This window comes from Janthinobacterium sp. GW822-FHT07A03, assembly GCF_058798815.1.
On record NZ_JBXAKW010000002.1, the window covers coordinates 111,676 to 168,421 of the forward strand.

Genomic DNA, 56,746 nt, shown 5'->3' on the forward strand with positions numbered 1-56,746 from the left:
ATTGTCGATGCCGTCGAGCTGCACGCTGGGCGCCGGCGTGTCGAGTATGTCGTGATTGTCGACAAAGGCGGCCAGGATCAGCGCGCGCGCCTCGTCCGCATCCGTGGACAGGGGCAGCGGCAGTTTCAGCTGCACCAGGCCCAGGGGATTGGCCAGGGTCACGTTGCGCACCGTCTTGGTGATGAATTCCGAGTTCGGCACGATCACCGTGGAACGGTCGCCCAGCTGAATTTCCGTGGCGCGCACATTGATGCGGCGAATGTCGCCTTCCACGCCGCCCAATGAGACCCAGTCGCCCACTTTCACAGGGCGCTCGGCCAACAGAATCAGGCCGGAAACGAAGTTCTGCACCACCGCCTGCAAGCCGAAGCCGATACCCACCGACAAGGCCGACGCCACCCACGCGATGCGTTCCAGGCCGATGCCGGCCGCCGACAGGGCCAGCGCCACGGCCAGCACGCCGCCGATATAGCCGAACAGGGTAATGAACGACACTTGCATGCCGGAATCGAGATTGGTGGTCGGCAAGTAACTGTTCTGCAGCCAGCGCTTGAACAGGCCCAGCGCAACAAAGCCGACGACCAGCACCAGCAGCGCCTGGATCAGCGCGCCAGGGCGGATCGCCACCTCGCCGATGGCCAGGCCATCCTGCAGCTTGCCGACGCGCTGGAACAGCTCGCCCGGCCCTTCGCCGAACGGCGCCAGCAGCAGCATCAGGGCCAGCAGCACGACGATGGCGCGGCCGATGCCCGACAGCAGCACGGCCGCCTGGTCGCGCGCCTTGGGCGTGGCCAGCACGGGATTGACGGCGTCCGGCGGCGGCGGCGTCGAGGCCAGCAGCATGCAGATATCGTCAACCAGCACCGTCAGCAGATAGGTGCTGCCCACCACCACGATGACCCAGGCGATTTGCTTGGCGACAAAGCTGCCGAAGGCCACATAGCCGACCAGCAAACTGATGACGCTCGACGCCAGCGCCAGCCACAGCAGCACCGTGACGCAGCGCAGCCACAAGGGCGTGAGCAGGGTGGCGGGATCGGCCTCGCGCAACAGGCGCCAGCAGCGCTCGGCGCGCATCAAGCCATACGCGATGGTCGTGCTCATCACCAGGGCGACGATGCAATTGACGGCCACGGCCGTCGACAGGCCCGCATTGATGACGATGGTGACCCGTTCCGTGGCCCACACGAGCACCACGATGAAGGAAAACATCGCGGGAAAATGGCGCAGGCGGTGCGCCAGCGCATCGGGCAGGGGCAGCAGACGCCACGACACGCGCCACGGCGACAGCAGCGCATGGCCGAGTCCCGCCGTAAAACCGGCAAAACAGATGATGCCGATCAAGCTGCTGAGGAAAGTCGAGGTTTTTTCGGACAGGCCGCCCTCCCAGCGCAAACCCATGGCCAGCAATTCAGCCACCAGCCCCGGCGTGGCCAGCGCCAGCACCAGCACGGCCAGCGCATGCAGCGAGCGGCGCAAACGGCCATGCGGCACGCGCGTGGCCGTGACCACCAGCAGATAGCGCGAAGCCCAGACACTGGCGCCGATCACGGCCACGATGCCTGCCAGCAAGCCGCCCCAGGCCGACCACGGCGTGGCGCGCGCCGCGTTGCCCAATTCCTGCTCCAGCGCCCGCAGACGCTGCAGATTCTGCGGCAATTCGGCGTGCAGCTGGTTCCAGAACGAGCCGGCCAAAATCGAGGCCGTGCGCTCGCCCAGGCGCGCCTGCAGCTGCGCGCGGCGCGCCGTCGACACCTGTTCCGACGCCTGCGTCGCTTCCACGGCCAGCAAGCGCGCCAGTTTTACCTGCGCATCGAGCGCGCTGCTGGTGCGGTCCAGCTGGCTGCGCTGCGCCGCCACGTCGGGGGCATCTTTCGTGCCCGCCGCCGGCTTGCCCAGCTCGGCCAGGCGCGCCTGCACGCTGGCGAGCGTGGGCGTGAGCGCCTCGGCGACCTTGTCCGCCTCGGCGCTGGCCGCCAGCGCATCGGCGCGCATCTGCGACAGGGTCGCATCATCGAGGTCAGCCTCGCCATCGAGCGCCTTCTGGATGGTCGTAATCTGCTTGCGCAAGCCATCGAGGCGCTGGTCGGCCGTGGCGGCGTCATCGACGGGCTGCGACCAGGCGGCAGGTGTGGATAAGGAACAAGCCAGGAGCAGGCTCAATAGCAGCGGCAGCAGCCAGCCGCGCCAGCGCGGGCGCGCGGAAAAAGAGTGGGGGGTACGGAATGAAATCATGCGGTCCTATCGGCCAGGTCAATACGGGTGAAAACGAGACGGCATCGCGCCGGCAGGCGCAGCGGCTACAGCGGCCGGCGCCGGGGCGATGGGTATTCCGGGAATTGCTGAACTGTACGGCAAACAGCGACAGCCTAGCGCACTCCTGCGATAGATGGCGGAAATTTTCGTGCGGCAAGAAACTGGGGAATATAGATGAGCATGTCCGCGCAAGCACGCAGCGAATTGCCAAACGAAAAAGCAAGCAATTCGCTGAGCGAATTCCTTGCTTTTCACCAAAACTTCGGTACTTCACCAGCCGGCTAGGCGATTTCCCTTCGGATGATTTCCGCGCCGGCACTAAGCGCATTGAGTTTGCCTCTTGCCACGCGACGCGCCAGGGGCGCCATGCCGCAGTTGGTGCTCGGGTAGAGCTTGTCGGCATCGACAAAGCGCAGCGCCTTGCGCAGGGTATTGGCCACTTCCTCCGGCGTTTCAATGGTATTGGATGCCACGTCGATGGCCCCGACCATCACTTTTTTGCCGCGTATGAGTTCAATCAGGTCGATGGGCACGCGCGAGTTGTGGCATTCCAGCGAGATGATGTCGATATTCGATTGCTGCAGCTTGGGGAAGGACTCTTCATATTGACGCCATTCGGACCCCAGCGTATTTTTCCAGTCCGTATTGGCCTTGATGCCGTAACCATAGCAAATGTGCACGGCCGTTTCGCATTTGAGCCCTTCTATCGCCCGCTCCAGGGTGGCGATGCCCCAATCATTCACTTCATCGAAGAAAACATTGAAGGCGGGTTCGTCAAACTGGATGATGTCGACGCCGGCCGCCTCCAGTTCCCGCGCTTCCTGATTGAGGATCTTGGCAAATTCCCAGGCCAGTTTTTCGCGGCTTTTATAGTGGCTGTCATACAGCGTATCGATCATCGTCATCGGACCTGGCAGCGCCCATTTGATCGGCTGCGTGGTCTGCTGGCGTAAAAACCTGGCATCGTCGACAAACACCGGCTTCGGGCGGCTCACCGCGCCGACGACGGTCGGCACGCTCGCATCGTAGCGGTCACGAATCCGGACGGTCTCGCGTTTGTCAAAATCGACGCCGCTCAGGTGCTCGATAAACGTGGTGACAAAATGCTGGCGGGTTTGCTCGCCATCACTGACGATATCGATGCCTGCCTGCTGCTGCTCCTGCAGCGACAAACGCAAAGCATCCTGTTTGCCCTCAATCAATTCCTCGTCCTGTAATTTCCAGGGCGACCAGAGTTTTTCAGGTTGCGCAAGCCAGGAAGGTTTGGGCAAGCTGCCGGCAGTTGACGTAGGTAATAATTTTTTCATGATGGTGATTTCGGGTATTGTGATTAATCAGAGAGCGTGGCGGCAGCCCATTGTTCAAGAACATGCTTGTAGGGCTTGATGAAGTGCTCTTCCGTATATTTGCCCTGCTTGACAGCCAGCTGGCTGCGCTCTTCCCGGTCATAGACAATTTGCGTCAATGAATAATCCTGATTCTTCAGGCTGGGCTGATAGCATTTCCCGGCCGCGGCATTGGCGTTGTAGATTTCGGGCCGGTAAATCTTTTGAAAGGTTTCCATCGTGCTGATGGTGCCGATCAGCTCAAGATTGCTGTAGTCGGCCAGCAGGTCGCCGATAAAATAAAACGCCAGCGGCGCGGCACTGTTTGGCGGCATGAAATAGCGCACTTGCATGCCCATTTTCTCGAAATAGGCATCCGTCGAGGAGAACTCGTTTTGCCGATACTCGACGCCCAGGATGGGGTGCTGATTTTCCGTCCGCTGATAGGTCTTGCTGCTCGAAGCGCTAAGGCAGATGACCGGCGGCTTGCTGAAACGCTCTTGATAAGCATCGGATCTGACAAAGTGCTTGAACAGCTTGCCATGAAAATCGCCGAAGTCATCTGGTGCGCTGAATGCGGATTGATTGTTGTTGTGCTCTGGCAGCACCACGCTGAAGTCGTAATCGCGCACGTAAGAGGAGAAGTTATTCCCCGCAATGCCCTCGATGCGTTGTCCGGTTTTTTTATCAACAATATTCGGCTTCAATATCTCGATCAACGGGATATTGCCGCCTTTGACATCGATATTCAACTCGACGGAAATGATTTCGAGCTCGACAGAGTAGCGGTCTGCCTTCGGGTTGTCCCAATGCGCCAGGCTGTTGAAGCGGCTGTCGATCATTTTCAGGGTGTTGCGCAAGTTCTCCTGGCGGCTCGTTCCCCTGGCCAGATTGGCAAAGTTGGTCGTCAGGCGCGTATTGTCCGATGGGTGATAGTTTTCATCGAAAACAATGCTCTTGATGCTGAATACAAAGTCGTTGCTCATGGTGTTCTGCTGTCCTGATTTCTGCGAAAGAATGAATGTGTTGCTTGCTGCCCGCGGTGATGCGTCTCAGGCTGCGGCCAGCTCGTCAGCCGTGGCCGAGCTCGCATGGCGCGTCAATGCGATCAAGGGCAAGGCCCGTTGCACCGCCAGTGCGGCGCGCTGGATCAGCGCCTCGTCCTGCAGACGGTAGTCGAGAAAATCCTTGTCGGTCGCGTAGACGCCCAGCGGCAAGGTGCGGGCCTGGAAAAAGCTGAACAGCGGCCGCAGCTGGTGATCGATCATCAGGGCATGGCGCTCGCTGCCGCCGGTGGCCGCCAGCAGGACGGGCTTGTCGACCAAGGCATCCTGCTGAATGAAGTCGAAGAAGTGCTTGAACAGTCCCGTGTAGGAGCCGCGATAGACCGGGGTTGCCACCACCACGATGTCAGCTTGCTCGACCGCCGCAAGTTCCCGCTCCACCGTCTCGGGCAGCTGCGAGCGCCAGGTCGCGCCGGCCAGATGCGGCGCCAGCTGGCCCAGTTCGACCAGGCGTTGTTCGCACAGCACTTCGTCGGCGATCAGGTCCATCAGGTGCTCGGCCAGGGCTGCCGCCTTGGAAGGGCGTTGCAGCCCGCCGGAAACGGCGACTATACGCAGGGGACGTGTCATGGTTGCTTTCATAGGATGGATGCGCGAAGGCCGGTAAATGTCGGCAGCAGGGAAGTGGATGATAGCGGGAGGAATCGATGAAGTATAATGGTCATATTTCATACATCCATGAATATGGCTCATTTAAATGCTTGAACGCATCCACCTCAGCATCGTCCAGCAGGTCGAAAAACAGGGCTCGTTGACGGCCGCCGCAGGCGTGCTGCACCTGACCCAGTCGGCCCTGAGCCACAGCATGAAAAAGCTGGAACAGCAGCTGGGCACCGACGTCTGGCTGCGCGAAGGGAGAAATTTGCGCCTGACGCAGGCCGGCCAGTATCTGCTGGCGGTGGCGAACCGGGTGCTGCCGCAGCTGGACCTGGCCGAAGAGCGCCTGGGGCAATTCGCGCAGGGCGAGCGCGGTGCGTTGCGCATCGGCATGGAATGCCACCCCTGCTACCAGTGGCTGCTCAAGATCGTGTCGCCGTATCTGGCCGCCTGGCCGGACGTGGATGTGGACGTCAAGCAGAAGTTCCAGTTCGGCGGCATCGGCGCGCTGTTCGGCTACGAGATCGACCTGCTGGTCACGCCCGATCCGCTGTACAAGCCGGGGCTGGCCTTCGAACCCGTGTTCGACTACGAGCAGGTGCTCGTCGTGGCCAGGGGCCACGCCCTGGCGTCGGCGGCGTATGTGCAGCCCCGGCAACTGACGCAGGAAGTGCTCATCAGCTACCCCGTCGACATCGAGCGCCTGGACATCTATAACCAGTTCCTCTTGCCGGCCGGTGTCACGCCCAAGCGCCACAAAGCCATCGAAACGACCGACATCATGCTGCAGATGGTGGCCAGCGGCCGCGGCGTGGCCGCGCTGCCGCGCTGGCTGGTCGAGGAATATGCGGCCAAGATGGACGTGGTGCCCGTGCGCCTGGGCGCACGCGGCATCGCCAAGCAGATCTTCCTGGGCGCACGCGAGACGGACACCGCCATCGACTACGTGCGGGCCTTCATCGCACTGGCGCGCCAGCCGGTCATTGCGATTGCGCAAGGAAGCTAAGCACGCACGCCTGTTCGCTGGGGCCGGTTACCGCGCGCCTTCCATGGCTTCCAAGGTGTCGAAAATATGCGCCAGCGCGCTTTCCATGGCGCCGGCCGTAGCGTCGCCGCTCTGGTTGGTGATGATGAAGACGCCAAGCTGATACTTGGGAACGACGTAGGCGTAGCTTTGCGCACGCGGCACGCCGCCATGGTGGACATAATGCGTGCCCAGCTGGCGATTGTTGCCGATGTTCCAGAAATAGCCGATGCTGAAGTCGTCCTGAAAGCGGACCAGCGGCTGGTGCGATTCGACGACGGCGGGATGGGCGCTCAATTGCAGGCGCAGGTATTTCGCCATGTCCGGCATGGTCGACTTCAGGTTGCCCGCCGCCCCCCAGGGCAGTTGCGGCATCGGCGTGGTGACGGCGGGATTGTCGCTGTGGTAGCCCGGTGCCAGCCGGCCGGTATCCGTAGCGGTGATGTTCAGCCGGGTATCCTGCATGCCCGCTTCGCGCGCGAGCCATTGCGTGAGCAGGACGTCATAGGGCATGCCGTAGATTGTTTCGAGCGTGTGCGCAACGAGTTCGGTCCCGGCGCTGGAATAGGCGTAATCCTTGCCGAGCGGCCCCTTGATGCTGACGGTGTGCAAGTCCTGCCAGAATTGCCGTTGTCCGTAGCCGGCGTAGGCGGCATTGAGCTTGGCCGGCGTGGCATGTGCCGTGAAATCCTTCAAGACGGTGTTCACCTGCAAGGGCAGCATGCCCGGCATATTGCTCGTGTGCGTGATCAAGTGGCGCAGGCGAATGGGCTGCCCCTGCGACTGCAGGTTCGGGTAGGCGGTCGGCAAGTACTTTTGTATGGGATCGTCGAGCGCCGCCTTCCCATCGAGCACGGCGTTCGCCAGCAGCAGGCCGGCAAAAGTCTTGCTGACCGAGCCGATTTCATACAGCGTCGTATCGTCCGGCGGATTGGCTTTGCCGGTCTCCAGCGCGCCTTGATGCAGAATGAATTGCTTGCCGCGATACACGACGGCAATCGAAGTCGCGTGCAGCAATGTTGACTGCAGCAGGGTGGTCGCGGTCTGGCGCATGGCAGCAGGAATGTCGTGCGCAGGTGCCGTGGCTGCGGGCTTGCAAGCTGCCAGCACGAGGGTCATTCCAGTCAGGATTGCGGCGAGTTTGGTCATCATGCGCACCATCGAAGGGGGACGGGCATTCTCGCACAATGGATTCGGCGGCAGAAAAAAGTCACGCGCATGGTTTTCCAGGCTAAAAGAAAACGCCACCCGAAGGTGGCGTTTTCTTTCTATTCCTGGTGGTCCGGGGCGGCGCCCGCCCGGCTTACTCCACCGTCACCGACTTGGCCAGATTGCGCGGCTTGTCCACATCCGTGCCGCGCGCCAGTGCCGTGTGGTACGCCAGCAATTGCAGCGCGACCACGTGCAGGATCGGCGACAGATCGCCGTAGTGCTCAGGCAGGCGAATCACGTGCAAGCCTTCGCCGGAGCTGATGCGCGAGTCGACGTCGGCAAAGACGTACAACTGGCCGCCGCGGGCGCGCACTTCCTGCATGTTCGATTTGAGCTTTTCGATCAGGGCATCGTTCGGCGCGATGGTGACGACGGGCATTTCATTCGTCACCAGGGCCAGCGGGCCGTGTTTCAGTTCGCCGGCCGGATACGCTTCGGCGTGGATGTACGAGATTTCCTTCAGTTTCAAGGCGCCTTCCAGGGCGATCGGGTAATGCATGCCGCGGCCCAGGAAGAGGGCGTTTTCCTTGCGCGCGAATTCTTCGGACCAGGCGATGATCTGCGGCTCGAGCGCCAGCACGGAAGCGATGGCGACGGGCAGGTGGCGCATGGCTTTCAGGTGCGCCGCTTCCTGCTCTTCGGAGAGGTGGCCATTGACTTGCGCCAGGCACAGCGTCAGCAGGAACAGGCCCGCCAGCTGCGTGGTGAACGCCTTGGTCGACGCCACGCCCACTTCCACGCCGGCGCGCGTGATGTAGGCCAGCGCGCATTCGCGCACCATGGCGCTGGTGGCCACGTTGCAGATGGTCAGGGTGTGCTGCATGCCCAGGCTGCGCGCATGTTTCAGGGCAGCCAGGGTGTCGGCCGTCTCGCCGCTTTGCGAAATGGTGACGACCAGCGTGTTCGGGTTCGGCACGCTGTCGCGGTAGCGGTATTCGCTGGCCACTTCCACGCTGACGGGCACCTTGGCAATCGACTCGATCCAGTACTTGGCCGTCATGCCCGCATACGAGCTGGTGCCGCAGGCGAGGATCAGCACGCGGTCGATCTGCTTGAAGATTTTATACGCGTCGTCGCCGAACAGTTCCGGCATGATGCCCGTCACGCCTTCGAGCGTGTCGCCGATGGCGCGCGGCTGTTCGAAGATTTCCTTCTGCATGTAGTGGCGGTACGGGCCCAGCTCGGCTGCGCCCGTGTGGGCGTGCACGGTTTTCACTTCGCGCTCGACGGGCTTGCCGTCCACGTCGACGATCCAGCAGCGCGACAGTTGCAGGTCGACCACGTCGCCTTCTTCCAGGTAGATGATCTGGTCCGTCGTGCCGGCCAGCGCCATGGCGTCGGACGCGACGAAGTTTTCACCGTTGCCCAGGCCGACGATCAGGGGCGAGCCCTGGCGCGCGGCCACCACGCGGTGCGGCTCGTCGCGGCAGAAGACGGCGATCGCGTACGCGCCGTCGAGGCGTTTCACGGCCTGCTGCACGGTCTCGAACAGGTCGCCGTTATACATGTGCTCGACCAGGTGGGCGATCACTTCCGTGTCCGTCTGGCTCTGGAAGACGTAACCGAGGGCCGTCAGTTCGGCGCGCAGTTCGTCATGGTTTTCGATGATGCCGTTATGCACCAGCGCCACGCGGGCGTTCTCTTCCGTTGGGGAAAAGTGCGGGTGGGCATTGAAGGAAACAGGGGCGCCATGCGTGGCCCAGCGCGTGTGGGCGATGCCCGTAAAACCGCCCAAACCTTCTTCCGCAATCTGCTTTTCCAGCTCGGCCACGCGCGAGGTGGAACGCGAACGCTGCAGCCGGCCATCGGCATGCAGGGCGATGCCGCAGGAATCGTAGCCGCGATATTCCAGGCGCTTCAAGCCTTCGACCAGGATGGGAGTGATATTACGTTGCGCTACTGCGCCGACGATGCCGCACATGGAAACCTCTGTCTAAAATTTAATCAATGCACGCATGCTAATGCAGAGTGAATGAAATATGCTTTCTAAATCCGTGTATTTTTGACTGAATATTTCACGACTATTTCACGATGAAATATTATTTCATTTAAACTCGATATATTTTCCAATTCATCAAAATCATGAACGATAACAATATTACCCTCGACGAGATCGATCGTCGCATCCTGAACGCCTTGCAAATTGATGCGTCGCAAACCAACAGCGAGCTGGCGCAAGCAGTGCACGTCTCGGCGCCCACCTGTTTGCGGCGGGTCAAGCATTTACGGGAAAGCGGCATCATCGAACGGCAAGTGGCCATCGTCGCGCCGCAGCTGGTAGGCGCGCGCCTGACGGCCATCGTGGAAATCACGCTCGACGTGCAGGCGTTTGAGCGCATGGCGGAATTCGAGCAGCTCGTGGCGGACGAGCCCGCCGTGCTGCAATGCTACCGCGTCTCGCCCGGGCCCGACTTCGTGCTGATGGTGCAGGTGGCCGACATGCCCGCCTACCACGCGCTGGCGCACCGCCTGTTTGCCGCGCACGCGAATGTGCGCAACGTGAAAAGCTACTTTTCCACGTTTCGCAGCAAGTTCGAGACGCGCATCGCCGTGTAGACCTGGCTGGCAGAGAAGTTATCCCCGCTTATCCCAGCCTTTCTACCCGCTTATGCACAAGTTTATCCACAGCATGAACATCACTGAATTCCGCGGCTGCCACATCCAGCCTCGCATGAGGCCCCTGAATAAATATGCATGGGCCTCCCACATAAAACTTATCCCGGCTTATCCATCGCTTGCCCACGCCTTAATCACAGGCTTTTGCACAGCCTTACCCACAACCAGGCTTTACAAAAATACCTAGAATATCCTTGTAATACAATGACTTATAAGTTATTCATGGCTTATCCAAGGATTGCGCACAAGCTTATCCACAATCCAGGCAGGCAAAAAACTGAGGCGACTTTCGTAGCCTGCGAGACTAGCTTGCCTCCTCGAACACCAAACTTGGCCAGATAACTTATCCCATCTTTTCCACAGGTTTTTCACTATTTATACGCAGCTTATACCGGCCTTATCCATCACTTGTCCGCATGCTTGTTCACATGTTTATCCACACATCAAAATACAGCAGAAATACTTGATGGAAATAAAGCTGCAACTTATCCCGGGTTGCCAGCCAACTTTCCACAGGATTATCCACAGGCACAAAAAAACGCCGCCAGCCCGGACAGGCTGGCGGCGTCATGCCGGGTGAGGCCGGTATCGCTTACTTGGGGATTTTCACGGGACGCGTCCAGCCGTCGATGGTCACCTGGCGCGCGCGCGACACCGTCAGCTTGCCGGCCGGCGCATCTTTCGACAAGGTCGTACCGGCGCCCAGGGTGGCGCCCTTGCCGACGGTGACGGGGGCGATCAGCTGGCTGTCGCTGCCAATGAACGCGTCGTCTTCAATCACCGTGCGGAACTTGTTCACCCCATCGTAGTTGCAGGTGATCGTGCCGGCGCCGATGTTGACCTTCGAACCGATGGTGGCGTCGCCGATGTAGGCCAGGTGGTTGGCCTTGCTGTGCGCGGCGACCTGGCTGTTTTTCACTTCGACGAAGTTGCCGATGTGCACGTCTTCCGCCAGGACCGTGCCCGGGCGCAGGCGCGCGTAAGGGCCGATGATGGAAGCGGCGCCGACGATGGCATCCTCGAGATGGCAGAACGGCTTGATGTGCGCGCCAGCGGCCACGGTGGCATTGATGATGACGTTGTTGGCGCCCACGCGCACGCCGTCACCGAGTTCCACCTTGCCTTCGAACACGCAGCCGACGTCGATGGTGACATCGCGGCCGCAAATGAGTTCGCCGCGCACGTCGATGCGGGCCGGATCGAGCAGGGTCACGCCGCGCTCGAGCAAGGCTTGCGCGATATTGTTCTGGTGGATGCGTTCCAACTGGGCCAGCTGCACCTTGCTGTTGACGCCCGCCACTTCCCACACGGCAGCCGGGTGGGCCGAGGTGACTGCCACGCCGTCGGCGACGGCCTGGGCAACGATATCGGTCAGATAGTATTCCCCTTGGGCATTGTCATTCGACAAGGCCGACAGCCACTGCTTCAGCTGCACGGTGGGCGCGACCATGATGCCGCTGTTGATCTCGCGGATGGCGCGCTCGTCTGGCGTGGCATCCTTTTCCTCGACAATGCGCACGATGGCGCCGTGCTCGCGCACGATGCGGCCCAGGCCGAAGGGATCGTCCTGCTCCACGGTCAGGATGGCCAGCTTGTCCTTGCCGGCCGCCTGCACCAGTTGCTGCAGGGAAGCGGCGCTGGTCAGCGGCACGTCGCCGTACAGGATCAGGGTCGGCACGCTGTCGTCCAGCAAGGCGACAGCTTGCTGCACGGCATGACCGGTGCCCAGCTGCTGCGTTTGCTCAGCGGCGTCGATCGCCAGATCCTGCTGGGTCTTGTAGCCGTCCAGCAACTTCAGCACCGCTGCGCCCCCATGCCCGTAAATCACGCATAATCGGGACGGCGCCAGGACGCGCGCCGTGTCGATGACGTGCGACAACAGCGGCTTGCCCGCCAACGGGTGCAATACCTTGGGCAGTGCCGACTGCATGCGTTTGCCCATACCGGCAGCGAGAATGACAACGTTCATAGACCGTAATTTTATAAGTTAAGAATATGAAAAAGTTTAACACGCAGGCCCCGTCTTCCACGCCCTTCCAGCGGTTTACTTATGCCGTGCTGGCCATCATGCTCGTCGTCATGGCCGGCTGCAGCGGCTTGCGCCTGGCCTACAACAACGGCGATACCGTGCTGTACTGGTGGCTGAACGCGTATGTCGACCTGGACCGCGACCAGAAGGGCTGGGTGCGCGAAGACATCGACAAGCTGTTCGACTGGCACCGCAAGACGCAATTGAAGGATTACGTGGAAATCCTGCGCACGGGCCAGAAACAGCTGCAAGGCAATATCACGCAGGCGGACCTGATGGCCGACTATGGCGAGATCAAGCAGCGCACCCAGGCGCTGCTGCTGAAGGCGGCGCCCGAGCTGGCCGACCTGGCCCGCTCGCTCAAGCCCGAGCAGATTGCGCAGATGGAAAAGAAGTTCAAGTCGAACAATGACGATTACCGCAAGAAATACCTGAGCGGCGACCAGGACAAGCGCCAAAAACTGCGCTACAAGAAAGCCATGGAGCAATTCGAACTGTGGTTCGGCAGCTTCAGCAGCGAGCAGGAAGCCATCATCCGCAAGGCGTCCGACGCGCGTCCGCTGAACAATGACATCTGGCTCGACGAACGCATGCGGCGCCAGCAGAATGTGTTGACCCTGGTCAAGAAAGTCCACCAGGAAAAACTCGGCAAGGACGCCACCGCGGCCTTGATCACGACCCTGATCAAGGACAGTTTCGAGCGCCTGGAACATTCCGAGCGCAAGGCCTTTTTTGACGCCTACGAAAGCAGCACGGCGCAGATGGTCATGACGGTGATCAAGATCGCCACGCCGACGCAAAAAGCCCATGCCGTCAAGCGCATGCAGGGCTGGATCGACGATTTCAATTCCCTGGCCACGCAAGCCAAATAGACAGCCAGCGCCAGCAGGGGAGAGGGGGCCATATGCTATAGTGGCCGCCATCGAATTGAAGAAATGGAACGCCTAACAAACCGTAGCGAGCGGCAGTGAGTTGTGGCTAAGAAGCGCAGCTGTGCGAATGCACAGTGAGCATCGCAGGCCGCAAATCGCGACGCGCAGTAGGTTTTGTTAGGTGTTTTAAATGCCCATGCAAAAGAAAATTAAGAAACCCGCCAAAGTCCCCGTCCACCACGCGCCGCCACCGAACCAGGTACGCATCATCGGCGGCCAGTGGAAGCGCTCCGTGCTGCCTGTTTTACAGGCACTGGGCTTGCGCCCGACACCGGACCGCGTGCGCGAAACCGTGTTTAACTGGATCAACCACTTGCGCGACGGCGACTGGGCCAACGCCCAGGTGCTGGACCTGTTCGCCGGCAGCGGCGCACTGGGCTTCGAGGCGGCCAGCCGCGGCGCGGCATCCGTCACCATGGTCGATACGCATACGCCCGTGATCCGCCAGCTGGAAGAAAACAAGGTGAAATTGCGCGCCGACAATGTCCAGCTGCTGCGCGGCGACGCCCTGCTGACGGCGCAAGGCCTGGCAGCGCGCGGCCAGCGTTACGACCTGATCTTCCTCGACCCGCCTTACCAGCAGGATTTCCTGGCCAAAGTGCTGCCCCTGTGCGCCAACCTGCTCAAGGAAGGCGGCATGATTTACGCGGAATCGGGCTTGCCGCTGGTCTTCGATGAAACCAGCGCACTGGAAAAGCCCGAGTGGATGGCGCCGTGGGAAGTCATCCGCGCCGACAAGGCGGGCACCGTTTATTATCATTTGCTAACTTACAACAAAGTGCCGGCAACTGCCTGAATCTGCCTATAAATGAGGCAAAAAAGCTCCCTGGCCCGAGGCGCAGCACCAAGGTGGTCACCAATTTCAGGCATAATGCGCGTCTATATTGGTGCATCATCAGGGAGCCGCAATGGTTGTAGCCGTTTATCCAGGAACATTCGATCCGCTCACGCGCGGTCATGAAGATTTGGTGCGCCGCGCATCGGGCCTGTTTGACAAGCTGATCGTCGGTGTGGCCGACAGCAAGAACAAGCAACCGTTTTTCTCGCTCGACGAACGCCTGGAAATCGCCAACGAAGTGCTCGGCCACTATCCGAATGTGCAAGTGGAAAGCTTTTCCGGCCTGCTCAAGGATTTCGTGCGCAAGCATGAAGCGCGCGTCATCGTGCGCGGCTTGCGCGCCGTCTCCGACTTCGAATACGAATTCCAGATGGCGGGCATGAACCGCTACCTGCTGCCCGATGTCGAAACCATGTTCCTGACGCCGTCCGACCAGTACCAGTTCATTTCGGGCACCATCGTGCGCGAAATCGCGGCGCTGGGCGGCGACGTCTCCAAGTTTGTCTTCCCCTCGGTGAACCGCTGGCTGCAAAACAAGATTGCCGCCAACGCTGCCTCATCGCAATAAGTAAGAGTGAAATCATGGCATTACTGATCACCGACGAATGCATCAATTGCGACATTTGCGAGCCCGAGTGCCCGAATGACGCGATCTACATGGGCGCGGAAATCTACGAAATCGATCCCAACAAATGCACCGAATGCGTGGGCCACTTTGACGAGCCGCAATGTCAGCAAGTGTGCCCCGTCAGCTGCATCCCCTTCAATCCCGCCTGGCGCGAAAGCCCGGAGCAATTGATGGCCAAGTACGAACGCCTGCAGGCGGAACTGCCTGCCGCCAAACCCTAAGCCTTTCTTCCTCGCCACGTCTGCGTGGCGCCAGCTTCTGCCAACTGTTCTACACTGTGTGCTTGTGCGGACTTATCCACAGCACATGTTTCTCTACGGAGGCAGAAGATGCAAATAAGCACATCCCGTTTGGGCCGCTCCCTGGCCGCCGCCTGCCTGTGCGCGGGCCTGTGCGCCGCCTTGGCGCAACCTGCGCTGGCCGTCGAGGTGGGCGGCGTCAGGCTGGACGACACGGTGCAGCTGGCCAGCCGCGAGTTGAAACTCAACGGCGCCGGCGTGCGCTACAAGGTCATCTTCAAGGTCTACACGATTGCGCTGTACCTGCCGGAAAAGAAAACCCAGCTGGCCGACATCCTGGCACTGCCCGGACCGCGCCGTCTGGAAATCGTCATGCTGCGCGACATCACGTCCGACGAGCTGGGTCTGGCCTTCATGCAGGGCTTGAAGCGCAGTTCCGATCAGGCCGACCGCACGCGTCTGCTGAGTCAGACGATGCAGTTCGGCGCCATGTTCGAAACGGTGCCCGGGCTGAAAAAAGGCGATATCCTCACCGTGGACTGGCTGCCGGAAGAGGGAACCTTGTGCAAGCTGAACGGCAAACAGGTGGGCGACACGGTACCGGACCTGGCTTTTTACAATGCGCTGCTGAAAATCTGGATCGGCGCCCATCCGGCCGACACGGTATTGCGCGCGCATTTGCTGGGCGACGTGGCATAACCGGCTGGCGGCTGGCGTAAAAAAAGCCGGCGCAGGCCGGCTTGTTATTTTGCAACAGTTGATCGCTCAGGCGCGCGTCGACAGGGCGCGCAATTCGGCGGCGTTGCTTGGCGACACGCCATCCATCTTGCCCAGAGTGCGTTGCAAGGCTTGCGCTTCGCGCATCTGCTGGCGCGCCAGGCGCTCTTCGCGGCTCAGCTTGGGACGCACCACCAGCACCATGGCGCGGGCAATGCCCACCAGCAATGGCTTGAACAGCAGGGCGAAGGCGCCCACGGCGACGATCACCAGCACGAGTTGCAGGGCGTTCAGCAGGGAAATCTCCAGCACGGGTGCGGATACTGCGTACAGGGCGGAGGCGAAGGTAGACATACTGTTCCAGTGCATTATAGAATTTGCCAGTACTATAGTGCAGTGCAACATATAAATCTAATTCCATTTCTTGATACCAATTATATGAATCGTGAATGGAAAACTGTAATATTTTTTTACGAGTGAAAATATTCGTGCCCGGCGCGGTTTACACTCTTAAGTAATCAATTCAACTTTTATCTTGGGCTTTCCATGAGTTTTCTGACGCTGGATCTGAACTTGCTGCGTGTTTTCGACGCCGTCATGACGGAACAAAACCTGACGCGCGCAGCGGGCCACCTGGCGATGACGCAGCCGGCGGTATCGAACGCCATCAAACGCCTGCGCGAGAGCCTCGGTGACGAATTGCTGATCCGCACGGCATATGGCGTGAAACCCACGCCCCGTGCCGAAGCGCTGTGGCCGTCCGTGCGCTCGGCCCTGGCCAGCCTGGAAGCGGCCGTCACGCCGGAAACCTTCGACGTGTCGAAGACGCACGCCACCTTCCGCATGGCCATGGCCGATGCGACGGCCGCGTTCTGGCTGCCTTCATTGATGCGTTCGATCGAACGGGAAGCGCCGGGCGTCAACGTGCGCATGATGCCGCTGACCACGCGCGAACCGCGCCCGATGCTGCTGCGCGGCGATATCGACCTGGCCGTGGGCTTCTTTCCCGGCGTGGCGGCCCAATTGTCGAGCGAAACGGGCTCGCCCATCCGCCACGAGCGCCTGTATTCCGGCAAATATGTATGCGTGATGCGGCGCGGCCATCCGCTGGCCGACAAGGAATTGACCCTGGATAACTATTGTGCGGCCAACCATTTATTGGTGAGCTTTTCCGGCCGCGCGCATGGCCTGATCGACGAAGCGCTGTCGCAGATCCACCGCGAACGGCGCATCCTGTTGACGGTCAACCAGTTCTTCACGGCAGGCAGAGTCGTCGCCAATTCCGACCTGATCACGGTCTTGCCGCGCCATCTGATCGCCTCGACGGGCATGACGGAATCCTTGCTGTACAAGGATTTGCCATTGACCTTGCCGGCCGTCCACCTGGACATGCTGTGGCACGAGCGCGACGCCCGCAGCCCCGCCCACAAGTGGCTGCGCAACCACCTGGAAAGCATGAACACGCCCACGTTACGCACGGCGACAGCGGCCGGCGGCGGCGTGGCACCCAAGCCGCATATTGAGTAATTGCTGATATGGGTCAAAGAAAAGCCTGATGCGCATGCATCAGGCTTTTTTTATGCATGATTACTGGATCGGTAACCGATCCGGAAACCGCCCCAGTGCTTGCCCTCGACGTGGATGGGCACGGATAAATCGTGCATGACTTCGCCCGTGTCGCGTTTATAGGTCTGCAACAGGAAGGCCTTGGTATTGCTGCCGCAGCGCTTGCCCGTGCGGTCGCTGAAGATGCGCTTGGTGCGGTTATTTACCATATCGGTGGCGTAATCGCCCGTCAGCGGCTGGGAAAACTTCTTGTTGTGCGTTGGAAAGTATCCATTGTTGTCGACGGCGCCCGCATACGCGAGATGGGGTAATGCCGCCAGCACGCCTTCCTGCAGGTCCGGCAGTACCTTGTCCGTAAAGGCATCGAACTTCGTGTTGTGCTTAGGTGGATTGGTGTTCGGGATGGGGCGGTAGTGGCGGTCGAACAGGGCTTCGCGCGTGATGCGCCCCGAGGCGATCGCTTGCTCGAACAGTTTGCCGACCTCGCGCGCGGCGCGCTGGGCCGCCTCGCGGATCTCGTCGTGCGGCGTGGCCACGCTCGATTCGCCCAAGGCGCCGGCGATCACTTCGGCCCGCTCGGCCAGGGCCATGGCCGACTGCGTGGCGCGCGGCAATTCCGCATTCGTCGACAGCATGCTGTCGCGGATTTGCAGGATGGCGTCGGCGATCAGCTGCGTCGTATCGACGTGTTCGCGCGAGGCGCGGGCGATTTGCCCGATCTCGTCTTCCGACTCGCCCGACGATTCCTCGATATGGCTGAGCGAGGCATGCACGCTTTCCACATTGCGCGCCGCTTCCGTGACACCGGCCGCCAGCGAACTCATGCCGCGTGCGGCTTTTTCAGACTGTTCATTGATTTCGCGCACCATCACGCTGATTTCATCGGAGGCTTCCTTGGTGCGCTGCGCCAATTGCCGCACTTCGCCGGCCACCACGGCAAAACCGCGCCCGTGTTCGCCGGCGCGCGCCGCCTCGATGGCGGCATTCAGCGCCAGCAAGTTGGTGCGCGCGGAAATATCGGAAATGGCTTCCGTAAAGCCCGTGATGCGTCTGGATTTTTCCTGCAAGCTCAGCATGGTGGTCGAGGCGCCTTGCGCTTCCTCACGTGCATGATTGATGCGGCGCAAGCCCTGGTCCACTTCGGCGCGCGCCGCCACGCTTTCCACGCGTACGCCGGCGGCCACCTTGGCGGCCCGTTCCGCATTGGCGGCGATCTTTTCCGTCATCGCGGCATTTTGCACGGAGCTGTCGGCAATGTCGCTGGCCGTGCGCACGTCGAGTTCCACCTTCTGTTTGACGGAGTCGACAAAATACGAGGTTTCCGCCGCGCCGATCATGATGGCATCGATGGCGTTGCCCACCGTGTCGGCGAACTCGTGCAAGCCCGGCTCGCCGCGCGGACGGCTGGCGAACGCCAGCAGCGCGGCGCCGATGGCGGCGGCCACGCAGGCGATCAGATACGGATGGTCGCCGCCCGAGAGCAGCAGCAGATAGGCCAGGCAACAGGCCACGGCCATGGCCAGGATCGTGAATACAAAGAAACGCACCAGCTGATGCTGCAACTGCTTCATTTGTCCCCCGCTGCGCAAACCCGTCACGCCCCGTTGAGGGGACGTGCTGTAACCGTATGCGGGTGGGCACGATTGCCCACTGTGCACCCTGAAGTTACCGTCTGCGCGGCGTTTCAGGCGGCTACCGGATAGCAGAATTGTAGTTCTACCCTACAACATTTGTTCCGATAGCTCAATCAGAAAAGTGGGACGGCTACACCCGGGTCACTTAATTGGCAATTTGGTGGTGTTTTTGACCTCTTCCATGACGGCATAAGTGTGGGTTTCCCGCACACCTTTCTGCAACAGCGTCTTGCCCAGGAATTCGCGGTAGGCGGCCATGTCCTTGACGCGCGCCTTGACCAGGTAATCGAAGCCGCCGGCCACCATATGACATTCCAGTACCTCTGGAATGATTTGTACGCTATGCTTGAAGGCGTCGAACACTTCCGGTGTCGTGCGATCGAGCACCACTTCGATGAACACCAGCAGCGACACGTCGAGCAGCTGCGGGTTCAACTGGGCCGTATAGCCCATGATGTAACCGGATTCGTGCAGCTTGCGCACGCGCTCCAGGCAGGCGGCCGGCGACAAGTTCACGCGCGCGGCCAGCTCCACATTGCTGATGCGTCCATCGCTCTGCAATTCCATCAAGATTTTCTTACTGATCTTGTCCAGCATTCCTATCACCCCCAAATTAATATTATTTGGTTAAATTGTCGCATCAAAAACTATCTATTGCTAGTCCCCTGTATTACCAGAATTAATCCATAAGAATCCCCTTTACAATCGAATCATCTTAACGTCCGACTTTCTGTATTTTTTTGCACCAAAAAAGAGCAAGAATTACGTCAGTTTTCGTCCCCTTTTTCCTTGTAAAGAGCACTTATGCACCCTGCAGGCCCCTCGGCTTTTACCCCGATTCCTTTTGCTGCGTTCCAGGCAGAAATTCTGCCCGAAGCGACACCCCAGCGCGCCGCCATCACTGCCGCCTATAGGCGCGATGAGGTTTCCGCCGTGCAGTGGCTGTTGCAACAAGTGCGCCCCAGCAGCACCGAAACGACGGCCGAAGGACAAGCGCTGGCGCACCGCCTGGTCTCGAACGTGCGCCAAAAACGCACACGCGCGTCCGGTGTCGATGCACTGATGCACGAGTTCTCGCTATCGTCGGAAGAGGGTGTTGCATTGATGTGTCTGGCTGAAGCGCTGTTGCGTATACCCGACAGTCAAACGGCCGACCGTTTGATCGCCGACAAAATCAGCAAGGGCGACTGGCGCAAACATCTGGGTGAATCGCCGTCGCTGTTCGTCAATGCCGCCACCTGGGGCTTGCTGATTACGGGCAAACTGGTCAGTACCAGCAGCGAATCGGGCCTCGGTTCGGCCATGACCAAGCTCATCGCCAAAGGCGGCGAACCGCTGATCCGCAAGGGCGTCGACCTGGCCATGCGCATGCTGGGCAACCAGTTCGTCACGGGCCAAACCATCGAGGAAGCGCTGAAGAACAGCCGCGAGAATGAAACGCGCGGCTACCGCTACTCGTACGACATGCTGGGCGAGGCGGCCCTGACGCAAGCCGACGCGGCCAACTACTACGCCTCGTACGAAACGGCGATCCACGCCATCGGCAAGGCCTCGAACGGGCGCGGCATCCGCAACGGCCCCGGCATTTCCGTGAAACTGTCGGCCCTGCACGCGCGCTACAGCCGCGCCCAGCGCGCCCGCGTCATGGAAGAATTGCTGCCGAAGGTCAAAGCGCTGCTGTTGCTGGCAAAACAGTACAACATCGGCTTCAACATCGATGCGGAAGAGACGGACCGCCTGGAACTGTCGCTCGACCTGATGGAAGCACTGGCGTTCGATGCGGACCTGTCCGGCTTCGACGGCATCGGCTACGTGGTGCAGGCGTATCAGAAGCGCTGCCCGTTCGCCATCGATTTCCTGATCGACCTGGCGCGCCGCAGCGGCCGCAAGTTCATGGTGCGCCTGGTAAAAGGCGCGTACTGGGATGCGGAAGTCAAGCGCGCGCAAGTCGACGGCCAGGAAGGCTATCCCGTCTACACGCGCAAGGTCTACACGGACGTGTCTTACCTCGTGTGCGCGCAAAAACTGCTGGCTGCCAGCAGCCTGATCTACCCGCAATTTGCCACGCACAACGCGCAAACCCTGTCGACCATCTATACCTGGGCGAAACGCGACGGCATTACCGACTACGAATTCCAGTGCCTGCACGGCATGGGCGAAACCCTGTACGACCAGGTCGTCGGCCCCGACAACCTGGACAAGCCGTGCCGCATCTACGCCCCCGTCGGCTCGCATGAAACCCTGCTGGCCTACCTGGTGCGCCGCCTGCTGGAAAACGGCGCCAACTCGTCCTTCGTCAACCAGATCGTCGACGAAAGCGTGGCCATCGATAGCCTGATCCGCGATCCCCTCGAACAGGCGCGCCTGCAGGGCGGCTTGCCGCACCCGTCGATTCCGCTGCCGCTGGACATGTTTGGCAGCGAACGCAGGAACTCGGCCGGCCTGGACCTGTCGAATGAAGACACCTTGCGCACGCTGGCCACCGGCCTGGCGCAGCAGCAATCCTGGCAGGCGGCGCCGCTGATCGATGGCGCCGTCAGCCTGAATACGCCGATGCAAGTCATCCACAATCCGGCCCAGCACGACGATGTCGTGGGCAAGGTCATGGAAGCCGGTCCGGCCGACGTGGAAACGGCGCTGGCCAGCGCCAGCGCGTATGCCATGGATTGGCAAACGACGGAGCCATCGGTCCGCGCGCAAGCGTTGCAACGCGCCGCCGACCTGTTCGAGGAACACCACATCGAGCTGATGGCCCTGGCCGTACGCGAAGCGGGCAAGTCGCTGCCGAACGCGATCGCGGAAATCCGCGAAGCCGTCGACTTCCTGCGCTACTACGCGGCACAGGTGGAACACGCGCCAAACACCCTGGCGCTCGGTCCCGTCACCTGCATCAGCCCGTGGAATTTCCCGCTGGCCATCTTTACGGGCCAGCTGGCCGCCGCCCTAGCAGCGGGCAACGTGGTGCTGGCCAAGCCGGCCGAGCAAACGCCGCTGATCGCCCACCGCGCCGTGCAATTGCTGCATGCGGCCGGCGTGCCGCGCGGCGCGCTGCAATTCTTGCCCGGCAGCGGCGAGGTCGTTGGCGCCGGCCTGTGCAATGACGCGCGCGTGAAAGGCGTGATTTTCACGGGTTCGACGGAAGTGGCGCAATTGATCAACCGCAACCTGGCCGCGCGCGCCGTGGCCGAAGGCATCGACATTCCCCTGATCGCCGAAACGGGCGGCCAGAATGCCCTGATCGTCGATTCGTCCGCCTTGCCGGAACAGGTGGTGCAGGACGTGATGTCGTCCGCCTTCGACAGCGCCGGCCAGCGCTGCTCGGCCTTGCGCGTGCTGTTCCTGCAAGCGGAAATCGCCGACAAGACCATCCACATGCTGAAAGGCGCCATGCAGGAATTGCGCGTTGGCAATCCTGACCGCCTGGCGACCGATATCGGTCCCGTCATCGATGCGGAAGCGCAAAGTAACTTGCTGGCGCACATCAACAAGATGAAAACCATGGCCATCGACCATTATTCGCTCGATTTGCCGACCGTCAAAGGCACGTTCGTCGCCCCGACCGTGCTGGAAATCAAGTCGCTGGCGCAGCTGACGCAGGAAGTCTTCGGCCCCGTGCTGCACGTGATCCGCTACAAGCGGGCCGAACTGCCGCAACTGGTGCAATCGATCAACGACAGCGGTTACGGCCTGACCCTGGGCATCCATACGCGCATCGACGAGACCATCGCTTTCATCACCCAGCGCGCGCACGTGGGTAATATTTATGTCAACCGCAACATCGTCGGCGCCGTCGTCGGCGTGCAGCCATTCGGCGGCGAAGGCAAATCGGGCACGGGACCGAAGGCGGGCGGCCCCCTGTACCTGAAACGCCTGCAGCGCAATGCGCCGGCCGGCGCGCAGCACCAGCGCCAGGCACCGCCCGCGCTCGACGCGCTGACCGTGTGGGCGAAGATGCATGGCCACGACAAGGTGCAGCAACTGGCGCAGGAATACGCACGCACCACCTTGCTGGGCAGCACCACCGTCTTGCCAGGCCCGACGGGCGAGCGCAATACCCTGAGCTTTGCCGCGCGGGGCACGATCCTGTGCGCGGCAGCCACGTCCGGCACGCTGATGAACCAGCTGGCGGCCGTCCTGGCCACCGGTAACCAGGCCCTGGTGCTGGCGCAAGCGCCGGAGTTGATCCCGGGCGACTTGCCGGCGGCGTTGAAGGACCGCATCCAGATCATCAGCAGCCTGGAGTCGGTCAAGCAGGATTTCCAGATCGCCATGATCGAGCCTAGCCTCGATGGCCAGCTCAAACCGCTGCTGGCGGCACGGGAAGGGGCCCTGGTGGCCACCATCGCCACCACGCAGGACAGTGCCATCCCCCTGTGGCGCCTGGTCGCCGAGCGGGCGCTGTGCGTGAATACGACGGCAGCGGGCGGCAACGCCAGCCTGATGATGCTGAGTGTCTAATATTTAAGCAAGTCATCAACGCAAAAAAGGGCAGAACCAGTGGTTCTGCCCTTTTTTTATGCACGCTTGAATAAAAATCAGCCAGCCAGGCGCTGGCATAGCTGCTGAATCACCGCAAACGCATACGGCGAGGCGACGCTCTGCACGAAACGCATGAAGTCGACGGCCGCCTCCTCATTCGCGTTGTCGGAAATGGTGCGCATGACCGTAAACGGCACGCCGAGTTCAAAACACACTTGCGCCACGGCGGCGCCTTCCATTTCGACGGCCAGCAGATCCGGAATATCCGCTTTCAGCTGGTTGATATGCGCCGCGCTGCCAATGAACTGGTCGCCGCTGGCGATCAGGCCCCGGTGCACCTGCGCGTGCTGCAAGCCGAATTGCACGATATCGGCCGCCTTGAGCACGCTGGAAACATCGTCACGCAGGAAATCTTCCGCGGAAGCTGCCAGTTGCGTGCTCAGCTCCAGGTCCGTGGCGAAGCGCTGCAAGCCCGTCAGCGGCACTTCGAAGCGGGGAAACAAAGGACGGGCATCCATATCGTGCTGCAGCAGCGCTTCCGCCACGACGATATCGCCGACTTTCACGTGTTTATCCCCACTGCCGGCCACGCCGGTGAAGACGATGTGGGTAACTCCGTACTTTTCCACAAGGATAGAAGCTGTCATGGCAGCGGCAACCTTGCCCAGACGCGACAGGACGCACACAGCGTCGATATTCCACAGGGTTCCCAGGGTGTAGTCGCGCATGCCGTGCGAACGCCTCTGGGGGCCTTGCATGGCTTCTACCAGCCCCTGCTGTTCTTCGTGCAAGGCACTGATGATGCCTAAACGCATTTTTGTGTGTGAATTCATGCTGTTTTTACAGGTTTTTTGTATTGCAAAACGGTTTACAGGGTGAAAACAGCCGTTTCGGCGACTTTTCCACCGTGCGCGTTTGTCTCTGTGTTTTAAATAAAGATGTATACATAAAAATAGTAATGATAGTAAACGGCCATTTTTTTGTGGATAAGTCGGTATACCGTCTAAAAATCATCGACTTAGCGCACAAAAAAGTAGGCGCACAAGCATTGTATCTACGGAGGACTTGTTTGGGATAAAAATTGGCTTGTGGACAAAGATCGACTTTTCCCACATCTCATCCTGTGGATATGCAGGCACTTATCCACACCGGCAAGCAAAAATCGCGTTTTTTCTTGCTGTAGTGGCATGTTTGATCTGCTTAGTACGTACGGATCTCTGTCTGGCAATCAACGTTGAGCGATCACGAGCGCTGTTCTTTCACGAACATCGGCATCCAGGTGATTCCTGGAAGACGGTTTGGCAGTGGGTCGCGCTGTTGCCGTTGGCTTCTTTTCTTGACGTTTTTTATATGTTTTTTGGAAATATCCCCGGACTTCCGCTTTTTTTGTCGGTTTACAATAGATCTATATATAAAAATAGTAGTAATAGTAAACGCGTTTTTTTCTGTGGATAAGTCGCTTTTTTTCAACAGGATCAACCGTTTACGCGCAAAATAAAGCGTGCATAATCGCTGTATCACGCGAGGAGCAAAATTGTATAAAATGCGGGCCTGCGCATAACTTCGTGTTTACTCACAAGTCATCCTGTGGATATCAAGTGACTTATCCACAATCGTCTCAAATTCCTCCTTATTTCGACCTCATGCGGTTTGCTGACGCTGCGCCTGGCAAGGTCCGTTGACATTTCCATTTTGCAAAACGGTTTGGCAGTGCTGCTTGCATGACGCCGGCCGTGCCGGTTTTCGTTGCTCAGTTGTTGGCTGGATTTTTTTTGCGTACAGAAGCCGCTTGCGGTTTTTTTTTAAGGAGAAGGCTGCAGGGCTTTCCTTTGTAGCAAGGGCAGGCAAAGCACGCGTTGTCGGGTTTACCTTAACAAGATCGTATACAAGAATAGTAATAGTAGTTAACGGCGACAACTTCTGTGGATAAGTCCTGATTTATCCTTGTAAACAATCGCTTGGCGTACGGATAAACGCTGAGTAAGCGTTGTATCTGCCTGGGATGGTTTTGGGATAAAAAAAACTCGTCCAAAAAAATTTTCGTTTACACACATATCGTACCTGTGGATATCCATACGGTTATCCACAGCTCGCAGACCCTGTTCGGGACGGGTTTTTAGCTGTGAGACGAGCTCGTTTACGCGGTGATCACGCAGGTCATGCGATTAATGTCGCCCTGGCCCGGCACTGGTGGTAATCTCAATGTGGCTCAGCAGCCATGCATGCATGAAGAAAGACAGACTCTGGTAACGGGACGCGGCGGGGAGACACGCCGCGCGACAGCTTGATGGCATACCGAAAGGAGCTTCATTGGAATCGGCAGGCGAATACGACTACATCATCGTGGGCGGCGGCACGGCAGGTTGCGTGCTGGCCAACCGGCTCACGCGCGACAAGGATGCCAGCGTTTTACTCGTGGAAGCGGGCGGCAAGGACGATTACGTGTGGATCCACATCCCCGTCGGCTATCTGCATTGCATCGGCAATCCCCGCACGGACTGGCTGTATTCCACGCAGGCGGACGCGGGCCTGGGCGGACGCAGCCTGATGTATCCGCGCGGCAAAGTGCTCGGAGGCAGCTCGTCCATCAACGGCATGATCTACATGCGCGGTCAGGCCGGCGATTACGACCACTGGGCTGACTTGACGGACGACGCTTCCTGGCGCTGGGACAAAGTCTTGCCGCTATTTAAACAAAGCGAGGATTATTACGGCGGCGCATCGGAAAACCATGGCGTGGGCGGCGAATGGCGCGTGGAAAAACAGCGCCTGTCATGGGATATTTTGAATGCGTTCCGCGACGCGGCGCAGCAGGTGGGCATCCCGAAAACCAGCGATTTCAATGGCGGCGACAATAGCGGCAGCGCGTATTTCGACGTCAATCAGCGCCGCGGCATCCGCTGGAATACCTCGAAAGCGTTCCTGAAACCGGCCGCGCGCCGGCCGAACCTGACCATCATGACGGGTTGTCACGTGGAACGTCTGTTGCTGGAAACGACGGAAACGGGACCGCGCTGCACGGGCATCGTGTTGACGGGCGGCGGCACGCAGTGGCAGGCGACGGCCAAACGGGAAACCTTGCTGACGGCGGGCGCCATCGGTTCGCCCCAATTGCTGCAATTGTCCGGCATCGGCCCGGCTGCCTTGCTGCGCGAACATGGCATCACGCCCGTGCTGGACTCGGCTGGCGTGGGCGGCAATTTGCAGGACCATTTGCAGCTGCGCATGGTGTACAAGGTGCAGGGCGTCAAGACCTTGAACGTGATGGCCAGCAATATCGTGGGAAAAATGCAGATCGGCTTACAATATGCGTTGTTCCAGAGCGGGCCCATGTCGATGGCGCCATCGCAGCTGGGGGCGTTTGCCAAGTCCGATCCGCAGCAAGCCACGCCGAACCTGCAATACCACGTGCAGCCGCTGTCGCTCGACAAATTCGGCGAACCCTTGCACGCGTTTCCCGCGTTTACGGCCAGCGTCTGCAATCTGCGCCCGACTTCGCGCGGCCATGTGCACATCGCGTCGGCCGACAGCTACGCGGCGCCGAAGATCGTGCCCAATTACCTGAGTACCGAGCAGGACCGCGCCGTGGCGGCCGATGCCTTGCGCCTGACGCGGGCCATCGCCGCCGCGCCGGCCCTGAAAAAATTCGCTCCCGAAGAATACAAGCCGGGCGTGCAATTCCAGAGCCAGGAAGAGCTGGCGCAGGCGGCCAGCCAGATTGGCACCACCATCTTCCACCCCGTGGGCACCTGCCGCATGGGCCTGGCAAGCGATGCCTCGAGCGTGGTCGACAGCCAGTTGCGCGTGATCGGCGTAGATGGTTTACGTGTCGTCGATGCCTCGATCATGCCGTACATTACTTCTGGTAACACGAACTCGCCCACCGTGATGATCGCGGAAAAAGCGGCGCAAATGATACACGCGGCCTGGAAATAGCGGGGCAAGCGTGCGAGTTTGCGCCATTCGGGCTGGCGAAAAATCCCCGTAGTTATACTGTATTGTGCGTTAAATTTAAGTTGTGTATTATAAAAATGACTAAGTAGTACAAAAAGTACAACTAGGAGACACGATGTCAAACGTAATCTTGGAAACAAGAAATTTGACCAAGGAATTCAAGGGGTTCACCGCTGTGAGCGAGGTGAACCTGAAGGTAGAGCGGGGCCATATCCACGCCTTGATCGGTCCTAACGGCGCCGGCAAGACCACGTGTTTCAACTTGCTCACCAAATTCCTGGTCCCCACATCCGGACAGATCCTGTTCAATGGGAAAGATATCACGGCCGCCAAACCGGCGCAGATCGCCCGCATGGGCGTCATCCGTTCCTTCCAGATTTCCGCCGTCTTCCCGCATTTGTCCGTGCTGCAAAATGTACGCATCGGCTTGCAGCGCCAGCTTGGCACCTCGTTCCATTTCTGGCAAAGCGAACGTGCCTTGAACCAGCTCAACGACCGTGCCATGGCCTTGCTGGCCGAAGTCGACCTGACGGAGTTTGCCGACACCATCACGGTCGACATGCCCTACGGACGCAAGCGGGCGCTGGAAATCGCCACCACCCTGGCGATGGAGCCGGAAATGATGCTGCTCGACGAACCGACCCAAGGCATGGGCCACGAAGACGTGCACCGCGTGACGGAACTGATCAAAAAAGTGTCGGCTGGCCGCACGATTTTGATGGTGGAACACAATATGAGCGTGGTGTCTGGCATCTGCGACAAGATTTCCGTCCTGCAGCGCGGCGCCATGCTGGCCGAAGGCAGTTACGCGGAAGTGTCGCGCAATCCGCAAGTGATGGAAGCCTACATGGGCACCACCCACGCCGAACTGGAAGGGGCGCATTGATGGCGACACAAGTAAATGGCGGCGCACCCGCGCTGGAAATTTCGCAACTGCACACCTGGTATGGCGAATCGCACATCTTGCACGACGTCAACCTGAAAGTGGAGCAGGGCGAGGTGGTGACTTTGCTGGGCCGCAACGGCGCCGGCCGCACGACCACCTTGCGCGCCATCATGGGCTTGACGGGCGCGCGCACGGGCTCCATCAAAGTCAATGGCGCCGAAGCGATAGGTTTGGCCACGCACAAAATCGCCCACCTGGGTATCGGTTACTGTCCTGAAGAGCGCGGCATTTTCTCGTCGCTGTCGACCGAGGAAAACCTGCTGCTGCCGCCGACCCTGGCCAGCGGCGAGAAGGGCATGTCGGTGGAGGAAATCTACGCCATGTTCCCGAACTTGCAGGAGCGCCGCCACAGCCAGGGCACGCGATTGTCGGGCGGGGAGCAGCAGATGCTGGCCGTGGCGCGCATCCTGCGCACGGGCGCGCGTTTGCTGCTGCTCGATGAAATTTCCGAAGGCCTGGCGCCCGTCATCGTGCAGGGCCTGGCGCGCATGATTACCACCCTGAAGGCAAAGGGCTACACCATCGTCATGGTGGAACAGAATTTCCGGTTTGCCGCGCCGCTGGCGGACCGGTTTTATGTGATGGAGCACGGTCAGATCGTCGAGACCTTTGCTGCATCCGAACTGGAAGCCAAGATGCCGGTATTGACCGAGCTGCTTGGCGTGTAATGCCCATGTAGTTCCGTATCGTCGTCGAGCAATCGTTTAAATAGCAAACAATAATCCCAACGGAGACACTATGAAACGTAACGCTATCGCCATTGCCACCGCCACCCTGTGCGCCCTGGGTTTTTCCGCTGCCGCACATGCCCAGGTATCGGGCGACACCATCAAGATCGGCTTTATTTCCGACATGTCGGGCGTATATTCCGACGTCGACGGCCTCGGCGGCGCGGAAGCCATCAAGATGGCGATCGCCGATGCCGGCGTGGTACTGGCCGGCAAGAAGGTGGAATTCATTTCCGCCGACCATCAAAACAAGGCCGACATCGCCGCCTCGAAGGCGCGCGAATGGTTCGACCAGCAGGGCGTCGACATGCTGATCGGCGGCACCAATTCCGGCGCCAGCCTGGCGATGGCCAAGGTCGCGGCGGAAAAGAAGAAAATCTTCATTGCCATCGGCGCCGGCTCCTCGCGCCTGACGAACGAGGAATGCACGCCGTACACCGTGCATTACGCCTACGACACAGTGGCATTGGCGCGCGGCACGGGCGGCACCATCGTCAAGCAGGGCGGCAAGAACTGGTATTTCATGACGGCCGACTATGCGTTTGGCCATTCGCTGGAAAAAGACACGGCCGAGGTCGTCAAGGCGGCCGGCGGCAAGGTGCTGGGCAGCGTCAAGCATCCGCTGGGCGCGTCCGATTTCTCGTCCTTCCTGCTGCAGGCGCAAGCGGCCAAACCGCAAATCCTCGGCCTGGCCAATGCGGGCGGCGACGCCATCAACAGCATCAAGGCGGCCAATGAGTTCGGCCTGACCAAATCGATGAAACTGGCCGGCTTGCTGATCTTCATCAATGACATCCACTCGCTGGGCCTGAACCTGACGCAAGGCATGTACCTGACCGATGGCTGGTACTGGGACTTGAATGCGGAAACGCGCGCCTGGTCGAAACGCTATTTCGCCAAGATGAAGAAGGAACCGTCGATGCTGCAGGCGGCCGATTATTCGGCCGCGGCGAACTACCTGAAAGCCGTCAAGGCGATCGGCACGGATGATACCGAGAAGGTCATGGCCTACCTGAAAAAGACCAAGATCAACGACATGTTCACCCAGAATGGCGAAGTGCGCCCCGATGGCCGCATGGTGCACGATATGTATTTGATGGAAGTCAAGAAGCCGTCCGAGTCGAAATACCCATGGGATTACTACAAGGTGGTCGCCACCGTGCCCGGTGCGCAAGCGTATGTGACCAAGGCTGAATCGAAGTGTTCGCTGTGGAAGTAACGCTGTAGCAACATCAACGGAGTGCCCGCCACTGCGCGGGCGCTCTGTCCTGCACGCTCTTCGCTCGCAGGGTTCGCCTTGCGCCGCCGCACCAGTCTGGTTCGCGGTGGCGTGTTTCCCTTGATACCACACCGTCTTGCGGCGGTGCTTTTTATACTGTGATGCCATGGAAATTTTCGGCGTTCCATTACAAGCGATGATGAGCCAGCTGCTGCTGGGTCTCGTCAACGGCTCGTTCTATGCCATGTTGTCCCTCGGTCTGGCCGTCATCTTCGGCTTGCTCAACGTTATTAATTTCTCGCACGGCGCCATGTACATGATGGGCGCCTTCCTGGCCTGGATGGGCCTCAGCTATTTCGACATCAATTACTGGGCCATGCTGGTCATCGCCCCGATCCTCGTCGGCCTGATCGGCATCCTGATCGAAAAGACCATGCTGCGCTGGCTGTATAAACTCGACCACCTGTATGGCTTGCTGCTGACGTTCGGCATCACCCTGATCATGGAAGGCGTGTTCCGCTCCTTCTATGGCGTCTCGGGCCAGCCGTATGCCGTGCCCGAAGCGCTGGCCGGCGCGACGGACCTGGGCTTCATGATCCTGCCGAACTACCGCGCCTGGGTCGTCATCGCCTCGCTCTCCGTCTGCCTGGCCACCTGGTTCGTCATCGAGAAAACCAAATTAGGGGCCTACCTGCGGGCCGGCACGGAAAACCCGAAACTGGTGGAAGCGTTCGGCATCAACGTGCCGCTGATGGTGACCTTGACGTTCGGCTTCGGCGTGGCGCTGGCCGGGTTCGCCGGCGTGCTGGCGGCGCCGATCATCCAGGTCTCGCCGCTGATGGGCTCGAACCTGATCATCGTCGTGTTTGCCGTGGTGGTGATCGGCGGCATGGGGTCCATCATGGGTTCCATCCTGACGGGCCTGGGCCTGGGCGTGATCGAGGGCCTGACCCGCGTGTTCTACCCGGAAGGCTCGGCCACCGTGGTGTTCGTGGTGATGGTCATCGTGCTGCTGCTGCGTCCCGCCGGCCTGTTCGGCAAAGAAAAGTAATCCTCATCAGTCATGTATTGGAGCTACCACGATGAATAAGAATGTAGGCTACGCCATTGCCCTGCTGCTGGCGTTGGCGGCCCCGTTTTACGGCTACCCCGTCTTCCTGATGAAGTTGCTGTGCTTTGCCCTGTTTGCCTGCGCTTTCAACTTGCTGATCGGCTACACGGGTTTGCTGTCGTTCGGCCACGCGGCCTTCTTCGGCGGCGCCGGCTATGTCACCGGCTACGCGCTGCGCACCTGGGGCTGGCCGACGGAACTGGGCTTGCTGGCCGGCGTGGCCACGGGCGCCTTGCTGGGCCTGGTGATCGGCGGCCTGGCGATCCGCCGCCAGGGCATCTACTTTACGATGATCACCCTGGCGCTGGCGCAGATGGTGTACTTCCTGGCCTTGCGCCTGCCCTTCACGGGCGGCGAGGATGGCTTGCAGGGTGTTCCACGTGGAACCTTGCTGGGCACGATAGACCTGGGCAATGACACGGTGTTGTACTACGTGGTGCTGGCCATCTTCGTTGCCGGCTTCGCCCTGATCGTGCGCACCATTCACTCGCCGTTCGGACAAGTGCTCAAGGCCATCAAGGAAAACGAACCGCGCGCCATCTCGCTCGGCTACGACGTCAACAAGTACAAGCTGATGGCCATCGTCCTGTCCGCTTCGCTGGCCGCCCTGGCCGGCGCCACCAAGACGCTGGTGCTGGGCTTTGAGACCTTGACCGACGTGTACTGGGGCATGTCGGGCCTGGTCGTGCTGATGACCCTGGTGGGCGGCATGGGCACCTTGTCCGGCCCCATCCTCGGCGCCGTGCTGATCATCGCGCTGGAAAACAAGCTGGGCGATGTCGGTACCTATCTGGCCACGCACACGGGCATCGAGTGGTTCGGCACCCTGGGCGAATCGGTGGGCATGGTCACGGGCGTGATCTTCGTCATCTGCGTGCTGCTGTTCCGGCGCGGCATCGTCGGCGAAGCCATCGCGCGCTTCGGCGGCAGGGCTGCCAAAGCCGCTGCCTGATTTTCAAGCAACGCCGGACGATTCGTCCGGCGTTTTTCATTGTGCGTCCACTGTTACCTCAACGGAGAGAACCACCATGCAAATGACGATCACGCGCGCGGGCACTGGCATGAGCTTATGCACCCTGCTGGCGTTGGCAGCCTGCGGCAGCAACCATGCGCCGGAAGAGCTGAACCAGATGCCCAGCTACCTGGGCACCATCACGCGCGCCGACTACGACGGCAAGACGAACGATCTGCTGACGGCCGGCCTGGGCAAGACGGGGCTGGCGGGCGCCACGCCCGCGTATGCGAATGCGGAACAGCCGACGCCGGTCGAACTGCGCCGCAATGCGATCTACGCCAATTACCGCGCCGTGCTCGACATCGCGGCCAACAGCGGCTACGGCACCTTGTACGGACCGAACGTGGATGCGGCCGGCAACGTGGGCAGCGGCGAGGGCCTGGTCGCGGGCAGCGAATACATCGCCTATGCGGACGATGGCACGGGCAAGAAGAATGTCACCCTGATGGTGCAGGTGCCGGCCAGCTTCGACCCGGACCATGCCTGCATCGTCACGGGCACGTCGAGCGGCTCGCGCGGCATCTATGGCGCCATCGGCAGCTCGGGCGAATGGGGCCTGAAGAAGGGCTGCGCCGTGGCGTATGCCGACAAGGGTTCCGGCACGGGCTTGTATGTGTTCGAGGACGACAGCGTCAACCTGCAGAACGGCCTGCGCGCGGGCAGGGTGGCCGCCGGCAAGAACGCGCTCTTCGCGCCGGACTTGAGCGATGCCGACCGGCTGGCCTGGGCTGGCGCCTATCCGAACCGCATCGCCTTCAAGCATGCGCACTCGCAGCAGAACCCGGAGAAGGACTGGGGCAAGGTGACCTTGCAGGCGGTCGAGATGGCGTTTTACGTCTTGAATGAACGCTACGGCGTGCTGGCGCGCGACGGCAGTTCGCGCATCGTGCGGCTGACGCCGAAGAACACGATCACGATCGCCTCGAGCATTTCCAACGGTGCCGGCTCGGCCTTGCTGGCGGCGGAACAGGATACGAAAGGCTTGATCGGCGGCGTGGCGGCCAGCGAACCGCAAATCCAGCCGGCGGCGTCGAGCGCCTACAGCGTGCGCCAAGGCGGGGTGGTGGTCGCCAATCCGGGCCGCGCCCTGTTCGACTATGCCACCTATGCGGCCCTGTATCAGCCGTGCATCGCTTCCGTGGCCGGCAATGCGGGACGCTGCACGGCGCTGGTGGCCAAGGGCTTATTGAACGGCGCCGACCTGGCGGCGCAGCAGGCGGACGCGAAGCAGCGCTTGCGCGCGTATGGCTGGCTGGTCGATTCCGATCCACTGCAGGCGGCGCACGCGGGTACGAACATCCTCGTGGCCGTCACGTATGCGTATGCCTACGGGAAATTCTCCGTGACCGATAAAGTCTGCGGTTTCACGTTTGCGCAGACGGATGGCAGTGGCAATCCGATCGCGTTCACGTCGGCGCAAAAGGCGGCCAGCTTTGCCGCGCAAAACGGTATCCTCGGCAATGTCGTGTACGAGAACAGCGTGGGCGGCGCCAAGGTCTACACGGCCGGCGTGTCGCCATCGACCAGCCTGGCGGACCAGTCGCTCGATGGCTTCCTGTGCCTGCGCAGCCTGGCGACGGGGCGCGACGCCGTCAGCGGCGCCAACCTGGAAGGCACCCTGGCCGGGCAAAGCGTGCGCGTGCGGGCCGGCATGGCCGAGGTCGCGGCCAGCGGCAAATTGCAGGGCAAGCCGGCCATTATCGTGCACGGCCGCAGCGATACCTTGATTCCCGTCAATCACGCTTCGCGCGCCTACCTTGGCCTGAATGCCGCCGTGGAAGGGGGCAATAGCCAGCTGCGCTATATCGAGGTGACCAATGCCAACCACTTCGATTCCTTCAGCAGCGCCTTGCCGACCCTGATCGTGCCCCTGCACGTCTACCTGAACCGGGCGCTCGACGCCATGTATGCGCACTTGAACGCCAAGCAAGCCTTGCCGCCATCGCAGGTGGTGCGCACGGTGACGCGCGCCGATGCGTCGACCTTGATCACGAACGTCAACGTGCCGGCGATTGCGGCAACGCCGGCGCCCGGCAATGCCATCAGCGTGACGGGCACTGTCGTCGATATTCCCAACTAGGCAGTATCGTTTATGGAACCTGCGGCCACGTTTCACGTGGCCGTTTTTATTCCCAGGCCATATCGGCGATGTGGCCCAAGCCCTGGAAGACGGGCTTGGAAAACCAGTAGCCCTGCATCAGGGAAATGCCGCAGCCGGCCAGGAAGTCGCGCTCGGCGCGTGTCTCGATGCCCTCGGCCAGCACGCGGATACCAAGCTCGCGGCACAGGCTGGTGATGGCCCGCACGATTGCCTGGCGTGGCGCCTGCGTATCGATCCCCCGCACCAGGTCCATGTCGATCTTGATGATGTCGGGCTGGTATTCGGCCAGCAGGTTCAAGCCCGCATGGCCGGCGCCGAAATCATCGATGGCCGTCTGGAAACCGAAGCGGTGGTAGGCGCGGAAAATCTCGACCAGGTGGGGACGGTCTTGCACCCGTTCGCCTTCCGTCATTTCAAAGATGATCTTGTCGGTAGGGAAGTGATGCAGCCTGGCCGCTTCCAGGGTGCTGCGGATGCATACTTCCGGGCGGTAGACGGCGTTGGGCAGAAAATTGATCGACAGGAAGCCCTGCATGCCGAGGCGTGCAGCGCCAGCCACGGCCTTGACGCGGCACGCCTGGTCGAAGCGGTAGCGGTTGGCGTCGTTGACTTGCGCCAGCACGCTGGCCGCGCTTTCGCCGTTCGGGCCGCGCACCAGCGCCTCGTGCGCATAGATGCTGCGCGTGGCCAGGTCGACGATGGGCTGATAGGCATACTCGAAGGCAAACGGCAGCGGCGCGCTGTCATGGCAGCCGGCACAGGCCCCGTGTGGAAAATGGGTGCTGTCGGGATGTATGGGGATATCGGGAGGCGTCATGGCGGCAGTGTAGCAGGGCGGGTTGGCTGCTTCAGTCTGCTGGCTCACAGTGCGGCAGCATAGATGGCGCGCGCATCGCCGCGCGTGACGGGGCGGGGATTGTTGCCCAGCAAGCGCGTCTGCAGCATGGCTTCATCGGCCAGACGGTCCAGGTCGCCGGCCGCGATGCCCACCTCGCGCAGGGTGCGCGCGATGCCCGTGGCCACGGCAATGTCCTGCATGGCGTCGATCAGGGCCACGGCCCGCGCTTCGTCGCTGCCCGTGATACCGGGCTGGAGAATGGTGGCCAGTTGCGCGTACAGTGGCGCCGCATGGGACAAATTAAAGCGCAGCACGTGCGGCAGCACCAGCGCATTCGACAAGCCATGCGGCACGTGGAACAGGCCGCCGATGGGATAGGCGAGCGCGTGCACGGCAGCCACGGGCGCATTGGCAAACGCCTGACCGGCCAGCATGGCGCCCAGCAGCATGGCTTGCCGCGCCGGCAAGTTGCTGCCATCGCGGCAAGCGCTGAGCAGATTGGCGTGCAGCAGCGACAGTGCCTGGGTGGCCAGCATGTCGGACAAGGGATTCTTCAGCAGGCGGCTGGTGTAGGCTTCGATCGCATGCACCATGGCGTCGATGCCGGTGGCGGCCGTCACGGCCGGCGGCAAGCCCAGGGTCAGCTGGGCGTCGAGGATGGCCAGGTCCGCATACAGTTGCGGCGCGACGACGCCCATCTTGCTGGTGGCGCCCGTGGTGACGATGGCGATGTGGGTCACTTCCGAGCCCGTGCCGGCCGTCGTCGGCAATTGCACCAGGGGCAGGCGCTGGCCGTGCACATTGCCGATGCCATACAGCTGGGCCAGTTCCTGGCGGCCCGGCGCCAGTACGGCGATCAGCTTGGCCACGTCCAGCGAACTGCCGCCGCCGAGGCCGATAATCAGTTCCACGTGAAACATCTGGGCCTGGGCGACGCCGGCCAGCACGATGGCTTCAGGCGGATCGGCTTGCACATCGGAAAAGACGTGTACCTCGATGCCGGCCGCCTGCAAGCTGTGCAGCGGAGCATCGGCCAGGCCCGTGCGCAAAAAACCTGCATCGGTGACGAGCAGGGCACGGCGAACCTTGGGGAAGTGATGGGCGATGTGCGCGCCCAGTTGGGCGGCGGCGCCCGCTTCAACGATCAGATGCGGCACGGTGCGGAACTGGAAGGCGGACATGCGGACTCCTGACAGAAAGACAGAAGCCCAGCTTACTCCGCTTTCCCGCCCCGCGCATGTTTCACGTGGAACCGTTTATGCCTGACCGCTGGATGGCCAGCGCCAGAGTCACGGCGAGCGACAGGCTGGCCACGACGGCCAGAAGACGGAACGTGCGCGTATCTTTTCGATATTCGCGCACGGCCGCATAGGCCAGGCCAACTCCCATGAGCAGGTTGAGAAACAGCAGCTTGTTCACTCCCACTCCAGCGCGCCGCGTTTCCATTCATAGGCCAGGCCGATGGTCAGTACGCCCAGAAAACCCATGACGGCCCAGAAGCCGGCAAGTCCCAGCGCGTTGACGTTGGCTGCCCACGGCATCAGGAAGATCACCTCGATATCGAACAGGATGAAGAGGATGGCGACCAGGTAGAAGCGGATGTCGAACTTCATGCGCGCGTCGCCGAACGCTTCGAAGCCGCATTCGTACTGGGACAGTTTTTGCGGATCGGGCTTGTGCGGCCCGAGTACGCGTCCCAGCAGCATGGGCACGATGCCGACCAGGATGCCGATCAGAATGAACAGGAGGACGGGAAAATAGTTTTCGAGGAGCATGGGGGTTCCTCTCAGTGGCTGGACGACAGTTTCATCAGCACGATGCCGCACACGATGAGCACGGCGGCGCACACGCGCATGGTGTTGACTTGCTCGCCCAGAAAGACGATGCCGACGATAAAGGCGCCGACGGCGCCGATGCCCGTCCAGATGGTGTAGGCCGTGCCCAGGGGCAGGGTACGCATGGCCAGCGACAGCAAGCCGAAGCTGGCGATCATCATGATGACGGTGACAACGGAGGGAGTGATTTTGGTGAAACCCTCGGAGAGTTTCATTGAATATGCCCACACGACTTCAAGCATGCCGGCAATAATTAACAGTATCCAGGCCATGGCGGCTCCTTATACAGAGCGGGCCGTCCCGGTGTGTTCCCATGATGGGGGAGGCCGTCCTCCTGGATGATCGTCGCGATAGTCACTGGCGTGACCAAGGATGCGGACGACGCGGCAATTGTAGCAAACATTGGCGGCCGCCGCAGCCCCCTCGCGGGCTCTGTCCAGGCACCGCTGCGTGTTCCACGTGAAACAAAAATCGCCGTCGACTTGCCCTTGCTGAGTAAAAATTAAGCAAAAATTGGCCCGTGGAAGGTTGCGCTTGCAAAAAGACTCTATAATCGGAGCTCTCTTCCCGCATTTTTACTTGCACTGTTACCTATTTATCATGTTATTTCCTACAGAATTCGACGTCATCGTTGTCGGTGGTGGTCACGCCGGTACCGAGGCGGCCCTCGCTTCCGCCCGCATGGGGCAGAAGACGCTATTGCTCACGCATAATATTGAGACATTGGGCCAGATGTCGTGCAACCCCTCCATCGGTGGCATCGGCAAGGGCCACCTGGTCAAGGAGGTTGATGCCATGGGCGGCGCGATGGCGATTGCCACCGATGAGTCCGGCATCCAGTTCCGCATCCTGAATTCCTCGAAAGGCCCGGCAGTCCGCGCCACGCGCGCCCAGGCCGACCGTATTCTCTACAAGGCCGCTATCCGCACGCGCCTGGAAAACCAGCCGAATCTGTGGCTGTTCCAGCAAGCCGTCGATGATCTGATCGTCGAAGGCGACCGGGTCGTCGGTGCCGTGACGCAGATCGGCCTGAAGTTTCTCGCGCGCGCCGTGGTCCTGACGGCCGGTACTTTCCTCGACGGCAAGATCCACGTCGGCCTGAATAACTACTCGGCTGGCCGCGCCGGCGACCCGCCGGCCATCTCGCTGTCCGCCCGCTTGAAAGAGCTAAAACTGCCGCAGGGCCGTTTGAAAACGGGCACGCCGCCGCGCATCGATGGCCGCACGATCGACTTTTCCGTGATGCAAGAACAGCCGGGCGACCTCGATCCCGTACCCGTGTTTTCGGTGATGGGCAACACGGCCATGCACCCGCGCCAGGTGCCGTGCTGGGTCACGCACACGAATAGCCAGACGCACGACATCATCCGCGCCGGCCTGGATCGCAGCCCCATGTATACGGGCGTCATCGAAGGCGTGGGCCCGCGCTACTGCCCGTCGATCGAAGACAAGATCCACCGCTTCTCGGGCAAGGAATCGCACCAGATCTTCCTCGAGCCGGAAGGCTTGACGACGCACGAGTTCTATCCGAACGGCATCTCCACGAGCTTGCCATTCGACGTGCAGATCGCCCTGGTGCAATCGATGAAGGGCATGGAAAACGCGCATATCCTGCGTCCCGGCTACGCCATCGAATACGACTATTTCGACCCGCGCGGCTTGAAAGCGTCGCTGGAAACGAAGGCCGTCGCGGGCCTGTTCTTCGCCGGCCAGATCAACGGCACCACCGGCTACGAGGAAGCGGCCGCGCAAGGCATGCTGGCGGGCTTGAATGCGGCCTTGTTGACGCAGGACAAGGAAGCCTGGGTACCGGGCCGCTCCGAGGCCTATCTGGGCGTGCTGGTCGACGACTTGATCACCCAGGGCGTGCAGGAGCCGTACCGCATGTTCACCAGCCGCGCCGAGTACCGTTTGAGCCTGCGCGAAGACAATGCCGACATGCGCCTGACGGAAATCGGCCGCGCCTTGGGCTGCGTGGGCGACGCCCAATGGCAAGCCTTCGAGACCAAGCGCGAAGCGGTGGCACGCGAGCTCGAGCGTCTGCGTTCCACGTGGGTCAATCCGCGCATCCTGGCGGCCGCCGAGTCGGAACGTATCGTTGGCCAGGCCATCGAGCGCGAGTACTCGCTGGCGGATCTGCTGTGCCGTCCGAACGTGGCCTACGACACCCTGATGAGCATGACGGGCATGGAAGGCCAGGCCTTGGCCGGTCCCGGCGTGGAAGACCCCGCCGTGCGCGAGCAGGTGGAAATCCAGCTCAAATATGCGGGCTACATCGAGCGCCAGAGCAAGGAAATCGAGCGCCACGAACACTATGAAAACCTGGCCCTGCCGGCCGGTTTCAACTACCTGGATATCGGTGCGCTGTCGGTCGAAGTGCGGCAAAAACTCGACAAGCAGCGCCCGGAAACCCTGGGCCAGGCATCGCGCATTTCCGGCGTGACGCCGGCGGCGATTTCGCTGCTGCTGGTCCACCTGAAAAAGCGCGGCTTTGGCGCCGCGCAGACCACCACTTTAAAGGACGAGGTTGTTGAATGAAGCAGTTTGACCGGGCGCAACTTGCCCAGATTTTGAATGAAGGCATCGCCGCGCTGGGACTTGACCTGAGCGCGGATCAGACGGAAAAACTGCTCGATTACCTGGCCTTGCTGGCCAAATGGAACAGCGTGTACAACCTGACGTCGGTGCGCGATCCCCTGCAGATGCTGACCTTGCACGTGCTCGATTCGCTGGCCGCCGTGCCGGCGTTCGCGGATGCAAAGAATGTGCTCGACGTGGGCGCCGGCGGCGGCTTGCCGGGCATGGTCCTGGCCATCGCGCGGCCCGATGTGAAGGTGTCGATGATCGACACGGTGCATAAAAAGACGGCATTCCTGACGCAGGTGAAGGCGGAACTGGGCCTGGCCAACGTCACCGTGTACACGAAACGCGTGGAACAGCTGGAAGTGGCGCAGAAATTCGACGTGATCACCTCGCGCGCCTTTGCCGACCTGTCCGACTTCGTCAACTGGTCGCACCACGTGCTGGCCGAGGGCGGGCAATTCATCGCCTTGAAAGGGGTGGCACCGCCAGACGAGAGGGAGAGACTGCCGGCAGACTGGAAAGTGACGGAATTACGGGCTATCCAGGTGCCAGGGCTAAATGCAGAGCGTCATCTGGTCTTTATAGCAAGAATTTAAAGGCCGCGGAATTAACCGTATAAATCATATAAACAGTTTATACGGTATAAATGATATAAACCGTATAAACGATTTATATCGTATAAATGAAATAAATAGTATAAATCGTTTCGGTAGGATGCCGGGGCGCACGATGAAGTTTGCATCTCTTTACAACTAGAAGATACATGGCCAAAATTTTTTGTGTAGCAAATCAAAAGGGTGGTGTTGGTAAAACCACAACAAGCGTCAACCTCTCCGCCGGTCTGGCCAAGTTGAACCAGCGCGTGCTGCTGGTCGACCTCGACCCGCAGGGCAATGCGACCATGGGCGCCGGCATCAACAAGGCCGGCCTGAAGGCGTCGACCTATGAAGTCATGCTGGGCGAGTCCGATGTCAAAACGGCACGCCAGCGTTCGGAAGCGGGGCGCTTCGATGTCTTGCCGTCGAACCGCGAGCTGGCCGGCGCCGAAGTGGAGATGGTCGAACTCGACAACCGCGAACGCCGCCTGAAGGATGCGCTGGCCGAAGTGGACGGCGAATACGACTTTATCCTGGTAGATTGCCCACCGGCATTATCGATGCTGACCCTGAACGGCCTGTGCGCCGCGCATGGCGTGATCATCCCGATGCAGTGCGAGTACTACGCATTGGAAGGCTTGTCCGACCTGGTCAACACCATCAAGAAGGTGCATGCGAACCTGAACCCGGATTTGAAGATCATCGGCTTGCTGCGCGTGATGTTCGATCCGCGCATGACATTATCGCAACAGGTGTCGGCGCAGCTGGAACAGCACTTCGGCGACAAGGTCTTCAATACCATCATCCCGCGCAATGTGCGCCTGGCCGAAGCGCCGTCGTACGGCTTGCCCGGTGTGACCTTCGACCCCAGCTCGAAAGGTGCCCAGGCGTATATCGCCTTCGGCGCCGAGATGGTCGAACGCATCAAACATATGTAAACAAGGGGCGGGCGTCTGCACAATTTGATGTGAGCGCTTACTCTGAAAACACGATTAGGACAGCATGGCTACGAAAAAATTAAAAGGACTGGGTCGCGGACTCGACGCCCTGTTGGGCGGCGGCGGCGGCGACTTCGCCAGTCCGGACACGACTCAACCGTCGAACTTGCCCGTGTCGCAAATGCAAGCCGGCAAGTACCAGCCGCGCACGCGCATGGACGAGGGGGCTTTGAATGAACTGGCCGCCTCGATCAAGGCGCAAGGGCTGATGCAGCCGATCCTGGTGCGCCCGATCGGGCAGGACACCCTGAGCGGACTTGTTAAATATGAAATTATTGCAGGCGAGCGCCGTTTCCGCGCCTCGCAGCTGGCCGGCCTGACGGAAGTGCCGGTGCTGGTGCGCGACGTGGACGATCTGGCCGCTGCCGCGATGGCGCTGATCGAGAACATCCAGCGCGAAGACCTGAACCCGCTGGAAGAGGCGCAGGGCATCCACCGCCTGATCGCCGACTTCAATTTTACGCATGAGCAAGCGGCCACTGCGCTGGGACGCTCGCGCAGCGCCGTGTCGAACCTGTTGCGTTTGATGAACCTGGCCAGCCCCGTGCAGACCATGCTGATGGCCGGCGATATTGACATGGGTCATGCGCGCGCGTTGCTGGCCGTCGATGCGGCCACTCAGATCACCCTGGCGAACCAGGTCGTGGCCAAGCGCCTGTCGGTGCGCGAAACGGAAAAGCTCGTCACTCGCACGGTCGAGGAAGCGGCCAACCCGGTCGAGCCGCGGCAAAAGGAAAAGTCCGGCGACATCGCGCGCCTGGAAGAAGAGCTGTCCGATGCGCTGGCCACGCCCGTGGTGTTCAAAATGGGCAACAAGGGCCGTGGCCAATTGGTGATTGATTTTGCCGATCTTGACGTACTGGATGGTTTGTTGACCCGCTTGCGTGGTTAAATAGCAAGCTGCAAAGACAGGGGCCATGCGGGTGTGGCCGATCCGGCCATGCTTTCCGGATGCACCACGTGATTCCTTGATAACACGGCCGGAAGCGGCCAGACAAGCGACTTTGCCATATAGTGGTGCAAATGGCGGCGAATAGTCGGTAAAGCGTCAGTTTCACGCAGCAATTGCCCTGCTGCGGTGCAGCAACGTTTGACTCTATAGATCAAAGCCAACTATAATCCCGTGTCTTTGCGTGTGTAGATTTTTCTGGGAACTTGGCAATTGAGTGATTCACAACAAAGTATTGCCAAGCCAGTCTACAAAGTAGTTGCCTTGCAGCTAGCAATCGCTATCAGTTTTGCCACGGTCACCCTGTTTTTTGGTGGCAGTGTCAGAGGCTGGTCCGCCGCATACGGCGGCGCTATCGCAGTCATCGGTAGCCTGGTGTATGCCCTGTTGGTGGTTCGCGGTTCTAGCGACGCCAATAAGGCATTCCGGGCGCATTTGCGCGCAGAAGTGGTGAAAATATTTATCACAGCGGTGCTGTTTATATTGGCACTGGTGTTGTTTCAGTCGGCCGCCTGGTTATGGCTGATCTTGGGTTTCGCGGTGGCAACCTTAGCATACTGGTTTTCATTGCTCGCTGTTTAATCATTGGTTTTGGGGCCTGTTGAGCTCTGAAACGACAAATCTAAATTCATTATGACCACAGAACACGCTATTGAAGCGGGCCATGCTGCCCCGGCCAACGCCACAGAATACATCAGTCACCATCTGGCCCACCTGAGAAGTGCCGACGGCATGATCAATCTGGATACGTTCTGGATTTCGGCCATTCTGGGCTTTGTTTTCCTGGCTGTTTTCTATATGGCGTCGCGCCGCGCGACGGCTGGTGTCCCTGGCAAGTTGCAAAACTTCGTCGAAATGGTCATGGAAATCGTCAATGACACTATTAATGGGGCCTTCCACGCGAAAAGCAAGGTCATCGCGCCGCTGGCCATCACTATTTTTGTGTGGGTCTGGTTGCTCAACGCGATGGACTTCCTGCCGGTTGACCTGTTGCCGAAGATCCTGAGCTGGTTTGGCGTGCATAAACTGCGCGCCGTGCCGACCGCCGACGTCAACCACACCTTCGCCATGTCGCTGTCGGTCGTGCTGTGCGTGATCGCCTTCTCGATCAAGGCCAAGGGCCTGGGCGGCTGGATCAAGGAACTGTTCACGGCACCGTTCCATGCGAGCGGCCTGATCGGCACGATCGCCCTGGCCCCTGTCAATTTCTTGCTGCAAATGGTTGAGCTGGTTGCAAAACTGATCTCCCTGTCGCTGCGACTGTTCGGCAATATGTATGCCGGCGAACTGATTTTCATCTTGATCGCGTTGTTGCCTTGGTGGGCACAGTGGGCGTTGGGTGGTCCATGGGCAATTTTCCATATCTTGATTGTAACTTTGCAAGCTTTTGTGTTTATGGCGTTGACGGTTGTGTATCTGAGCCTCGCGGTTGAGAAACATTAATCATTAACTTTATATTTTGTTTTTTTAGTATCTTTCGTTTTTAAATTTAGGAGAATTTTATGCAAGCTCTGATCGCACAAGTACAAAGCATGACCGTTCTGGCAGCAGCAATCATCATCGGCCTGGCCGCAATCGGCACCGCTCTGGGCTTCGCTATCTTGGGTGGCAAATTCCTGGAAGCTTCGGCACGTCAACCAGAACTGATGCCACAACTGCAAACCAAACTGTTCGTTATCGCTGGTCTGCTGGATGCTATTTCGATGATCGGCGTTGGTGTTGCTCTGCTGTACACGTTCGCTAACCCGTTCCTGTCCGCTCTGACGGCTGTTGCTCAGTAATTCGCTCCAACCCTAGGAGAAACTTTTAGTTAGGAGCAAAGGTATGGACATCAATATGTCGCTCATCGGCCAGATGATCACCTTCGCGGTGTTGGTCTGGTTCTCGATGAAGTTCGTATTTCCAGCGCTGAACAATGCGCTGGATGAGCGTGCCAAACGAATCGCGGATGGATTGGCTGCGGCCGATCAAGGTCAAGCTTCGATGGCTGTCGCTGAAAAGCGTGCGCAAGAGGCATTGAACAGTGCACGTGAAGAAGCGTCGCAACGCGTTGCGGACGCTGAAAAGCGCGCGCAGCTGGTTGCTGAAGAGATCAAGCAAAATGCACAAGCTGAAGCTGCGCGTATCATTGCGCAAGCCCAGTCGGACGCCGAACAGCAACTGTCGAAAGCACGCGAACAATTGCGCGCTCAGGTGGCTGACCTGGCTGTCAAGGGTGCCGAGCAGATCTTGAAGCGTGAAGTCAACCCAACGGCTCACGCCGAAATGTTGCAGCGTCTTGCTGTCGAGCTGTAATCATGGCAGAACTCGCAACCGTCGCCCGTCCCTACGCGGAAGCTTTGTTCCGCGTAGCCCAAGCTGGTAAGGAGTCAAGCAACCTCGCGGCGTGGTCCGAACTGGTGTCCGAACTGGCACAGATCGGTAGCCACCCCGAGGTACAGGCGTACGCGCGCAATCCGAAAGTTTCGGAGAGCGACGTCGCCGCCACCATCCTGTCGTTGTTGAAATCGCCGCTCAATGAGGAAGTGAAAAACTTCGTCACCATGTTGATCGAAAATGGCCGCATCAGCCTGCTGCCGGAAATCGGCGCGCAATTCCATGCCTTGAAAAATGGTCTGGAAGGTGCGGCTGACGCCGAGATCACGAGCGCTTTCGATCTGAGCGAAGGCCAAACGGCCGAGCTGGTCGCAACGCTGGAAAAGAAATTCAGTCGTAAGCTCAACCCTGCCGTCACAGTGGATCCATCGCTGCTCGGCGGCGTGCGCGTGGTTGTTGGCGACCAAGTGCTCGATACCTCGGTGCGCGCCAAGCTGCAGCAGCTGCACGCTGCACTGGTGTCGTAAGACACGCGCTTCGGCAGGCCAGCTTAGACAGACCCTTACCCCTCGCGCAAGCTGAGAGAAACACTTTTAGGAGTTAGTATGCAACTCAACCCATCTGAAATCAGCGAGTTGATCAAGAGCCGGATCCAAGGTCTTGACGGCGGCGCTGAAGTGCGTAATCAAGGCACGGTTATTTCCGTCGCCGACGGTATCTGCCGCATCCACGGTTTGTCGGACGTGATGCAAGGCGAGATGCTGGAATTCCCAGGCAACACGTTTGGCCTGGCGATGAATCTGGAACGCGACTCCGTCGGCTCCGTGATTCTGGGTGCCTACGAGCACATCTCCGAAGGCGACACGGTGAAATGCACCGGCCGCATTCTGGAAGTGCCAGTCGGTCCTGAGCTGCTCGGCCGCGTTGTCAACGCGCTGGGCCAGCCGATCGACGGCAAAGGCGCCATCGAGACCAAATTGACGGCCGCGATTGAAAAAATCGCCCCGGGCGTGATCGCCCGTGAATCCGTTTCGCAACCGATGCAAACCGGCCTGAAGTCGATCGATGCGATGGTTCCAGTTGGCCGCGGCCAGCGCGAACTGATCATCGGCGACCGTCAAACCGGCAAGTCGGCCGTGGCGATTGATGCGATCATCAATCAAAAAGGCCAGGGCATGAAATGTATCTACGTCGCGATTGGCCAAAAAGCCTCGTCGATCAAGAACATCGTGCGCTCGCTGGAACAGCACGGCGCGATGGAGTACACCATCGTTGTCGCCGCTTCCGCTTCGGAATCGGCCGCCATGCAATACATCTCGCCGTACTCCGGTTGCGCCATGGGCGAATACTTCCGTGACCGCGGTGAAGATGCACTGATCGTCTACGATGATCTGTCCAAACAAGCTGTTGCATACCGTCAAATCTCGCTGCTGCTGCGCCGTCCACCAGGTCGCGAAGCGTACCCAGGCGACGTGTTCTACCTGCACAGCCGCCTGCTGGAACGCGCAGCACGCGTGAACGCCGACTACGTCGAGAAGTTCACCGACGGCGCCGTCAAAGGCAAGACCGGTTCCCTGACGGCACTGCCGATCATTGAAACGCAAGCTGGCGACGTCTCCGCATTCGTGCCAACCAACGTGATTTCGATTACCGACGGTCAGATCTTCCTGGAAACCTCGCTGTTCAACGCCGGTATCCGTCCTGCGATTAACGCCGGTATTTCCGTCTCGCGCGTCGGTGGCGCCGCCCAGACCAAGGTCATCAAAAACCTGTCCGGCGGTATCCGCACCGACTTGGCGCAATACCGTGAACTGGCCGCGTTTGCGCAGTTCGCTTCGGACCTGGATGAATCGACCCGCAAGCAGCTGGACCGCGGTGCCCGCGTGACGGAATTGCTCAAGCAAGCCCAGTACTCGCCACTGTCGATCTCGCTGATGGCCGTATCGCTGTTCTCGGTGAACAAAGGCTTCATGGACGACGTGCCAGTCAAGCAAGTGCTGTCGTTCGAAGCTGGTGTCCACGCTTACATGAAGACCAAGCAAGCTGCTCTGCTGGCCAAGATCGAAGAAACCAAGCAACTCGACAAAGACAGCGAAGCAACTCTGTCGGCGGCCATTGCTGATTTCAAGAAATCCGGCGCATATTAAGCGGCCAGGCGGCGCCCACCTCGAGTGAGGCGCCGCCCTACGCGCAGAAGGAGTAAGGACTCATGGCATCAAGCAAAGAGATACGAGGCAAGATCAAGAGCGTAGAGAATACGAAGAAGATCACCAAGGCGATGGAAATGGTCGCCGCGTCCAAAATGCGCAAGGCGCAAGACCGGATGCGGGCCGCCCGTCCCTACAGTGACAAGATTCGGAATATCGCCGCCAATCTGGCGACCGCCAATCCGGAATACACGCACCCGTTCCTGGCAGCTGCCCAGGGTACGCAAGCGAAGGCAGTAGGTTTCATCGTTGTCACGACCGACAAGGGTCTGTGCGGCGGCATGAACACCAACATCCTGCGCCAGGTGACGTCGAAGTCGCGCGAGCTGGAAGCAGCTGGCAACCGGGTTGAAGCAGTTGCCATCGGTAACAAGGGTTTGGGTTTTTTGAATCGCATCGGCGTCAAGATCGTCGCCTCTGCCATTCAAACCGGTGATACGCCGCACCTGGACAAATTGATCGGACCTGTCAAGGTCATGCTCGAAGAGTTCCAGGCTGGCAAGCTCGACGCAGTGTACCTGTGCTACACCAAATTCATCAACACGATGAAGCAGGAACCAGTGGTCGAACAGTTGCTGCCGTTGACGGCTGACAAAATGGTCGCCGACAAGAGCGCCCACTCGTGGGATTACATCTACGAGCCGGATGCACAAAGCATCATCGACGAATTGCTGGAGCGCTATGTAGAAGCGCTGGTGTACCAGGCAGTCGCGGAGAATCTGGCGTCCGAGCAATCGGCACGGATGGTCGCGATGAAAGCTGCAAGCGACAACGCGGGTAGTGTGATCGGCGAATTGAAGCTGATCTACAACAAGACCCGCCAAGCTGCGATTACCAAAGAACTCTCCGAAATCGTCGCCGGTGCGGCTGCGGTTTAAACGAATTTAACTATATTGAAGGAACGAACATGGCTGATGGCAAAATCGTTCAGTGTATCGGCGCTGTGGTGGACGTTGAGTTTCCCCGCAACGCGATGCCTAAGGTATTTGATGCCTTGAAGATGGCAGGCTCGGAACTGACCCTGGAAGTACAACAGCAGTTGGGCGACGGCATTGTCCGTACCATTGCACTCGGCTCGTCCGATGGCCTGCGTCGCGGCATGATGATTCAAAATACCGGCAAACCTATCATGGTGCCAGTCGGTAAAGCAACCCTGGGTCGCATCATGGACGTGCTGGGCAACCCGATCGACGAATGCGGCCCCGTGTCGCACGAGCAGATCGCGTCGATCCACCGCACCGCTCCTGCATACGACGAACTGTCGCCATCGCAAGAACTGCTGGAAACCGGCATCAAGGTGATCGACCTGGTTTGCCCGTTTGCAAAAGGCGGTAAAGTTGGTCTGTTCGGCGGCGCTGGCGTAGGCAAGACCGTCAACATGATGGAACTGATTAACAACATCGCTAAAGCGCACAGCGGCGTGTCCGTGTTCGCCGGTGTGGGTGAGCGTACTCGTGAAGGTAACGACTTCTACCACGAGATGGCTGACGCGAAAGTGGTCGATCTGGAAAACCCGGAGAACTCCAAAGTGGCGATGGTCTACGGTCAGATGAATGAACCGCCAGGTAACCGTCTGCGCGTTGCGCTGACCGGCCTGACGATCGCTGAATCGTTCCGTGATGAAGGCAAGGACGTTCTGTTCTTCGTCGACAACATCTACCGCTTCACGCTGGCTGGTACCGAAGTATCGGCACTGCTGGGCCGTATGCCGTCGGCTGTGGGTTACCAACCGACCCTGGCTGAAGAAATGGGCCGTCTGCAAGAGCGTATCACGTCGACCAAGACCGGTTCGATCACCTCGATCCAGGCCGTCTACGTTCCAGCCGATGATTACACCGATCCGTCGCCTGCTACCACGTTTGCTCACTTGGATTCGACCGTTGCGCTGTCGCGTGACATCGCTTCCCTGGGTATCTACCCAGCCGTGGACCCACTGGATTCGACCTCGCGTCAGCTCGATCCGTTGATCGTTGGTCAAGAGCACTATGACACCGCGCGTGCCGTGCAAACGACCCTGCAACGCTACAAGGAATTGCGCGACATTATCGCGATTCTGGGTATGGACGAGCTGGCACCGGAAGACAAACTGCTGGTCGCCCGCGCACGTAAGATGCAGCGTTTCCTGTCGCAGCCTTTCCACGTCGCTGAAGTCTTTACCGGCGCGCCTGGTAAATACGTTTCGCTCAAAGACACGATCAAGGGCTTCAAAATGATCGCTTCGGGCGAACTCGATCACCTGCCGGAACAAGCGTTCTACATGGTCGGCACGATCGAAGAAGCAATCGAAAAAGCCAAGAAACTTAACTAAGTTAAGTCTGGGCCTAACCCCGCCCGTTACACGGCGGGGTTCTTCAACCCGATAGGACACACATGGCACACACAATTCACGTTGACGTGGTTTCCGCTGAAGAACTGATTTTTTCAGGCGAAGCAGAATTCGTCGCGTTGCCGGGTGAACAGGGCGAGCTGGGTATCTACCCACGCCACACGCCTTTGATTACCCGCATCCGTCCGGGCGCGGTCCGCATCAAGGTAGTCGGCCAGGCTGAAGAAGAGTTCGTCTTCGTTGCCGGCGGCCTGCTGGAAGTGCAACCGAATACCGTGACCGTCCTGGCCGATACCGCAATCCGCGGTCACGACCTCGACGAAGCGAAAGCGCTGGAAGCGAAGAAGTTGGCGGAAGAAAATATCCACAACAAGGATTCGGGCATCGACTACGCGCAAGCGCAAGCCGAGCTGGCCAGCGCGATTGCGCAGCTGGCAGCGATCCAGAAGCTGCGCAAGCATTAATTTGCTCGCAGGCAGTAATACAGAAGGCAGCCCGCGGGCTGCCTTTTTTTTCAGCAGACGGATTTCAGTAAAAACTAGCGGCGCTTGTCCTTCCCCCTTTCCAGCCCCGCCTTCAAGATCGACTTCCACTTGGCGCGCGCGGCAATGCGCTCGAGCGGCGTCTCCTCGCTGCGGTGGGCGTCGCGCAGCAGCTTGTGATAGTTGCGCAGGCGGTCCGCATCGACGGCGCCACGGACCTGGCAACCGGGTTCGCTGGCATGCTGGCAATCGCGGAACTGGCACGTCGCTGCCAGCGTCGCGATGTCGTCGAACGTGGCCGCCAGGGTCTGAGCATCGGCGTCGGCGCGCCAGCTGCGCAAGCCCGGCGTGTCGATGATGCAGGCGCCGCTGGCGCACAGGTGCAGCGAACGGGCCGTCGTCGTATGCCGGCCGCGCCCGTCGCCATGGCGCACGCCATTCGTTGCCTGTCCGGCCGTGCACAAGGTATTGGTCAGACTGGACTTGCCCGCGCCCGATGAGCCGAGCAGTACCAGGGTCTGGCCGGCACCCAGCCAGGGTTCCAGGATGGCCACGTCATACGCATGGCGCGTATCAATGGCGAACAGCGGCACGTGGGGCGGCAGGCGCTGTTTCAGCAGCGCCTGCTTGCCCGGCACGTCGTCGGCCACGTCGGCCTTGCTCAGCACCACCACGGGGCTGACCTGGGCCGCCAGCACGATGGCCAGATAACGTTCCAGGCGGCGCGGATTAAAATCCCCATCGAGTCCCATCACCAGCAGGGCCGTGTCGACATTGCTGGCCAGTACCTGGCGCCGGCCGTCATTGCCGCGCCGCGCGATCTGCGTGACTGGGGATAAGTGCGCCGTTATCCACAGCGTGCCGTGAAGATCGGGTTCGGCGGCGATCCAGTCGCCGACAGCAAGGATGGTGTCGTGTTCCAGCAGCGCGTGTAGCAGGCGTGGCAGGATCTGCGCCGGCTGTTCCAGGCTGCCGTCGTGCACGCCGATGCTGTCGCGGTGCACGGCGCTCACGCGCATCAGCTGCGCGGTGGTGGAAGATACGTTGAGTTGGGTGGCTGCGCCGGCGATGGCCTGCTGCAGCCCGATAAGGCGTAGTTGCGCAAAATCGAATGCGATCATGGTAGCGTGATTCCAGATTCTGTCGTCCGCGTGCGGACGTGTAGCCTGCGCGTGCAGGCACCGCCAGTCGCAATGACTGGCACGAAAGAAGGGAAGTCGGCTACGCGATCACGCGTATGGGGAATGGCGGGCTAAAAAGGCTTAGCTGGGGAAACAGTGATCAGGCAGCCGACAGCACGGCAGTATCCGAATGGCGCATGTTGTCTACTCCTGTTGTGTGATGGAAAACGCCAGTGTGCCAGCGGCGTGCGCCGCCGTCAATGGACGGTGTGGCTCAGCTGCACATGCCGTAGGCCTGGCGCTCGGGGAAATAGCGGTACGTAAACGTGCGCACCGGATAGCGCTTGCCGCCGACGAGCATGTCGGGCATCGATAGATCAAAACGCTGCGGCAGCTGGCGCGGCAGTTGCAGGCGCAAGCGCCACTGGGTTTCCTTGCTGTTGCCGACGGCGGCAAACATGATGGGCAGCTGCTCGATGACGTCGACGATCTCCGCCTTCTGGTTCATGCCGCGCTGGTAAATGGTGAGTATCTTGGCTTCCGCGAAAGGCGGCTTTTTCGGTTCTTCCAGCAGGAAGGATAGGCGCGTAAAACTGGCTTGCGTGCCGACGGGCAAGGTAAAGATCAGCGCCAGCTCCGTGCCGCCTTCCTTCAAGGTGACGGGCGGCGTGGCGTAGATGCTGATACCGCGCGGCAGTTCGAAACGCGAGCCATCCGTCCACGTCTTGCACTCGGGCGTGGTGGCCTGATACAGGCTGGGCGCCGTGTAGTCATCGCAGGCGGAAACCAGCAGCAGCAGGGGCAGGGCAAGGAGGGCGGAACGGCGCATGGGAGTCACGGTTGGGGGATCAGCCGACAGTGTAAGCGATCCCCGCGCGATCCACCAGCGACGCCAGGCCTACCCGGGCGGGGCGCGCCGCACGGACTGCAGCTGGCAATGCGCCGGTTGCAGCTCCTCCTGGATGATGTCCAGCGCCAGCTGCGGCCGGGCCGCGCCGCACATGAAGATGTCGACGGCGGCAAAGCCCACTTCGGGCCAGGTATGCAGCGAGATGTGCGACTCGGCCAGCAGCAGCACGCCCGTGACGCCCTGGCCCGGGCCAAAGCTGTGGAAATGGCCGTGCAGTACCTGCGCGCCGGCCGCGACGGCCGCCTCGCGCAGCAGGCCTTCGAGCGCGGCGCAATCGCGCAGGCGTTCCGGCGCGATGCCCGACAGGTCGGCCAGCAGATGGATGCCGAGGGGCAGATGCGGTGCGGACGCCATGCTTATTTGTGGCTGCCGCCGCTGGAGCCGCCGCCATAGCTGCCGCCGCCGCCGCCCGTGCGCGAACTCCAGCTGCTGCCACTGCCGCTGCCGGCCACCTTGAACATGCGCACCCAGTTGGCGGCCGTGACGGAAAACGTCACCATCAGGGCGTAGATCACGTATTTACTCATGGGGGATTCTTTGCATTCTTGTCGAGAAAAGCGGCGGGCAGGAACAGCGCCAGGCAGCCCAGCAAACTCCACATCAAGGTGCTGGAGAACGACACGAACATGGGGATCGCATTCAAGACCAGCACGATGACCATGAAAACCTTGGCGATGCCGCGGTGGCTCAGCTGGATATTCGTCGTTTTGATGGCGCCATGGAAGGCGGCGCCGAACCAGGCGGCCATCTGGTCATAGGCGACGGGCACGGAGCGCGACCAGGTCATTTCCTCGCCCGTGAGTTCCGCCGCCAGCTTGGTCTGTCCCTGCTCGAATTCATAGACGCGCGTGCTGTCGCCGACGGCCACCTTCCAGTTGAATGCGCCCGCTGCGTACACGACCTGCGAGCCGTAGTCATACAGTTTGCGGTAGGTGGCGCCATCGAGCGTGCAGCTGGAGGCGTCCAGCGAGGCCCAGCTGGGCCAGTTTGGCAGCACGTTCGAGCGCGACCAGCCATCGTCCGTTTCCACCAGCCAGAAGAAGCCGGCGCGCGTGTTGTACAGCAGGTATTCGTTCCACTCGCTGCCTTCATCGTCGGCGCGGCGCATCATGCCGATCACCGTGAAATCCACATTGTTGATCTTTGCGCTGGCGCCCAGTTCCAGCGTGATGTCGGCGTTGTCGTGCACCTGCTTGCCGATGGCCAGCACCTGCGCTTCCGGGCCGCTGGCGTCGAGCTGCGCATGGCAGGCGGGACACACCAGCTGCGCCGCCGCACCCGGCACATATTGAATGCCGCTGCCGCAGGAGGGGCAGTCGAGCGCATCGAGCTTGCCGCGGTACTTGCCGGCGCTTTTGGCGATGGCATCGTCGTCGCGCAGCAGCTGGCACTTCAAACTGTCCAGGGTGACGGCGATGCCCTGGTAGACGACCGCTTGCGGGCCATCCGTGTAGTCGAGCGTGATAAAGCTCGCGTAGTTGCGGAAGTCCGCTACCTGGATGCGCCAGCCGGCGCCCACCTTGAATGGCAACTCCCCTTGGCCGGCGATGCATTCGGCATTGCGGATCTCGGTCGCCGTGTACGGTTCGCCGCAGATCGTGTAGCGCTTGCCCGGTGCCAGCTCGCCAAAGGCGGGCAGGGCATCCTGCGTGCCGCGCTCGCGCGTCAGCGTGTACAGGCCGGACGAGTCGCCCAGCCACGCCGTGCTGGCGTCGTCGAACAGCAGATACCACTCGTTCCACGTGCCGGCGCTGTAGCGCTGCTGGATGCGGCCGACGACGGTGAAGTGCACGCCGTCGTGCACGCCGGCCGTGCCGATCTGGATCGGTGTATAGTCTTCCAGGACGGCCGACATCTTGCCCACGTCCCTGACGGCATCGGCGTCCTTGAGGATGGTGCTGTGGCAGTACTCGCACACGGCGAGCACGGAAGCGTGCGAGCGGAAACGGACTTCCGCGCCGCAGCTGGGACAGGAAACAGTTTGCATGCAGTCGTATTTCGCTCTAATCAGCCGATCAGTTTTTTCAGCAGTTCAGCCTTGGCGCCATCGTAGTCGGCCGGCGAAATGAGTCCCTTGTCCAATAAACCCTTGAGTTTTTCCAGGCGCGCCTCGATCGGTTCTTCCGCGGGTGCCGGTGGCGCCGCCGGAGCGGGGGCCGGGGCGGGCTGCTGCAGCGCACCGCCCATGCTTTGCGCCATCACCTGGCCGATCGACAGCCCGGCGCCCAGGCCGGCGCCGATGCCGGCCATGCCGCCTTCGTTCTGCGCCGCCAGCGGGATCGCGTTGGCCACCTGGAATTTGGTGTAGCCGCTCATCTTGTCGGCGCCCAGGCCGCCCTTCATGCCGGCGGAAATACGTTCGTCGAGCGCCGCCTGCAATTCCTCGGGCAGGCTGATGCTGGCGACGTTGAATTCATCGAGGCCCACGCCGTAGCGGGCAAACGCCTGCGTCAGGCCACCCTTGACTTCCTGTGCCATCAGCGCCTGGTTGGCCGCCATGTCGAGGAAGGGGACATTCGCGCCGCCCAGCGAGCTGGCCATGCTCGACATCAGAATGCCGCGCAATTGATCTTCCACCTCGTCGCGCGTATAGACTTCGCGCGTGCCGCTGATCTCGGTGAAGAAGGTGCGGGCGTCGGCGATGCGGTACGAATACATGCCGAAGGCGCGCACGCGGATCATGTCGAAATCCTTGTCGCGGATGGTGATCGGCTGTGGCGTGCCCCACTTGCGGCCAGTCTGCACGCGCGTGCTGAAGTAATACACGTCCGACTTGAAGGGCGAATCGAACAGCTTGTCCCAGTTTTTCAGGTTGGTCAGCAGCGGCAAGGTCTGCGTCGTCAGCTTGTGCGTGCCGGGACCGAAGACGTCGGCGATCTTGCCTTCATTGACGAAGACGGCGACCTGCGATTCGCGCACATTCAGGATGGCGCCGTTCTGGATCTCGAAATCCTGCATGGGGAAGCGCCAGGCCAGCACGCCTTCCGTCTCTTCGTTCCACTGCAGTACGTCGATAAACTGCTTCTTGATAAAGCTGCCGAGGCTCATGATGGATATCCTTGAATAAGATAAAGCGGTGTCAGGAAATGCAGGCGGCGTTGATGGCGCCGATCGACAGCGAAATGGCGCCCAGCAGGCCGCCGAAGGCGCTGTTGTTCGATTCGATCTGGTCCTTCGACATGCGCAGCAGGCGCGTGGTGACCACATAGGCGAGCAATTGCACCACCATGGCGCCGAAGGCCCAGGCAAAGAATTGCTGGTAGTCGGCCGTGTGCATCAGGGATGAGGCGATGGTGGCGGAAAAGCCCAGCAGCGCGCCGCCCAGCGACAGGGCCGCCGCCTGGTTGCCCTGGCGGATCAGCAGCACTTCGTTATACGGCGTGACGCGCGTGTAGATGATAAAAAAGGCAATCAACAGCGCGGCGGCCAGTATAAGATGGATCAGATAGTTTAGGATGGCGGGCACGGCTTTCCTCGCAATGAGTATTTGATAACGTCAACGCATATTAGAACAAAAAAAGTCCAATGAACAAAAAGATTCTGATTTTGTCCGTCTTCGTGGTCGCCTCCTGCGGCCTCGCGTATGAACTGATCGCCGGCGCCATGTCCAGCTACCTGCTCGGCGACTCCATCCTGCAGTTTTCCACTATCATCGGCTGCTACCTGTTTGCCATGGGGGTGGGCGCTCACTTTTCCAAGTATGTACGGGACGACGACGTGCTCTCGCGCTTCGTCGACATCGAGCTGGCCGTGGGCCTGATCGGCGGCCTGTCGGCCGCCATCCTGTTCATGACGTTTTCGTGGATGGCCGCGCCATTTCGCACCTTATTGTATGTGATGGTGTTCCTGATCGGCGCACTGGTCGGCATGGAAGTGCCGCTGGTGATGCGCGCCCTGAACTCGCGCCAGACGGAGTTTTCCGAGCTGGTCAGCCGCGTGCTCACCTTCGATTACCTGGGTGCGCTGGCCGTCTCCCTGCTGTTTCCGCTGGTGCTGTCGCCCTACCTGGGCCTGGTGCGTACGGGATTTTTGTTCGGCATGCTCAACGTGGGCGTGGGCCTGTGGACGATTTACGTGTTCCGCGCGGAGCTGAAGAACCTCACGGGGCGCTTCCTGCGCGCCTGCGTCGTGATGCTGGTGCTGGTCGCCGGCTTTGCCATGTCCGACCGCATGGTGGCCTGGGGCGAGCACGGCCTGTTCGGCGACCAGATCGTGTATTCCACCACCACGCCCTACCAGCGCCTGGTGATCACGCGCTGGAAGGACGATACGCGGCTCTACATCAACGGCAACCTGCAGTTTTCCTCGCGCGACGAGTACCGCTACCACGAGGCGCTGGTGCACCCCGTGCTCGAAGCCTTGCCGTGGGCGCGCCGCGTGCTGGTGCTGGGCGGCGGCGATGGCCTGGCCCTGCGCGAAATCCTGCGTTATCCACAGATCGAGCACGTCACCGTGGTCGACCTCGATCCCGCCATGACGGCCGCGTTTACCACGCGCCCGGAACTGGCAAAGTTAAATAACAACGCGTTCTCGGACAAGCGCGTCACCGTCGTCAATGCCGATGCCGCCGTCTGGCTGCGCAACAATGCCGACATGTTCGACGCGGCCATCGTCGATTTCCCCGATCCGTCCAGCTTCGCGCTCGGCAAACTGTACTCGGTGCCGTTCTACGACCTGGTGAAAAAGCATCTGGCGGCCAAGGGACTGATGGTGGTGCAATCGACGTCGCCGTTCTTTGCCCCGCACGCCTACTGGACCATCAATTCGACCCTGCGCGAAGTGGGCATGCGCACCTGGCCCTACCACGCCTACGTGCCCTCGTTCGGCGAATGGGGTTTTATCCTTGCCTCGCCCCAGCTCGACTACGCACCGCCGACGCAATACCGCCTGCCGATGCGCTACCTGAATGCGGACACCACGCGCGAGATGTTCATCTTCCCGCCCGACATGCAGCCGCTGCCCATGGCGCCGAACCGCTTGAATACCCAGTCGCTCGTGCATGAATTCGAGCAGGACTGGAACCGGGTGATCCGCTGATGCAGCGCCGCTCCTTCATGCTGTGGGCCGCTGGCGGCACCGCGGCGGCCGCCGCCGGCATTGGCAGCATCGCCGCGTATCTGCGCTGGCAGGAAATCACGCCGACCGTGCTGTATCCGGGCCGCAGCGAGGGGCATTATTTGCGCAAGCTGCTGCGCGAGGGCACGGCGCTGCCGCCGCCTTCGCGTACCTTGAGCACCGACGTGGCCATCCTCGGCTCCGGCATCGCGGGCCTGACGGCCGCCTGGCGTTTGAACAAGCTGGGGCACGGGGACTTTCTCATGATCGATGGCCCCCAGCCCTACGGCAACGCGGCCG

54 protein-coding genes (2 of these 54 running past the window's edge) are annotated in these 56,746 nt (G+C 60.5%); 31 read left to right on the plus strand and 23 right to left on the minus strand.

Annotation, left to right across the window (positions count from 1 at the left end; genetic code table 11):
* The 4 genes from AC1RJW_RS06525 to msuE all read right to left on the minus strand — a co-directional run.
* Positions 1-2,235 carry the 5' portion of a DUF3772 domain-containing protein gene (locus AC1RJW_RS06525; protein ID WP_493044299.1) on the minus strand. It extends 237 nt beyond the left edge of the window, so the window shows 2,235 of its 2,472 coding nt (coding positions 1-2,235); the start codon lies at positions 2,233-2,235; the stop codon falls past the left edge of the window.
* Positions 2,236-2,537: 302 nt separating this feature from the next.
* Entirely contained in the window at positions 2,538-3,563 is a 1,026-nt protein-coding gene (locus tag AC1RJW_RS06530) for a methionine synthase (protein ID WP_493044300.1), read from the minus strand.
* Positions 3,564-3,586: 23 nt separating this feature from the next.
* Entirely contained in the window at positions 3,587-4,567 is a 981-nt protein-coding gene (locus AC1RJW_RS06535) for a DUF1852 domain-containing protein (RefSeq protein ID WP_493044301.1), read from the minus strand.
* Positions 4,568-4,633: 66 nt separating this feature from the next.
* Positions 4,634-5,215 (minus strand): FMN reductase, encoded by a 582-nt coding sequence (gene msuE, locus AC1RJW_RS06540; protein ID WP_493044302.1) that lies wholly within the window; start codon positions 5,213-5,215, stop codon positions 4,634-4,636.
* Positions 5,216-5,342: 127 nt separating this feature from the next.
* On the opposite strand from msuE, the gene AC1RJW_RS06545 reads away from it, so the two are divergent.
* Positions 5,343-6,248 carry a LysR family transcriptional regulator gene (locus AC1RJW_RS06545; RefSeq protein WP_493044303.1) on the plus strand — a complete coding sequence of 302 codons (906 nt, stop codon included), beginning with the start codon at positions 5,343-5,345 and terminating at the stop codon, positions 6,246-6,248.
* 27 nt (positions 6,249-6,275) lie between these two features.
* Here the strand turns inward: AC1RJW_RS06545 and AC1RJW_RS06550 are convergent, their stop codons facing one another.
* A complete protein-coding gene (locus tag AC1RJW_RS06550; RefSeq protein ID WP_493044304.1) occupies positions 6,276-7,418 on the minus strand; it encodes a serine hydrolase domain-containing protein in 1,143 nt (380 codons plus the stop codon).
* Positions 7,419-7,569: 151 nt separating this feature from the next.
* Positions 7,570-9,399 carry a glutamine--fructose-6-phosphate transaminase (isomerizing) gene (glmS, locus tag AC1RJW_RS06555; protein ID WP_493044305.1) on the minus strand — a complete coding sequence of 610 codons (1,830 nt, stop codon included), beginning with the start codon at positions 9,397-9,399 and terminating at the stop codon, positions 7,570-7,572.
* Between the two features lie 161 nt (positions 9,400-9,560).
* Here glmS and AC1RJW_RS06560 point away from each other — a divergent pair, with 161 nt between their 5' ends.
* Complete coding sequence (locus tag AC1RJW_RS06560; protein WP_493044306.1) at positions 9,561-10,034, plus strand: Lrp/AsnC family transcriptional regulator; 474 nt, start codon at positions 9,561-9,563, stop codon at positions 10,032-10,034.
* A gap of 652 nt (positions 10,035-10,686) precedes the next feature.
* Here the strand turns inward: AC1RJW_RS06560 and glmU are convergent.
* Positions 10,687-12,063 carry a bifunctional UDP-N-acetylglucosamine diphosphorylase/glucosamine-1-phosphate N-acetyltransferase GlmU gene (gene glmU, locus AC1RJW_RS06565; protein WP_493044307.1) on the minus strand — a complete coding sequence of 459 codons (1,377 nt, stop codon included), beginning with the start codon at positions 12,061-12,063 and terminating at the stop codon, positions 10,687-10,689.
* 26 nt (positions 12,064-12,089) lie between these two features.
* Between glmU and AC1RJW_RS06570 the strand changes: the two genes are divergently transcribed.
* The 5 genes from AC1RJW_RS06570 to AC1RJW_RS06590 all read left to right on the plus strand — a co-directional run bounded on the left by AC1RJW_RS06570 (position 12,090) and on the right by AC1RJW_RS06590 (position 15,459).
* The gene (locus AC1RJW_RS06570) at positions 12,090-12,995 is read left to right on the plus strand and encodes a DUF6279 family lipoprotein (protein ID WP_493044308.1); all 906 of its coding nucleotides are present in this window, start codon (positions 12,090-12,092) and stop codon (positions 12,993-12,995) included.
* 196 nt (positions 12,996-13,191) lie between these two features.
* Positions 13,192-13,851 (plus strand): 16S rRNA (guanine(966)-N(2))-methyltransferase RsmD, encoded by a 660-nt coding sequence (rsmD, locus tag AC1RJW_RS06575; RefSeq protein ID WP_493044309.1) that lies wholly within the window; start codon positions 13,192-13,194, stop codon positions 13,849-13,851.
* Between the two features lie 112 nt (positions 13,852-13,963).
* Positions 13,964-14,461: a pantetheine-phosphate adenylyltransferase gene (gene coaD / locus AC1RJW_RS06580; protein ID WP_034752633.1), complete on the plus strand. Its 498-nt coding sequence runs from the start codon at positions 13,964-13,966 to the stop codon at positions 14,459-14,461.
* Positions 14,462-14,475: 14 nt separating this feature from the next.
* Positions 14,476-14,742: a YfhL family 4Fe-4S dicluster ferredoxin gene (locus tag AC1RJW_RS06585; RefSeq protein WP_070218911.1), complete on the plus strand. Its 267-nt coding sequence runs from the start codon at positions 14,476-14,478 to the stop codon at positions 14,740-14,742.
* A gap of 108 nt (positions 14,743-14,850) precedes the next feature.
* The gene (locus AC1RJW_RS06590; protein ID WP_493044310.1) at positions 14,851-15,459 is read left to right on the plus strand and encodes a chalcone isomerase family protein; all 609 of its coding nucleotides are present in this window, start codon (positions 14,851-14,853) and stop codon (positions 15,457-15,459) included.
* A gap of 66 nt (positions 15,460-15,525) precedes the next feature.
* Here the strand turns inward: AC1RJW_RS06590 and AC1RJW_RS06595 are convergent, their stop codons facing one another.
* Positions 15,526-15,831 (minus strand): hypothetical protein, encoded by a 306-nt coding sequence (locus AC1RJW_RS06595; RefSeq protein ID WP_070218913.1) that lies wholly within the window; start codon positions 15,829-15,831, stop codon positions 15,526-15,528.
* Positions 15,832-16,023: 192 nt separating this feature from the next.
* Here AC1RJW_RS06595 and AC1RJW_RS06600 point away from each other — a divergent pair, with 192 nt between their 5' ends.
* Complete coding sequence (locus tag AC1RJW_RS06600; RefSeq protein WP_034752642.1) at positions 16,024-17,004, plus strand: LysR family transcriptional regulator; 981 nt, start codon at positions 16,024-16,026, stop codon at positions 17,002-17,004.
* A gap of 50 nt (positions 17,005-17,054) precedes the next feature.
* On the opposite strand, the gene AC1RJW_RS06605 is transcribed toward AC1RJW_RS06600, so the two are convergent.
* Both AC1RJW_RS06605 and AC1RJW_RS06610 read right to left on the minus strand, forming a co-directional pair.
* Positions 17,055-18,614, minus strand: coding sequence for a methyl-accepting chemotaxis protein (locus AC1RJW_RS06605; RefSeq protein ID WP_493044311.1), 1,560 nt, complete (start codon positions 18,612-18,614; stop codon positions 17,055-17,057).
* A 204-nt stretch (positions 18,615-18,818) separates the two neighbouring features.
* Positions 18,819-19,274, minus strand: coding sequence for an Lrp/AsnC ligand binding domain-containing protein (locus AC1RJW_RS06610; RefSeq protein WP_010393827.1), 456 nt, complete (start codon positions 19,272-19,274; stop codon positions 18,819-18,821).
* Positions 19,275-19,481: 207 nt separating this feature from the next.
* Between AC1RJW_RS06610 and putA the strand changes: the two genes are divergently transcribed.
* Positions 19,482-23,135 carry a trifunctional transcriptional regulator/proline dehydrogenase/L-glutamate gamma-semialdehyde dehydrogenase gene (gene putA / locus AC1RJW_RS06615; RefSeq protein ID WP_493044312.1) on the plus strand — a complete coding sequence of 1,218 codons (3,654 nt, stop codon included), beginning with the start codon at positions 19,482-19,484 and terminating at the stop codon, positions 23,133-23,135.
* A 77-nt stretch (positions 23,136-23,212) separates the two neighbouring features.
* Here putA and AC1RJW_RS06620 read toward each other — a convergent pair whose 3' ends face one another.
* Positions 23,213-23,989 carry a 5'-methylthioadenosine/adenosylhomocysteine nucleosidase gene (locus AC1RJW_RS06620; protein ID WP_493044313.1) on the minus strand — a complete coding sequence of 259 codons (777 nt, stop codon included), beginning with the start codon at positions 23,987-23,989 and terminating at the stop codon, positions 23,213-23,215.
* A 1,477-nt stretch (positions 23,990-25,466) separates the two neighbouring features.
* Here AC1RJW_RS06620 and AC1RJW_RS06625 point away from each other — a divergent pair.
* From AC1RJW_RS06625 to AC1RJW_RS06655, 7 genes are all read left to right on the plus strand, one after another.
* A complete protein-coding gene (locus AC1RJW_RS06625) occupies positions 25,467-27,092 on the plus strand; it encodes a GMC family oxidoreductase (RefSeq protein WP_493044314.1) in 1,626 nt (541 codons plus the stop codon).
* 133 nt (positions 27,093-27,225) lie between these two features.
* A complete protein-coding gene (locus AC1RJW_RS06630; protein WP_035823437.1) occupies positions 27,226-27,996 on the plus strand; it encodes an ABC transporter ATP-binding protein in 771 nt (256 codons plus the stop codon).
* On the plus strand, positions 27,996-28,724 hold the full coding sequence (locus tag AC1RJW_RS06635; protein ID WP_493044315.1) for an ABC transporter ATP-binding protein: 729 nt from the start codon (positions 27,996-27,998) through the stop codon (positions 28,722-28,724). The genes AC1RJW_RS06630 and AC1RJW_RS06635 overlap by 1 nt, the downstream gene beginning before the upstream one ends.
* A gap of 70 nt (positions 28,725-28,794) precedes the next feature.
* Entirely contained in the window at positions 28,795-30,003 is a 1,209-nt protein-coding gene (locus AC1RJW_RS06640) for an ABC transporter substrate-binding protein (RefSeq protein WP_475415788.1), read from the plus strand.
* Between the two features lie 166 nt (positions 30,004-30,169).
* A complete protein-coding gene (locus tag AC1RJW_RS06645; protein WP_493044316.1) occupies positions 30,170-31,054 on the plus strand; it encodes a branched-chain amino acid ABC transporter permease in 885 nt (294 codons plus the stop codon).
* Between the two features lie 31 nt (positions 31,055-31,085).
* On the plus strand, positions 31,086-32,066 hold the full coding sequence (locus AC1RJW_RS06650) for a branched-chain amino acid ABC transporter permease (RefSeq protein WP_493044317.1): 981 nt from the start codon (positions 31,086-31,088) through the stop codon (positions 32,064-32,066).
* A gap of 82 nt (positions 32,067-32,148) precedes the next feature.
* Positions 32,149-34,209, plus strand: a complete 2,061-nt coding sequence (locus AC1RJW_RS06655; protein ID WP_493044710.1) for a 3-hydroxybutyrate oligomer hydrolase family protein — start codon at positions 32,149-32,151, stop codon at positions 34,207-34,209.
* A gap of 46 nt (positions 34,210-34,255) precedes the next feature.
* On the opposite strand, the gene AC1RJW_RS06660 is transcribed toward AC1RJW_RS06655, so the two are convergent.
* From AC1RJW_RS06660 to AC1RJW_RS06680, 5 genes are all read right to left on the minus strand, one after another.
* Entirely contained in the window at positions 34,256-35,047 is a 792-nt protein-coding gene (locus AC1RJW_RS06660) for an EAL domain-containing protein (protein WP_493044318.1), read from the minus strand.
* A gap of 44 nt (positions 35,048-35,091) precedes the next feature.
* Positions 35,092-36,249 (minus strand): iron-containing alcohol dehydrogenase, encoded by a 1,158-nt coding sequence (locus AC1RJW_RS06665; protein ID WP_493044319.1) that lies wholly within the window; start codon positions 36,247-36,249, stop codon positions 35,092-35,094.
* 61 nt (positions 36,250-36,310) lie between these two features.
* Positions 36,311-36,487, minus strand: a complete 177-nt coding sequence (locus tag AC1RJW_RS06670; protein WP_493044320.1) for a hypothetical protein — start codon at positions 36,485-36,487, stop codon at positions 36,311-36,313.
* The gene (locus tag AC1RJW_RS06675; RefSeq protein ID WP_493044321.1) at positions 36,484-36,843 is read right to left on the minus strand and encodes an NADH-quinone oxidoreductase subunit A; all 360 of its coding nucleotides are present in this window, start codon (positions 36,841-36,843) and stop codon (positions 36,484-36,486) included. Before AC1RJW_RS06675 ends, AC1RJW_RS06670 begins: the two co-directional genes overlap by 4 nt.
* Positions 36,844-36,854: 11 nt before the next feature.
* Positions 36,855-37,175, minus strand: a complete 321-nt coding sequence (locus AC1RJW_RS06680; RefSeq protein ID WP_493044322.1) for a DMT family transporter — start codon at positions 37,173-37,175, stop codon at positions 36,855-36,857.
* A 328-nt stretch (positions 37,176-37,503) separates the two neighbouring features.
* Here AC1RJW_RS06680 and mnmG point away from each other — a divergent pair, with 328 nt between their 5' ends.
* From mnmG to AC1RJW_RS06745, 13 genes are all read left to right on the plus strand, one after another.
* The gene (gene mnmG / locus AC1RJW_RS06685) at positions 37,504-39,441 is read left to right on the plus strand and encodes a tRNA uridine-5-carboxymethylaminomethyl(34) synthesis enzyme MnmG (RefSeq protein WP_493044323.1); all 1,938 of its coding nucleotides are present in this window, start codon (positions 37,504-37,506) and stop codon (positions 39,439-39,441) included.
* Entirely contained in the window at positions 39,438-40,082 is a 645-nt protein-coding gene (gene rsmG, locus AC1RJW_RS06690; RefSeq protein WP_493044324.1) for a 16S rRNA (guanine(527)-N(7))-methyltransferase RsmG, read from the plus strand. The genes mnmG and rsmG overlap by 4 nt, the downstream gene beginning before the upstream one ends.
* 167 nt (positions 40,083-40,249) lie before the next feature.
* Positions 40,250-41,020 carry a ParA family protein gene (locus tag AC1RJW_RS06695; RefSeq protein WP_034752687.1) on the plus strand — a complete coding sequence of 257 codons (771 nt, stop codon included), beginning with the start codon at positions 40,250-40,252 and terminating at the stop codon, positions 41,018-41,020.
* Between the two features lie 64 nt (positions 41,021-41,084).
* Positions 41,085-41,972 carry a ParB/RepB/Spo0J family partition protein gene (locus AC1RJW_RS06700; protein WP_493044325.1) on the plus strand — a complete coding sequence of 296 codons (888 nt, stop codon included), beginning with the start codon at positions 41,085-41,087 and terminating at the stop codon, positions 41,970-41,972.
* Positions 41,973-42,242: 270 nt separating this feature from the next.
* Positions 42,243-42,611 carry an ATP synthase subunit I gene (locus AC1RJW_RS06705; protein ID WP_034752692.1) on the plus strand — a complete coding sequence of 123 codons (369 nt, stop codon included), beginning with the start codon at positions 42,243-42,245 and terminating at the stop codon, positions 42,609-42,611.
* Between the two features lie 51 nt (positions 42,612-42,662).
* Positions 42,663-43,472 (plus strand): F0F1 ATP synthase subunit A, encoded by an 810-nt coding sequence (atpB, locus tag AC1RJW_RS06710; protein ID WP_046681851.1) that lies wholly within the window; start codon positions 42,663-42,665, stop codon positions 43,470-43,472.
* 59 nt (positions 43,473-43,531) lie between these two features.
* Positions 43,532-43,810, plus strand: a complete 279-nt coding sequence (gene atpE, locus AC1RJW_RS06715; RefSeq protein ID WP_034752695.1) for a F0F1 ATP synthase subunit C — start codon at positions 43,532-43,534, stop codon at positions 43,808-43,810.
* A 43-nt stretch (positions 43,811-43,853) separates the two neighbouring features.
* Entirely contained in the window at positions 43,854-44,324 is a 471-nt protein-coding gene (locus AC1RJW_RS06720) for a F0F1 ATP synthase subunit B (RefSeq protein WP_071325906.1), read from the plus strand.
* 2 nt (positions 44,325-44,326) lie between these two features.
* Entirely contained in the window at positions 44,327-44,872 is a 546-nt protein-coding gene (locus AC1RJW_RS06725; RefSeq protein ID WP_034752699.1) for a F0F1 ATP synthase subunit delta, read from the plus strand.
* Positions 44,873-44,950: 78 nt separating this feature from the next.
* Positions 44,951-46,492 carry a F0F1 ATP synthase subunit alpha gene (gene atpA / locus AC1RJW_RS06730; protein WP_034752701.1) on the plus strand — a complete coding sequence of 514 codons (1,542 nt, stop codon included), beginning with the start codon at positions 44,951-44,953 and terminating at the stop codon, positions 46,490-46,492.
* A 62-nt stretch (positions 46,493-46,554) separates the two neighbouring features.
* Positions 46,555-47,430: a F0F1 ATP synthase subunit gamma gene (gene atpG, locus AC1RJW_RS06735; protein WP_071325905.1), complete on the plus strand. Its 876-nt coding sequence runs from the start codon at positions 46,555-46,557 to the stop codon at positions 47,428-47,430.
* A gap of 29 nt (positions 47,431-47,459) precedes the next feature.
* Positions 47,460-48,860 carry a F0F1 ATP synthase subunit beta gene (gene atpD, locus AC1RJW_RS06740; protein WP_034752705.1) on the plus strand — a complete coding sequence of 467 codons (1,401 nt, stop codon included), beginning with the start codon at positions 47,460-47,462 and terminating at the stop codon, positions 48,858-48,860.
* 62 nt (positions 48,861-48,922) lie between these two features.
* Positions 48,923-49,342 carry a F0F1 ATP synthase subunit epsilon gene (locus tag AC1RJW_RS06745; RefSeq protein ID WP_289950435.1) on the plus strand — a complete coding sequence of 140 codons (420 nt, stop codon included), beginning with the start codon at positions 48,923-48,925 and terminating at the stop codon, positions 49,340-49,342.
* A 74-nt stretch (positions 49,343-49,416) separates the two neighbouring features.
* Here the strand turns inward: AC1RJW_RS06745 and rsgA are convergent, their stop codons facing one another.
* The 7 genes from rsgA to AC1RJW_RS06780 form a co-directional block, all read right to left on the minus strand.
* Positions 49,417-50,481 (minus strand): ribosome small subunit-dependent GTPase A, encoded by a 1,065-nt coding sequence (gene rsgA, locus AC1RJW_RS06750; protein WP_493044326.1) that lies wholly within the window; start codon positions 50,479-50,481, stop codon positions 49,417-49,419.
* Between the two features lie 274 nt (positions 50,482-50,755).
* Positions 50,756-51,310, minus strand: a complete 555-nt coding sequence (locus tag AC1RJW_RS06755; RefSeq protein ID WP_070218932.1) for a hypothetical protein — start codon at positions 51,308-51,310, stop codon at positions 50,756-50,758.
* Between the two features lie 69 nt (positions 51,311-51,379).
* Complete coding sequence (gene speD, locus AC1RJW_RS06760) at positions 51,380-51,745, minus strand: adenosylmethionine decarboxylase (RefSeq protein WP_493044327.1); 366 nt, start codon at positions 51,743-51,745, stop codon at positions 51,380-51,382.
* A gap of 2 nt (positions 51,746-51,747) precedes the next feature.
* Positions 51,748-51,918 (minus strand): hypothetical protein, encoded by a 171-nt coding sequence (locus tag AC1RJW_RS06765; RefSeq protein WP_475415776.1) that lies wholly within the window; start codon positions 51,916-51,918, stop codon positions 51,748-51,750.
* The gene (locus AC1RJW_RS06770; RefSeq protein ID WP_493044328.1) at positions 51,915-53,378 is read right to left on the minus strand and encodes a DUF4178 domain-containing protein; all 1,464 of its coding nucleotides are present in this window, start codon (positions 53,376-53,378) and stop codon (positions 51,915-51,917) included. The genes AC1RJW_RS06765 and AC1RJW_RS06770 overlap by 4 nt, the downstream gene beginning before the upstream one ends.
* Before the next feature lie 20 nt (positions 53,379-53,398).
* Positions 53,399-54,439 carry an SPFH domain-containing protein gene (locus AC1RJW_RS06775; RefSeq protein WP_493044329.1) on the minus strand — a complete coding sequence of 347 codons (1,041 nt, stop codon included), beginning with the start codon at positions 54,437-54,439 and terminating at the stop codon, positions 53,399-53,401.
* A gap of 31 nt (positions 54,440-54,470) precedes the next feature.
* Positions 54,471-54,857 (minus strand): DUF350 domain-containing protein, encoded by a 387-nt coding sequence (locus AC1RJW_RS06780; RefSeq protein ID WP_070288892.1) that lies wholly within the window; start codon positions 54,855-54,857, stop codon positions 54,471-54,473.
* A gap of 59 nt (positions 54,858-54,916) precedes the next feature.
* Here AC1RJW_RS06780 and AC1RJW_RS06785 point away from each other — a divergent pair, with 59 nt between their 5' ends.
* Positions 54,917-56,428, plus strand: coding sequence for a polyamine aminopropyltransferase (locus AC1RJW_RS06785; protein WP_493044330.1), 1,512 nt, complete (start codon positions 54,917-54,919; stop codon positions 56,426-56,428).
* Positions 56,428-56,746: the start of an NAD(P)-binding protein gene (locus tag AC1RJW_RS06790; protein WP_493044331.1), read on the plus strand. 1,316 nt of this gene lie beyond the right edge of the window; 319 of the gene's 1,635 nt are visible here — the first part of the coding sequence; its start codon is at positions 56,428-56,430; its stop codon lies beyond the right edge, outside the window. Before AC1RJW_RS06785 ends, AC1RJW_RS06790 begins: the two co-directional genes overlap by 1 nt.

Bases quoted from the DNA above. Each gene is read 5' to 3' on its own strand.
- AC1RJW_RS06530 (WP_493044300.1), bottom strand. From the start codon at position 3,563: ATGAAAAAATTATTACCTACGTCAACTGCCGGCAGCTTGCCCAAACCT.
- AC1RJW_RS06535 (WP_493044301.1), bottom strand. From the start codon at position 4,567: ATGAGCAACGACTTTGTATTCAGCATCAAGAGCATTGTTTTCGATGAA.
- msuE (WP_493044302.1), bottom strand. From the start codon at position 5,215: ATGACACGTCCCCTGCGTATAGTCGCCGTTTCCGGCGGGCTGCAACGC.
- AC1RJW_RS06545 (WP_493044303.1), top strand. From the start codon at position 5,343: ATGCTTGAACGCATCCACCTCAGCATCGTCCAGCAGGTCGAAAAACAG.
- AC1RJW_RS06550 (WP_493044304.1), bottom strand. From the start codon at position 7,418: ATGATGACCAAACTCGCCGCAATCCTGACTGGAATGACCCTCGTGCTG.
- glmS (WP_493044305.1), bottom strand. From the start codon at position 9,399: ATGTGCGGCATCGTCGGCGCAGTAGCGCAACGTAATATCACTCCCATC.
- AC1RJW_RS06560 (WP_493044306.1), top strand. From the start codon at position 9,561: ATGAACGATAACAATATTACCCTCGACGAGATCGATCGTCGCATCCTG.
- glmU (WP_493044307.1), bottom strand. From the start codon at position 12,063: ATGAACGTTGTCATTCTCGCTGCCGGTATGGGCAAACGCATGCAGTCG.
- AC1RJW_RS06570 (WP_493044308.1), top strand. From the start codon at position 12,090: ATGAAAAAGTTTAACACGCAGGCCCCGTCTTCCACGCCCTTCCAGCGG.
- rsmD (WP_493044309.1), top strand. From the start codon at position 13,192: ATGCAAAAGAAAATTAAGAAACCCGCCAAAGTCCCCGTCCACCACGCG.
- coaD (WP_034752633.1), top strand. From the start codon at position 13,964: ATGGTTGTAGCCGTTTATCCAGGAACATTCGATCCGCTCACGCGCGGT.
- AC1RJW_RS06585 (WP_070218911.1), top strand. From the start codon at position 14,476: ATGGCATTACTGATCACCGACGAATGCATCAATTGCGACATTTGCGAG.
- AC1RJW_RS06590 (WP_493044310.1), top strand. From the start codon at position 14,851: ATGCAAATAAGCACATCCCGTTTGGGCCGCTCCCTGGCCGCCGCCTGC.
- AC1RJW_RS06595 (WP_070218913.1), bottom strand. From the start codon at position 15,831: ATGTCTACCTTCGCCTCCGCCCTGTACGCAGTATCCGCACCCGTGCTG.
- AC1RJW_RS06600 (WP_034752642.1), top strand. From the start codon at position 16,024: ATGAGTTTTCTGACGCTGGATCTGAACTTGCTGCGTGTTTTCGACGCC.
- AC1RJW_RS06605 (WP_493044311.1), bottom strand. From the start codon at position 18,614: ATGAAGCAGTTGCAGCATCAGCTGGTGCGTTTCTTTGTATTCACGATC.
- AC1RJW_RS06610 (WP_010393827.1), bottom strand. From the start codon at position 19,274: ATGCTGGACAAGATCAGTAAGAAAATCTTGATGGAATTGCAGAGCGAT.
- putA (WP_493044312.1), top strand. From the start codon at position 19,482: ATGCACCCTGCAGGCCCCTCGGCTTTTACCCCGATTCCTTTTGCTGCG.
- AC1RJW_RS06620 (WP_493044313.1), bottom strand. From the start codon at position 23,989: ATGAATTCACACACAAAAATGCGTTTAGGCATCATCAGTGCCTTGCAC.
- AC1RJW_RS06630 (WP_035823437.1), top strand. From the start codon at position 27,226: ATGTCAAACGTAATCTTGGAAACAAGAAATTTGACCAAGGAATTCAAG.
- AC1RJW_RS06635 (WP_493044315.1), top strand. From the start codon at position 27,996: ATGGCGACACAAGTAAATGGCGGCGCACCCGCGCTGGAAATTTCGCAA.
- AC1RJW_RS06640 (WP_475415788.1), top strand. From the start codon at position 28,795: ATGAAACGTAACGCTATCGCCATTGCCACCGCCACCCTGTGCGCCCTG.
- AC1RJW_RS06645 (WP_493044316.1), top strand. From the start codon at position 30,170: ATGGAAATTTTCGGCGTTCCATTACAAGCGATGATGAGCCAGCTGCTG.
- AC1RJW_RS06650 (WP_493044317.1), top strand. From the start codon at position 31,086: ATGAATAAGAATGTAGGCTACGCCATTGCCCTGCTGCTGGCGTTGGCG.
- AC1RJW_RS06655 (WP_493044710.1), top strand. From the start codon at position 32,149: ATGACGATCACGCGCGCGGGCACTGGCATGAGCTTATGCACCCTGCTG.
- AC1RJW_RS06660 (WP_493044318.1), bottom strand. From the start codon at position 35,047: ATGACGCCTCCCGATATCCCCATACATCCCGACAGCACCCATTTTCCA.
- AC1RJW_RS06665 (WP_493044319.1), bottom strand. From the start codon at position 36,249: ATGTCCGCCTTCCAGTTCCGCACCGTGCCGCATCTGATCGTTGAAGCG.
- AC1RJW_RS06675 (WP_493044321.1), bottom strand. From the start codon at position 36,843: ATGCTCCTCGAAAACTATTTTCCCGTCCTCCTGTTCATTCTGATCGGC.
- AC1RJW_RS06680 (WP_493044322.1), bottom strand. From the start codon at position 37,175: ATGGCCTGGATACTGTTAATTATTGCCGGCATGCTTGAAGTCGTGTGG.
- mnmG (WP_493044323.1), top strand. From the start codon at position 37,504: ATGTTATTTCCTACAGAATTCGACGTCATCGTTGTCGGTGGTGGTCAC.
- rsmG (WP_493044324.1), top strand. From the start codon at position 39,438: ATGAAGCAGTTTGACCGGGCGCAACTTGCCCAGATTTTGAATGAAGGC.
- AC1RJW_RS06695 (WP_034752687.1), top strand. From the start codon at position 40,250: ATGGCCAAAATTTTTTGTGTAGCAAATCAAAAGGGTGGTGTTGGTAAA.
- AC1RJW_RS06700 (WP_493044325.1), top strand. From the start codon at position 41,085: ATGGCTACGAAAAAATTAAAAGGACTGGGTCGCGGACTCGACGCCCTG.
- atpB (WP_046681851.1), top strand. From the start codon at position 42,663: ATGACCACAGAACACGCTATTGAAGCGGGCCATGCTGCCCCGGCCAAC.
- atpE (WP_034752695.1), top strand. From the start codon at position 43,532: ATGCAAGCTCTGATCGCACAAGTACAAAGCATGACCGTTCTGGCAGCA.
- AC1RJW_RS06720 (WP_071325906.1), top strand. From the start codon at position 43,854: ATGGACATCAATATGTCGCTCATCGGCCAGATGATCACCTTCGCGGTG.
- AC1RJW_RS06725 (WP_034752699.1), top strand. From the start codon at position 44,327: ATGGCAGAACTCGCAACCGTCGCCCGTCCCTACGCGGAAGCTTTGTTC.
- atpA (WP_034752701.1), top strand. From the start codon at position 44,951: ATGCAACTCAACCCATCTGAAATCAGCGAGTTGATCAAGAGCCGGATC.
- atpG (WP_071325905.1), top strand. From the start codon at position 46,555: ATGGCATCAAGCAAAGAGATACGAGGCAAGATCAAGAGCGTAGAGAAT.
- atpD (WP_034752705.1), top strand. From the start codon at position 47,460: ATGGCTGATGGCAAAATCGTTCAGTGTATCGGCGCTGTGGTGGACGTT.
- AC1RJW_RS06745 (WP_289950435.1), top strand. From the start codon at position 48,923: ATGGCACACACAATTCACGTTGACGTGGTTTCCGCTGAAGAACTGATT.
- rsgA (WP_493044326.1), bottom strand. From the start codon at position 50,481: ATGATCGCATTCGATTTTGCGCAACTACGCCTTATCGGGCTGCAGCAG.
- AC1RJW_RS06755 (WP_070218932.1), bottom strand. From the start codon at position 51,310: ATGCGCCGTTCCGCCCTCCTTGCCCTGCCCCTGCTGCTGCTGGTTTCC.
- speD (WP_493044327.1), bottom strand. From the start codon at position 51,745: ATGGCGTCCGCACCGCATCTGCCCCTCGGCATCCATCTGCTGGCCGAC.
- AC1RJW_RS06765 (WP_475415776.1), bottom strand. From the start codon at position 51,918: ATGAGTAAATACGTGATCTACGCCCTGATGGTGACGTTTTCCGTCACG.
- AC1RJW_RS06770 (WP_493044328.1), bottom strand. From the start codon at position 53,378: ATGCAAACTGTTTCCTGTCCCAGCTGCGGCGCGGAAGTCCGTTTCCGC.
- AC1RJW_RS06775 (WP_493044329.1), bottom strand. From the start codon at position 54,439: ATGAGCCTCGGCAGCTTTATCAAGAAGCAGTTTATCGACGTACTGCAG.
- AC1RJW_RS06785 (WP_493044330.1), top strand. From the start codon at position 54,917: ATGAACAAAAAGATTCTGATTTTGTCCGTCTTCGTGGTCGCCTCCTGC.